Below are 57,671 nucleotides of genomic sequence, written 5' to 3'. Positions count from 1 at the left end.
AGCAGCCGAGCGATCTCTTCGCTCGGGGACTCTGCCGATGCCTCCGACTTCCGACGCGCCATGCAGGGGACCTTGCGCGAGTTAGCGAAGCATGACACGTCGCTCGTGCTTCTGCTCGACGAAATTGAGTACTTGACTCCGTCAGACCGGGTGGACATCAGCGAGGGCGAGATGACCTCGGTCTCCCAGTTCCTGGGGGCGCTCCGTAGCCTTGTCCAGGAGAACGACAACTTCACCTTCATGCTCTCGGGGCTCACCAGTGCGATCGTAGAGAATGGCCGTCTGTTTGGTCGACCCAACCCGCTCTTCTCGTGGGCGAAAACGCACTTTCTGGCCCCGTTCGATCGCGACGAGGCTGACGAACTCGCGACGTCGGTCGGCGCGCGGATGGGAATCCAGATTGAGGAGGGGGCACTTCAAGCCTTCTTCGAGGCGACGGGAGGACACGCATTCCTTTATCGCAGCCTCGCATCATCCGTCGTCCAGAAACTCCCGGTGGACGTCTTTCAGCGCCGTATATCGCGCACCGATGTCCTGCTCGATCTTGATGACTGGAAACGCACCGTCGCCGGCAACATCAACGAGATGGTCAGTCACGTTCGACGCTACTATCCGATCGAATCCATCATGCTTGACCTCCTAATGGAGTCGGCGGACGATTTCGGGGACGTCGCTAGAGACCAACCGCTGGAACTGCAGCATCTCCTCAGCCTCGGTCTGGTCGAAAAGTCCGGTGCGGAGTATCAGTCTGCCACAGTGCTTAGCCTTCTATGAGCGCAATCGACGACGCCATCAACCTCCGCACAGAGCTCATTGCCCGGAGCGTAAAGCGTCACCGGCTCGTGTTTGTGCAATTGGGGTGCATGTTCGACCCTCTGCGGGACGGCATCCTCGCATCGCTTGGTGTCCCTGAGGCGTCGATTTCCGATCGGTCCTCCTGGCTCGACTTAGTCGAGGCGTCCTCAGGCATCGTCGTCGTAGACCTCGAGGGTTGCGTCGACTCAGATCTGAACGTCCTCGGTGAGGTGAGGGAGACGGTGTTCTCTTTGCTCGACAGCGAGAAGAGCGTCTGTCTGATTTCCCGCGCCCCTCGTGCCTCATACCGATCGGTCCCAGGCAGCTCTGTTTTGGAAGACGCCGCGCTGGTAGATCTCCCGCTTCTCACCAAAGAGGAAGTTCCAGACGAAGAGGCTCGGAAGCTACCGGGGTGGCCCCTACCGTCGGTGACTTTCGGCAACGAACTGTCGGCCGAAAGCCTTCGGTCGGCTCTCGCCGAACTAGGTTCGGGTGTCCTCGCCGCGCTCGATCATGCGTTGTTCGACATCGATCCCAAGAGTCTCGATGGTCTGCAATTCCTCGGCTCACGGGAACTTGAAGCACTGCGCGGGGCGGGGCTTCTTTGGATGGACGAGTCCTCGACCCCAAGACTCACGCCGTCCGTCTCGTCCAAGCTTCTCAAGGAATCCCTCGCCGAACACATCAGCGCGACGGTGGTTCCCAGCGATCAACTCCCAGTTGTCTCGAACGGCCTGTGGCACATTGAGCGCGCCATTCGGTCAGCTGTCCGCACGGCGGCCATCGAGAAGTACGGAAGCGCATGGCGCTCGAGTGCCGTAGGCGGGTTGAAGAGTGAAATCCTTCGGCGCGCACAACTTGACGGAAGTGTGGCAGCGAAGTCGATAGGCGACATCCGGGATCCGCTTGAGTGGCTCATGCTGGGAGAGCTGATCGACATCGTGCGCAGCGAAAAGTTCAACCACCTCGGCGTGGAGCCTGCCGTCTGGCGCCGATTGCAGGAGCAACTGGTGCCAATTCGGAACCGCCTCGCACACGTCAGGATGTTGAAGTCGGACGATCACGAGGTCGTCCGGATGTGGCTAAGCGTGGTGCGAGACCGGTTCAAGGGCAGTTGATCGTCTCTCCGACATGAGCCGCGCTACGCGTGTCTCTACGGGTGATGGCGATTCGTGAACCGCCCTCGGGCCGAATGCGAGGGGCAACTGGCTCCTCGCGGCGGCCGCCCGGAAGAGGATCCGTCGTGGCCTGCGCGCACGTGCCCGATGCGGTTTCGTCGGCGAGAAAGGGCTCCGCAGGCCGGGGCGACCTCTACGATGTGGCGCTGCCTGCGGCCGAGATCCGACCGGGATGCGGATCGGTACGACGAGATCGGCAGCGTACATACCGCTTCTTGGGATATCCCGCGGAAGCTCGGTCACATACGATGTGCGCGTGGCAGCTCCGGCAGAACTAAGGCGGCGTTCCTTCAAGGAGGACATCCGCGCCCTCATGCTGGCGGGAACATTTCTCGCGGCCATGGTCTGGGCCGTTTCTTGGTTGCCGCTGAGTCCTTTGCTGATACTTGGGCAGCCGTTCGACACGGCACTTCAGAATCCGTGGCTATCGTTCGCGCGAGAGGTCGGCCCGGTAACCGCGTCTGCGGTTGATCCGCTCCTTCCCACTCTTGTGACCGTCCTCGTTGCGCTCTCGATTAGTGAGATATGGCGCGTCGCTCCGGAAGAATTGCTCAGACTGGGGAGCTTGCTCGCGCTCGTCGGAATCGCATGGGCGGCGCTAGCGCTCACCTCTCTCGTAACCGCTCCAGGCGAGGCCACGGGACAGGCCATTGCAGGCAGCATCCTCGCGCTTGTGTTCGCAATCACCGCTGGTTGGATGCGTCATGTGTCCCCCGTCGGCCTAAGAAGCCAACTGGAGGGACTGAGCAAGGCCGAGGCAACGCTCGCCAATCGTCGCGACCGGTATCGGGCCCTGTTCAATATGGAGAAGCTGGAAGTCGCAAACCCGCGTCGAGCCCGCCTGCTTTGGTTTGCTCCCGTGCTCGTGACGTTGTTCTCAACACTGCCAGCATCGCTCGCTGCGTCATCCCCGGAGTTCGTTGCCCTAATCGGATCTACGACGCTGGGCGTGTTCGCAATCGCTTTGTACGGATTGGGAACAGCCGTGAAAGACCCCGTGCGGGGGGATGACACGTCGGCAAGATTCGCTCGAACGAGCGCGGGCCTTGTGAGCGCGTTGTTGACAGTCACGACTGTGCTGTTGGCAATAGTCAACATGGCAGGGGTCGCCTGGTACTGGGCGATTCTGTCGGCCTCCGGCGCGTGGACCGTGGTCTCGTGGCGTTGGGCGATGTCGCCGTACGTCCGCACCTTTCTCATGGCGAATCGAACCGCAAACGCTGCACGACTCCGTCGCGTCATCGAGACTCGGGCAGAGGTGGAGGCGCAACTTGCGCGAGTCAACGGTGTTTCACCGGACCGCGGACGACTGACGCGAGCGCTGCGAGAATTCATCCGATAGCCCGGTGCTGCGAAGGGGCTGTCTCGTTACCGATACGTACGCCGACGGGTACCCGGGCTTGCAGACAGCCTGCCCGCCGGCTGATGCTTCGACCGGGAGCTCGCCGCATCATCCCAAGAGCCAGTTCAGCGTCCGTGACCGCTCCGGCGCCCGGTCGGGAATCGGTGTTGACACCCACCCAGGCGCGTCGCTCCGCATGCGGGCAGTCGACCTGCCAAAGTCGAACCAGCATCGACGGGTCGGCCGAGTAGCTTGAGGCTGCCGCACTTGTAGCAAACGTCTGGGGAACGCGATGAGACTTGGCCGATTCAAGGTCGTTTTCATGCTCGTGGTAACGGTTGTCTTGTTTGCATTCGGTTCGATACTCGTTGCTGGCCTCAGCCGAGAGCACGTCCCGCAACTCGACATCGGGTCATTGTCACTCGTTGTCTTGGCGTCAGGCGTGATCGCTTGCGCGGCGATTGAAAGCATCCGGCGCGTCTTCCCGGTAAGGGGAGCGTTCCAGCACGCTGCGGTGACTGCCTGGCTCGAACGACTGATGCGCGACGGCCGAGCACGCAAGACGGATGAGACGGGGAAGGCTGAAGCCAAACATTACTTGCCGAAACGGGCCACCGAGCAGCTGTATGAAGCTCTCGGTTTCATCGAACCGGCGGCTCCGGGGTGGCACCGGTGGCCATTTTTCGGGACGCTGGAACGCTGGAGTCGCGACTTCGAGCACCGGAGCGCGGTGAGCGAGTTGTTCGACGCCCCTATCGAGCAATTGACCGCCCAGTTGGCTCAGGCAGCTGAGCGCGCGTTGGCCAACGCGCAGTCGTTTCCCGATCTCGCCGCTGCACTTGTTGGGGACGCCGCGGACCAGCAGCGTCGCGGATCGACCGTAAGACGGGACACAGGAGTAGCGGTAGATATCGACCTCGTGCAGCAGCGTCTTGATTTGCTGCAGATCGTGACCGCTCGTCGCTGGCGCAAAGCCCTTACCGTGTCATCGCTACTGATTGCTGGCTTCGTGGGCTGGATCATCGCGGTGTTTGTGAGTCCGGGCGCGACGGTGCTCGTCGCGGGCATCGCTCTCGTTGGCGGCGGATTTGTTTCTTGGGTTGTTCGGGATCTGTCAGCCGGCATCGCGCGGTGGAGAGATCGCTGATGGCCCGAACTTCCACCCTGAGTCTTCGTGAACCAGGTGCACCGGGCGATGTCTCCTGGGAGCCGACGCGGCTACCGAGTCCTTCGCGACAGCGACGCGTCGTGCTCCTGGTGCACGGGTTCAATACCGGAGTCACCGACGCGAACGCTGCCTACGACGGATTCATCGCAAACGTTCGATCTATGGCCCGAGGCCGTCGGCTTCCAGCAGACCTTGGATTCGTTCGAGTCCATTGGCCTGGCGACCACCCGGGTCGGATGATCTCTAAGGCGACCTACAGCGTCAGAGTTCCCATTGCCACGATGACTGGCGACGCTCTCGCCGTCGTTGTCTCCCGTATGCAAGCCACAGAGGTGAGCGTCGTCGCGCATTCGCTTGGATCGCGGGTTGCCCTGCGGTTCCTTGCCGCGCGCCGCCTGCACGGGCGCGGGTCAAGTCGAAAGGTTGCCTTCGCGCTTCTGATGGCGGCTGCCGTCCCAGTCGACGCGTGCGAGGCCCCTGGCGAGTTCGGGGTGCGAAGGGCAACCGCTGAGCGAGAAGTCGCGCTCTACTCGTCGAGAGACCGGGTGCTGAAGCGGTTTTTCCCGGTCGGCGAATACTTGGTAGGCCATCGGGGGGCGAGAGCGGTCGGCCTCACAGGTGAACCAGCGAACAGGTGGGAAAGCGGCACTAGCCGGGACCTCGGTTTGGACCATGGGGACTATTGGGCATCGAGCGAATCCGCGGCTGCCCTCGTCGATCTGCTCAAGGTCGGAGAGACCCGTTCCTTGGCGCGTCGAATCCCACATCGCAGGGATGCCGCGGGCATCGGCCGTCAGCTGCCCTTTTCGGTCCTACCGAAGCGAAAGCCACCTCAGCGGCGAGCGTCCCTGGAATAGACCAGCCGCTCATCGCCGACAGACGACTGAGCAGCGAACGCGACGCGCGACGCGGATCGGTGATAGGGCAGCCGACCACGTCCTGAATCCAATGGACGGCTTCGCGGTGACTTTGCATACATCGTTGCCGAGCGCTCAACGCGGGAGCATCGCTAAAGAACACCCAAGAATTTGCTGCCGCAATGGCGGCGCCCCGGACGTGCGGTCCTCATAGGCCAGGATGGGAGAGTTCGCGGCGTCGATGCCGCGTGAGTTCGTTACTGCAGTAGGAGTACCCACCCGTGGTGAACCACGTCAACTTCATCTGGAACATCGCCGAGTCTCTGCGTGGCCCGTTCAAGCCCTCTGAGTACGGGTCGGTCGTTCTGCCGTTCACGGTGCTCCGACGCCTCGACGCCGTCCTCGCCGACACGAAGGCCGAGGTGCTGAAGGTCGCCCCGACCGTCGCGACGGCACCGGAGATGCTGCAGACGATCAAGCTGACCGAGGCGTCGGGTCACCAGTTCTACAACACGTCCCCGTTCGACTTCGCCAAGCTCGTCGCCGACCCGGCCGACCTCCGCGCGAACCTCTCCTCCTACTTGGCCGAGTTCTCCCCGAACGTGCGGGACATCTTTGAACGGTTCGAGTTCGACAAGACCCTGAACAAGCTGGCGGAGAAGAACAAGCTGTTCGCGGTGACGGAGAAGTTCGCGCAGGCGGACTTCCACCCCCGCGCGGTGAGCAACATCCAAATGGGGCTCGTGTTCGAGGAGCTGATCCGGTTCGCGAACGAGAAGTCGAACGAGACCGCCGGGGACCACTACACCCCGCGTGAGGTCATCAAGCTTATGGTCGAGCTGCTGTTCGCGCTCGACGACGACGCCCTGTCGAAGTCGGGCGTGGTGCGGTCCATCTACGACCCGACTGCCGGCACCGGCGGAATGCTCTCCGTCGCCGACGAGTACCTCCGCACCCTCAACCCGGGCATCCAACTCAGCTTGTATGGGCAGGATTACAACGACGCGTCATACGCGATCTGCAAGGCCGACATGGTCATCAAGGGTCAGGATGTCGACAACATCGCCCTCGGCGACACTCTCACCGAGGACCACTTCGACGACAAGAAGTTCGACTACGGCCTGTCCAACCCGCCCTTCGGGGTCGACTGGAAAGACCAGCGCACCTACGTCGACGACGAGCACAGCAAGCTCGGGTTCAACGGCCGGTTCGGCCCCGGCACCCCCTCCGTCAGCGACGGCGCGATGCTGTTCCTGTTGCACCTGGTGTCGAAGATGCGTAAGCCCGAAGACGGCGGCTCCCGCATGGCGATTGTCCTCAACGGGTCCCCGCTGTTCTCCGGCGGCGCCGGCGGCGGTGAGTCGAACATCCGCAAGTGGCTGCTCGACAACGACCTCGTCGAGGCGATCATCGGGCTGCCGAAGGACATGTTCTACAACACCGGCATCTCGACGTACATCTGGGTCCTCACCAACCGCAAAGATCAGAACCGCAAGGGCCGGGTGCAACTCATCGACGGTCGCGAGATGTTCACCAAGCTTCGCAAGGGCCTCGGCTCCAAGCGCAACGAACTCTCCCCGAAGAACATCGAGAGCATCGTCGGCATGTACGCCGGATTCGAGGACGGCGAGCACTCGAAGATCTTCCGCAACGAAGACTTCCTCTACCGAACCATCACCGTCGAACGCCCCCTCAAACTCAACTGGCACGCCACCCCCGAACGCATCGACACCGTCTTCGAAGCCAAAGCCATCCGGAAGCTGAACGAGACGGATGCCGCCTCCCTCCGCGCAACCCTCGACCGGCTCGGCACCGACACGGTGTGGAAGAACCGGTCCGAGTTCCAGAAGGTGCTGAAGGATGCCGCGAAAGCCGAAGGCCTCACCCTCCCCGCAGCGCTCCTGAAAACCGTGACGACCGAGCTCGGCGAGCAGGACGACACCGCCGACACCTGCACCGATGCCAAGGGCAACCCGGAGGCGGATGCGTCGCTCCGAGACACCGAGAACGTGCCCTGGGCCGAGGATGTCGACGCCTACGTCGCCCGCGAAGTCCTCCCGTACGCACGCGACGCGTGGGTCGACCACGCCAAGACCAAGGACGGCGCGGAGATCCCCTTCACCCGCCACTTCTACCAGTACGTCCCACCGCGCCCGCTCGAAGAGATCGACCGCGACCTCGATGCCGTCATGGACCAACTCCGCGCAATGCTCGTCGAGGTCGAGCGGTGACTCGTTTTGGAGCGCTCGTTGAGCGCGTGGATAAGAGAATCCCAGGATCGAGGCTTCCGCTCCTCTCCGTGTCGCAAACTCGCGGGGTGATCAGGCGAAGCGAATTGACCGACACGCCAGGCCGTGCTGAGTCGTTAGACAATTACAAGACTTGTCGAGCCGGCGACATCGTGTTCAACAAAATGAGCATCAGGGCCGGTGCGATGGGAGTGGCCCAGGAAGCTGGGCTTGTGACCTACCACTACGAGGTCATGCGCCCACGCACCGGAGTAGACCCGCGTTACGTGGTCTACCTCATGAAGTCAGAGCCGTTCGCGGCCGAGATGATCAAGCGGGAGCGGGGAATCGCGGCCGGAGATGACAGCGGTGCAGTCAGGACCACTGAAGTTCCGTTTCGAGTACTGCGAACAATCGATACCTACGTCCCGTCCGCCGGTGAGCAGCGGGCGATTGCGGACTATCTGGATCGGGAGACGGCGCAGATCGACGCGTTCATCTCGAAGAACGAGGAACTCATCGCCCTCCTCACCGAACGCCGCGCATCGTCGATCGTTGATCTAGTTGGCAACCACGAGACCATTCCCCTCAAGCGACTGGTTTCTCCAAAGCGACCGCTGACCTACGGGATCCTGCAATGTGGGGAACCGGTCGAGACCGGCATCCCCTACATCGGTCCCTCAGATCTACCTGGCGAGGGTGCCTCACCTGCGCTCGAGTCGCTTCGACGCACGACTCCCGAGATCGCCGCCGCATACGGACGATCCGTACTCGCGGGCGGAGATATCGTCGTTTCGATCGGACCCGCCTTTGGCCGAGTGGGTCTCCTGTCTGACGATCTATCCGGCGCGAACCTCACCCAAGACACAGTCCGCGTGGCGACGATGCCCGCAAAGATCAACGCACGGTACCTGGTCTGGGTCCTTAGCTCGCGAATCGCGGACGATTTCTGGGACTACGAGATCCTTGGCGCTACGTTTCGCAGGCTCAACCTGGGGACACTCGGGCAGACGCCTGTTCCGTACCCGTCCCTCGATGAACAGCAAAGGATCGCGGATGCAATCGCCGAGGCCGTTGCGAAGATCGACAAGGCCATCGATGTGGCGAACTGTACGGTCGAACTCGCTCGCGAGCGTCGTGCTGCGCTGATTTCGGCTGCGGTGACGGGGAAGATCGATGTGGGGGTGGCGGTGTGAGCGGTGTTGCTGGGGCGCATCTGGAGTCGGTGCTGGAGAACGAGATCGCCGAGCATCTCGCCGCCAACGGCTGGCTCTACTCGCCGACCGACCATGGGTACGACCGTGAGCTCGCCCTGTTCCCCGAGGACGTGCTCGGGTGGTTGGAGGATTCGCAGCCGACCGAGTTTGCAAAGGTGGTGCGGCCCGCCGACAGCGCTGCCCAGCGTGATGCGGCGGGTCGTAGCATCCTGATTCGTCTGGCGAAGTCGCTCGATCTTGATCCGTTGAAGAACGGTGGGACGATCCGGGTTCTGCATGAGGGTTTCTCGATGGTGCCGCTGCATGGGGGTGCGGTGAAGCTTCGGTTGGCGCAGTTCCGGCCGGCGACGACTCAGAACCCTGACACGCTTGAGGCGTACGGCAACATGCGGGTGCGCGTGATGCGGCAGGTGCATTACTCGGTGAAGCATCCGAACAAGGCGTTGGATCTGGTGCTGTTCGTTAACGGCATGCCGGTCGCGACGGTCGAGTTGAAGACGGATTTCACGCAGTCGATCGGGAATGCGGTGAACCAGTACCGGTTCGACCGGTCGCCGGCAGGTGAGCCGTTGTTCGGGTTCGCGAAGCGGTCGCTGGTGCATTTCGTGGTGTCGAACTCCGAGGTGCGGATGACGACGAAGCTCGCTGGCGCCGCGACACGATTCCTGCCATTCAACAAGGGCGCGGATGAGGGTGCCGGGAACCCGGTGAACCCGGACGGGTCGGCATCCGCGTACTTCTGGGAGGAGATCCTGCAGCGCGACACCTGGCTGCAGCTGCTGGGGTCGTTCGTGCACCTGCAGGTCGAGGTTGATGTCGACCCTGACACGGGTAAAAAGACGAAGTCCGAAAACGTGCTGTTCCCGCGGTACCACCAGTGGCGGGCTGTGACCCGGCTCGTGCAAGCGGCACGGGAGGAGGGACCGGGTAACCGGTACCTGGTGCAACATTCGGCGGGGTCGGGCAAGACGAACTCGATCTCGTGGCTCGCGCACCGCCTCTCCCAGCTTCACGATGACCAGAACCGGCGGGTGTTCGACACGGTCGTGGTGGTCACCGACCGGACAGTCCTGGACAAGCAGCTGCAGGACGCGATCGGCCAGTTCGAAAAGCAGGCCGGGGTGGTGCAGTCGATCACTAAGGATGCGGGCGAATCGAAGTCCAAGCAGCTCGCCGCCGCGCTGACCGGCGGCAAGAACATCGTGATCGTGACGATCCAGTCGTTCGAGGCGCTGATCACCGCGATCCAGACCCTGCCGGAGCTCCAGGGGCGCCGGTTCGCGGTGATCGCGGACGAGGCGCACTCGTCTCAGACCGGGTCCACTGCGGGGGCCCTGACGAAGGTGCTGTCCCCCGACGAGCAGGCCGCCGTCGCCGAGGGTGCCCCGATCGATTCGGAGGCATACCTGGAGTGGGCGATGGCGGTCACCGCATCCGCTCCCAACATTTCCTACTTCGCGTTCACCGCAACCCCGAAGGCGAAGACCCTCGAGCTGTTCGGGCGGGTGCCGGAGGGCGGCGCGGATGCGACGCCGGAGCCGTTCGATCTGTACTCGATGCAGCAGGCGATCGAGGAAGGCTTCATTCTCGACGTGCTGCAGAACTACACGCCGTACAAGGTGGCGTGGAAGCTGCAGCATCCCGATTCAGATTACGACGGCGCCGGTGAGGTCGACGAGTCGACCGCGGTGAAGGCGCTCGTGCAGTACGTCAGGTTGCATCCGACGAACATCAGCCAGAAGGCGAAGATCGTCGTCGACCACTTCCGCGCGTTCGTACAGCCGCTGCTGGACGGCAAGGCGAAGGCGATGGTCGTCACCGGGTCACGTGTCGAGGCGGTGCGGTGGAAGAAGTACCTCGACACCTATATCGCCGACGCGGGCGTGCAGGGTGTGCGGTCGCTGGTCGCGTTCTCGGGCGCGGTCGACGACCCGACCGACGTCGGGGAGGGGCTGACGGAACGGACTCAAAACCCGGGGGTGCAGTCGGATTTGGCGGAGGCGTTCAAGCCCGCCACATATAACGTGATGATCGTGGCGGAGAAGTTCCAGACCGGATTTGACCAGCCCCGCCTGGTCGCGATGTACGTCGACAAGAAGCTCGGCGGGGTCCAGGCGGTTCAGACGCTGTCTCGGTTGAACCGGACCCACCCCGGCAAGGACAAGACGTTCGTCCTCGACTTCGTCAATGAGCCGCAGGAGGTGCTCGACGCGTTCCTGCCGTACTACCGAAAGGCGACGCTGACCGCGGCGACCGACCCGAACCTGATCTACGACCTGGTTACCAAGCTCGACTCGGCTGGCATATACGAGATGTTCGAGGTCGAGCAGGCGTTCGATGCAGCCCTTGCAGGCGGAGTGAACGTGAATTCGAAGGTGTCGGCGGCGACCGCCCCAGCGGTGGATCGGTTCCAGAAGCGGTGGGTCGCAGCGGTGCTGGATGACGACAAGGGGGAGCAGGACGAGTTGCGGCTGTTCAAGGTCGATGTGGGGAACTTCGTGAAGTTCTACGACTTCATCTCCCAGGCCCGCAACCTCGAAGACACCGACCTGCCCCGCCGGCACTACTTCTTCCGCCGCGTTCTCCCGCAACTGTCGACTGCGACGATCCTTGAACCGGTCGACATCTCGGAGGTGACGCTAGTCGGGTACAAGATCAGTGCCGGCGAGGCGGTGAAGCTGAACCTTGAGCAGGGGCCTGGCCTGGATCCGATTACCGCCATCGGGTCGGGCGCAATTCACGAGAAGCACCGGTCCGCGCTCGAAGAGATCATCAACAAGCTCAACGAACGACTCGGCGACAAGTACGGCGTCGGCGTAATTGACCTCCAGATGAACCACATCGTCGGGAAGCTGGCCTTGGACGTCGAGCTCGCGAACCAGGCCGCTGTGAACAGCCCGCAGCAGTTCGCCGAGTCACCCGCGCTTCCGAAGGCCTTCACGAAAGCGCTCCTCGGGGTTCGGGACGAGACGCCCGCGTTCATTGACGACCTGTTCAACGACAGCGGGCTGTTCGCCGAGCTCGGGAAGGCACTGCCGGCGATGCTATACGACTACCTGAAGTCCAATTCGGTCGAAAGGACCGCGGGAGGGTGATTCGCCACGTGAATGTGTGGGGCGTGCATAACAACACATTGACCATCGAGCTTGTCGACGAGGGCTTCATCAGCCTTGGCTGGGATGACCTCCCTGATCTGACCCACATCGCGGCGGGGCGTGATGGGATCAAGGCTGCGCTCACTGCCATCGAACCGGATGCGAAGGTGCGATCAATTGCTGGCCAAGCCGGGGTACTCACTCGCTTTCGCGATGAGATGCGGATCGGCGATGTGGTCGTCGCACCATACAAGCCGGACTCAACGATCAACCTAGGAGTCATTGCCAGCGACTACTACTTCGAACCTTCGGCGTCAGCTCACCGTCACAGGCGACGCGTCGAGTGGAAGCGGGTCGGCCTCCCTCGAACGTTGTTCTCACAAGCAGCGCTGTATGAGATCGGCTCGGTCCTTGCCGTCTTCCGCGTGCGGCGGCACATCGACGAATTTCTCGCGGCACTCGAGAGCTCGGAAGAGTCCCTCGACGCTCTCGCCAAGACTATCGACCTGGTGGCCGACCAGACGGCGAGCGACGACGAGATCGACGAGCCTCGTGCGTCACGAATTGAACGACACACGCGTGACTTCGTCCTCGAAACACTTCACAAGCGACTGACACACCAGGACTTTGAGGAGTTCACGGCTGCGCTGCTTCGCGCCCTCGGCTATCAAGCTCGGGTCACTCAGTACTCTCAGGATGGCGGTGTCGACGTCATAGCGCACCGCGATCCACTTGGCGTGGAACCACCTCTCATCAAAGTCCAGTGCAAGCACCACACGGGCACTGTCGGCGCGCCGGACGTGCAACAACTGATCGGCACGCAAGGGCAGGGTGAGCTGCTGCTCTTCGTCACTCTTGGCGGGTACTCACGTGATGCGCTAGCGATCGAGCGCCAACGTCCCGGCCTCCGGCTGCTCTCTGGCGAAGATGTCGTCACGATGGTCCTGGAGAATTACACGGAGCTGCCCGAGTCGTGGCGGTCGGTTGTCCCGCTGACGCGAGTGCTCGTCGTAGCGGACATCGCGGAGGGATAGGAATGCGCTCCAGGATTGAGGAGCTCGCGATTCGCGCCGACGTGTTTCGTTGGCTCGACGAGCGCTTCAACCAGAACGGCGGTTACGAACTCTCTCGAGAACTACTCCAGTCGTACAGCTTTGACGGCGAGCCGATCAAGCTTCTGGACCCGGGTGGGAGAGGCATTCGGAATCCAGCCTCGTTCTCTTCCACACTGACGATCATGACCTCGGCCGGCAGGCGCAATCCTTACGCGGATAGCGAGAGCGTCGATGGATGGGTGACCTATCACTACCGGGTGGGGGAGGGCGGCGACAACACCAAGCTCGCGCGTGCTGTCGTCAATCGAGACCCGATCGTCTACTTCAGGGGAGTCCGCGCCGGATTCTACGTCCCGTTTTATCCCATCGTCATCGCCGACAACGACCCGGTTGAACGGGTCGTGCGATTTCCGCTGGAGCAAGGCCTCGCGTTTCTCGGGGATCCGCTGAAGTACACGGACGACCAGCGTCGCTATGCAGAGACAATCGTGCGAACGCGACTGCATCAGCCGATCTTCCGCGCGCAGGTGCTTCACGCGTATGCGGGCTCGTGTACGGTGTGCGACCTCAAGCACTCCGAGCTGCTCGACGCAGCCCACATCGCGCCCGATGCAGACGCCGCAGGTGTCGCGCACGTGAGCAACGGCATGGCCATGTGCAAGATCCATCACGCTGCCTACGATCGATCGCTCATGGGCATCACTCCCGACTACGAGGTCCGCATTGACCAACAGCTGCTCGATGAGGTCGACGGGCCGATGCTTCGCCACGGCCTCCAGGACATGCATGGGAGGCACATCAGGCTGCCATCGAGTCGAGCGGCGCGCCCCGACCGAGATCGACTCGCGTCGAGGTACGAGCTCTTCGCGCGTCGTTAGTCAAGCTGCTTAGGCCTGATGCAGTCCTCGGCTTACCCCGACAATCAGCCTCTTCAGCGGCGGGCGCGGCGCAGTGCTCGTCGTGGAACGGCTGCTAAGCGACGCGCGCCAGCGCGGAGTCTGCAAGGAGCGAGCGGCGAGAACGGAGGCGCGACCGAGCGCTACGCTCTCGGCGTCGGGGGGATGCGCTCCTCTACCCCAACGCCAGTTGACGACGTCTTCCGACATCTATCCACATCGGTCATCGCCGGCGTTGACGGCGTCCCACACTTGGCCGATACTGACCGTCGAGCCAGCGTGAGCGGAGGTCGAGATGGGCACCATCGCCCCGTACGAAACGGCGAAGGGCCGCCGCTACCGCGTGCGCTACCGCAAGCCGGATGGCACCGAAACGCAGAAGCGCGGCTTCACGACGATGCGCGAGGCGAAGCTCTACCTGTCCATGGTCACCGTGTCCAAGTCGAAGGGCGAGTACATCGATCCCGTGGCATCGCGGGTGCCGGTCCGGATGTTCGCCGACAGCTGGCTCCGGTCGAAGCAGCCGCCGATGTCGAAGCCTTCGTACTACATGACGCTCGAGCGGGCGTGGAAGAACCACGTCGCTCCAGTCTGGGCAGACAGGGAGATCTGGTCGATCCGGCGGTCTGAAGTTCAGGACTGGGTGTCAGAGCTCGCGACGCAGAAGTCGCGCACGGTCGTGCTTCGCGCGCTGGGAGTCCTCGCCGGCATCCTCGATGTCGCCATCGATGATCGTCGCCTTGCGAATAATCCGGCGCGACACATCCGCAATCTCCCGCGGAGCGGACCAGGCAAGCGCCGCGTCTATCTCTCGCACGACCAGGTGGCGACGCTGGCGGCATGCTCGGCGTATCCGACGATGGTCCTGACCTTGGCCTACACCGGCCTCCGCTGGGGTGAGGCGACGGGGCTGCGCGTGCGGAGTGTTAATCGACTGCGTCGACGCTTCGTGATCGAGGAGAACGCGGTCATGATCGCCTACGAGATCCACGTCGGCACGCCGAAGACGCACGAGAAGCGCTCGGTGCCCTACCCCGAGCGCCTCGCCCCGATGATCGAACAGGCCTGCGCCGGCAAGGGCCCGGAAGGACTGCTCTTCGGGGACGGCGTCAACCACATGCGCAACTCAGGCGCACAGGGATGGTTTGCGAACGCGGTCCGCCGCGCGCAGGCTGTGGACCCATCGATCCCGCGGCTGACGCCTCACGACCTCCGCCACACTGCCGCATCGCTCGCGATCAGCTCCGGCGCCAACGTGAAGGCCGTGCAGCGGATGCTGGGGCACGCGTCGGCGGCCATGACGCTTGACACCTACGCCGACCTCTTCGACGACGATCTGGATGCCGTCGCATCGCGCCTCAACGACGCAATGCCGCTCGTGGCGCTGCCCGCGGGTCCGCAGACCCGCTACGCCCGACCGCAGTAGCCGCAGAGCAGATTGCTCAGTTTTTCGACGAGGCTCGAGACGCCCGAAACGCTCGATTTCGTCGTTCCGCGACGTCCAACGGAGCGCGCTGAAGAGGCTTGTCGGCCTCGTCCGAGGGGTCTCGAGATTTTCAGAATGCGGCCAAAATGCGGCCAAAAACGCAATCCAAGCGGTCTGACCACAGAAGAAATACCCGGTCAGAGGCAAAAAGAGACTGTGCCCCTGGAGGGACTCGAACCCCCAACCGTTTCCTTAGGACGGAACTGCTCTTCCATTGAGCTACAGAGGCTGGCGGCATCAAGTCTATGCGGTCAACGCCCTCGGCTCCGTCGGGACTGTTGCCCGGGCCGGTCCGGCGCGGATGCCGTGACGGAGCCGCCGCCCAGTCGCCCGTCGAGCGGCGCGCGCAGGCCACGCCGCCGCAGTTCGCCGACCATCCATCCGCGCTGGTGCGCGATCATCCGTCGATGCAGCAGGACGCCGACAAGCAGCAGTGCCAGTGCGCCGAGGTACCACGCCCAATACCACCACTGCATGCCCGGCGTGAGCAGCAGCGAGACCGCGCCGATGATCAGAGTCAGCACGCCGGCGTAGTACGCGATGCGACTGGCGGTGCGCAGCGATGTTGCCGTCGGCGCGGCCTGCCGCAGCGCCCACACGGTGGCGTAGTCGTCGCGCAGTTCGGCCAGCAGGTCGCGCTGCGGCGACGGCGGCATGTCACCCAGCAGTGCGGTGAGGCGCTCCGCGCGCTTGAGGTCGTCGGCGCGTGCCGCGACCCGCGGCGCGAGGACGGCCGCCGTGGCGGTGACGAGAGCGACGACGATCGGCACGAAGGGCTCGGCGACCGTCGCGGTCGTGGCAGGCTCAGCGAGCAGCATCCCCTCACCTCCGCTCGACGACCGACGGCGCACCCCGCGCTCGCCGCCATCCTCCCGCGCGTGCCCGCGCGCCGGAAGACCCGCCGGACACGCGAAGGCCCCGGCATCCGCGAAGGATGCCGGGGCCCGAAGTCCGACGTCAGCCCTGGGTCGCCAGGGCGAAGCGCACGGCGCCCTCATCGCTCACCTCGGCGTCGAGCACGCGGTCGTCGAGGGCGACCGCCGCGGTCTCGTCGAGGAAGACGCGGGCGCCGTCGGTGACGACGATCGTGTCGTGCGGCTGAGGGTCGGGAGCGACGCTCAGTTCGAACCCGCCCGTACCTCCGGTGTCGCGGATCCTGACGCCTCCGTCTTCGGCCTGCGGCACGCGGGCCACGATCTCCTTGACGGCATCGGCGGCGGTCTGGGTGAGAGTAAGCATGCTCTTCCTTTCCGTTTGCGGTTCCGGACGGGCCACGATTCCGAGAACGGCCTGCGGATGCAACCTCAGCGCGCCGTTCACCGGGCATTCGGAGGGTTCTCCCATGTTGACCGGCGGCGGGATCGTGGCATCGCCGGCGGCCCACGCCGTCACGGACGCCGCCCGGTTCCCGGACCGCCGCCGGCGCCGCCCGACACGGCGACTCCCTCGGTGACCGTGGTCGCCGAGACACCGTTGACGGTGACGACGTAGGTGCCGCCGTCCGTGAGACCCGGACCGCTGTAGAAGACGGCGCCGAAGCTCTGATCGGCCTCGAACGAGGCGATCGCAGTGCCCGCGGCATCCGTCACCTCCACCGTGTCGCCGGCCGAGCCCGACACGGTCGCCGCGACCCACTGCTGTGCTCCAGTCGGCGTGACGAGCACAGAGCCCGCGACGAACAGTTCGCCGCCGTCCACCGCGACCGAGCCGTTCGCGTCGACCGCTCCCTGGCCGCCCGCCGAGCTCGGACCGCTGACGACGGTGGTGCCCCCGGTGATCGCGATCGAGCCGTTGGAGTCGAGGCCGTCGCCCGTCGCGGCGAGGCGCACGGTGCCGCCCGAGATCGTGAGCGTCTCACCGGTGTCCTGCTCGCCGCCGCCCATTCCGCCACCCTGCGCGGCGGTCGACGCCGTCGCCCCGGCCGCGTTGATGCCGTCGTCGCTCGAGGTGACGTCGACGGTGCCGCCGGAGATCGCGATGTCGGTCGCCTCCAGGCCCTCCACCGACTCGGCGACGGTGACCGCGCCGTCGCGGACCTCGAGTCGCTGCTCGGCGTGGATCCCGTCGTCGCCGGAGGTCACGGTCAGCGTGCCGCCGCCGATCCCGACCGACCCGTCGGAGTGGACGCCGTCATCCACCGCCTCGACCGACACGTCGCCGCCGTCGATCGCGACGACGGCGCCGGCCGACACGCCCTTGGGTGCGTCGTCCGATCCCGTGGCCGCCGTCCCGGCGGTCAGGGCGATCGTCCCGCCGGTGATGACGGCATCCGTGGCGGCGGCGATGGCGTCGTCGCCGCTCGTGGCGACCACGTCGCCCCCGGTGACGGCGACGAAGCCCTGCGTGGCGTCGTCCGTCTGGTCGCTCTTCAGGGCGTCGCCACCGGCCTCGAGCACGACGGTCCCGCCCTCGACGGTCAGCGAGTCCTTGCCGCGCAGCGCGTCGTCGACTGCCTCGACCGTGATCTCGCCCGAGAGCACGACGAGGTCGTCGGTGCTCGCGATGCCGTCGTTCCCGTTGCCCGATACGGTCAGTGAGCCCGCGCCCGAGACGGTCAGGTCGGCGTCGGCGTAGATCGCCGCGTTCGCCTCGGCGTCGTCGGCGTACGACGACGCGTCCGACACCGCGTTCTGGCTCCCGTCCGCCAGATGGAGGGCCACGTCGTCGGCGGTCGTCACGGTGATGGCAGGCGAATCGGATGCCGAGATCTCGGCGTCGTCGAGGATCAGCACGACCTGCGCGTCCTCCGGCGCCGCGACGACGACCTGCCCGTCGAGCGATCCGGAGAGCCGGAACACGCCGGTTCCTGTGATCGTGACGGTGGAGCCGTCGACGGTCACGGCGTCGGAGTCACTCGACGCCGAATCGCCGTCGAGCGCGATGTCGACGGCATCCGCGTCGCTCCACTCGTCGTCCCGGACGACCGTCATATCGGCGTTCGCGGCGAGCACCGCGGTGGCGCTGAGATCGGAGTCGACGACGGCCGTCGCCTCGGGCGTCGACGTGTCGTCAGTGCTCAGGCTGACGGCACCGGACGAAACAGCGGTCTGGGTGGCGCAGCCGGCGAGGGCCAGGCCGGCGAGGGTGAGAGGGGCGGCGGCCAGGATCAGGCGGCGACGGAGCATGATGTGTCCTCCTTGGGGACGGTCGGGTCGGGGATCGGGGTGACAGCGGAGGGGCGAGGGTGCGGAGCCGCTCGCCGGCCCGGAGCGAAGGGCCCGTGCAGGAGGCGGGCCCAGCGATTGCGAGGCAGCCCGGGGTGCAGGGCGGCGAGGCCGGTCGCGTACTTGCTGACGGTGGCGGGGCGATGACCGGCGCGCCACAGGGCTCGGTCGACGTCGGACGGGCGCGCTCCGGACTTCGTCTCGACGATCGCGGTCTCGGGGAGGGCGAAGCCGCCCGCGTCGGGCTCGATCCACTCCAGCGCGGTGTCGATCGTGGCGCGCCCCGCGCCGTCGGGGGCCAGCAGCGTCGCGCGGCGGTATCGCGTCACCAGGGTCACATCGAGTTCGTGTGCGCGCCCGGCCGCGAGACCGATGGCGTCGAAGGCATCCGCGACGTCGCCGCGCGCCTCGTCGGTGAGCCGGTCGCGTGTGCGGAGGTCGTACTCGTCACGGTGCTTGACCGTGGTGCCGCGGGCGCCGCGCGTCTTGATCTCGAGGTAGGCGGTGCCCGTGTCGAGGTACGTGCGGGTGCGGAGCTTGAAGCGGCGTCGCCGCGGCTGCGCGGCCATGCGGAAGCTCAGCAGGTCGGGAGTGTCGAAGTACACCGACTCATACGCGAAGTCGCGGGCGCCGTCGATCTCGAGCACCCGCGTGCTCGGGTCGAGGGCGGCGATCACCGCGGCGAGGTCTTCGCGGGGCACCACGTACTTGCGGTCGACTCGCGTGAGGAGGGATGCCTCCGCCACGAGCTCGTCGAGCCGCACCGGTGCGAAGCGGTCGAGGGCAGTCACCGCACCGCTCCTTCCCGCACCGGGGCGGCGTCTGCCGGCCGCGTGCTGAGGTCGTCGTGAGCGCCGGCGGCGGCTCGCGGCATCCGGAACCGCACGTCCACGAGCGTCGTGTCGTTGACAAGGTCGAGCTCCTGGACGGTGAGGGCTGTCACCGTCCCGCCGAGCCGCTCGCCGAGCTCCGCCCGCAGTTCGGCTTCGTCGCTCAGCGCCCGGTCGAGTCGCACCACCTGGTGCCGGCTGCGCGAGAGCAGCGCCGGGTGATCGGCGGCCCACAGGACGGCGAGGATCAGCACCACGAGCGCGGCGACCGGCCACGGGTCGCTCTGCGGGAGTCCGGTGACGAGCCCGATCGCGAGCGCCGCGAAGTAGTACGCCACCTCGCGCTGCGAGATCTCGGACGAGCGGAGCCGGATGATCGACAGCACGCCGAACAGGCCCAGTCCCAGTCCCAGCGCGACCTCGGCGGTCCCGAGCACCGCGGCCACCGCCATCACACCGACGTTGACGCCGAGGAAGGCGACGACGAGGTCGCGACGGCGGTGCCGGCGGTAGTAGAGCCCGAGGCTCAGCACGAGGGCGGCGGCGAGATCGATGCCGATCAGGATCAGCGCGCTGGTGGTCATGGGTTCCTCCCGATGGGGTGTTCGTTCGCCTCCATCCGAGTCGGCGCGACTATGCGGTTGCTATGCCCCGCGTCTGGCGAGGAGATGAGTTCGGCACGACCGCGAGGCCGACGCAGAGTCACGGCGCCCTCGCGCTCAGGAGCACCGCCGCGTGCCGGTGGAGCAAGATCGCCGGTTCTTGACACCGTGTCGGGCGCAATGAGGGGCGCATCCTCCCCGGCGTCTGCAAGGGTGGAGGCGTCGACGCGCGCACACCGAAGCGCTCGTCCGATCCGCGTCGCACCAGATCCAGAGGAACGCATGACCCGCATTGGCATCGTCGCCGAAGCGCCCGGCGAGAACCGGGTGGCCGCGACCCCGACCACCGTCCCGAAGCTCATCGGCCTCGGCTACGACGTCGTCGTCGAAGCCGGCGCCGGCGCCGCGTCGTCGTTTCCCGACGCCGCGTACGCCGAGGCCGGCGCGACGATCGTCGACGACCGCACCGCGTGGGCGTCGCCGATCGTGCTGAAGGTGGACGCGCCGACCCGCGCCGAGATCGGCCGGCTGGCCGACGGTGCGACGCTGGTCGCGATGCTCAGCCCGGGACTGCGCCCGGACCTCGTGGAGTCCCTCGCGACGCGGGGGATCACCGCGATCGCGCTCGATGCGGTGCCGCGCATCTCGCGGGCGCAGTCGATGGACGTGCTGAGCTCGATGGCGAACATCTCGGGATATCGCGCCGTGGTCGAGGCCGCCCACGAGTTCGGCCGCTTCTTCACCGGCCAGGTGACCGCGGCGGGCAAGGTGCCGCCGGCGAAGGTGCTCGTGGCGGGCGCCGGTGTCGCCGGCCTCGCGGCGATCGGCGCCGCGTCGAGCCTGGGCGCGATCGTGCGGGCGACCGACCCGCGGCCGGAGGTGGCCGACCAGGTCGCGTCGATCGGCGGGGAGTATCTCGCGGTCATCGTGCCCGACGAGGCCGCGCAGGCGTCGGCCGACGGCTACGCCAAGGCCACGAGCGAGGCCTACGACCGGCGGGCGGCGGAGATCTACTCCGAGCAGGCCGCCGATGTCGACATCATCATCACCACCGCCCTGATCCCGGGCAGGCCCGCGCCGCGCCTCATCACGGCCGCGGATGTCGCGACGATGAAGCCCGGGAGCGTCATCGTCGACATGGCGGCGGCCCAGGGCGGCAACGTGGAGGGCTCGGTGGCGGGGGAGCGGGTGGTGACCGAGAACGGCGTCGTGATCCTCGGCTACACCGACCTGCCGGGGCGCCTGCCCCAGCAGGCGTCGCAGCTGTTCGCCACCAACCTCGTCAATCTGGTCAAGCTCCTCACACCCGGCAAGGACGGCAGACTCGTCCTCGACTTCGACGACGTCGTGCAGCGCGGGGTCACCGTCGTGCGCGACGGCGTCGTGACGTGGCCGCCGCCTCCCGTCCAGGTCTCGGCCGCCCCGGCCGCCGCCAAGCCCGTCACCGCCGGGTCGGCGGTCGCGCCGAAGCCGCCGATGTCACGTGCCAGGCGCACGGGGCTGATCGTCGCGGGCATCGCCGCGCTGTTCGCGGTCTGCGCGTTCGCGCCACCGCCCCTGCCGCAGCACTTCCTCGTGCTCACGCTCGCGATCGTCGTCGGCTTCTACGTCATCGGTCACGTCGCCCACGCGCTGCACACGCCGCTCATGAGCGTCACCAACGCGATCTCGGGCATCATCGTCGTCGGGGCGATGGTGCAGATCACGCTGCCCGATCTCACCGTCCAGATCCTGGCGGCCGTCGCCGTGCTGCTGGCCAGCATCAACATCTTCGGCGGGTTCGCCGTGACGCGGCGCATGCTGGCGATGTTCCAGAAGGACCAGGCCCGATGATCGGCGTCGCGGGAGCGGTCGCCGGCGCCGCCTACATCGTCGCCGCCCTGCTGTTCATCCTGAGCCTCGCGGGTCTCAGCAAGCACGAGACGTCCCGCCGAGGCGTGACGTACGGCATCGTCGGCATGACCGTCGCCCTGGCCGCCACGGTGTGGGCGACCGCGGCCGGCGCGTGGGGCGACGCGTCGGCGACCACCGGGCTCGTGCTGCTCGTGGCCGCCGTGGCGGTCGGCGGCGCTATCGGGCTGTGGCGGGCGCGCCGGGTCGAGATGACCGGGATGCCGGAGCTCATCGCGCTGCTGCACTCCTTCGTCGGCCTCGCCGCCGTCCTGGTCGGGTGGAACGGCGCGCTGTACGACGCGGGCCTCGAGGGGGCGCTCGCCGACATCCATCACGCCGAGGTCTTCATCGGCGTCTTCATCGGCGGTGTGACCTTCACCGGATCCGTCGTCGCCTTCCTGAAGCTGTCGGCGCGCATCTCATCCAAGCCGTTGATGCTGCCGGGCAAGAACGTCCTCAATGTGGGGGCGCTGGTCCTCTTCCTCGCCCTGACCGTCTGGTACGTGATCACGCCGGAGCTGTGGCTCCTCGTGGCGGTCACCGCGCTCGCCCTCGCCCTCGGCTGGCACCTCGTGGCCTCGATCGGCGGCGGCGACATGCCCGTCGTCGTCTCGATGCTCAACAGCTACTCGGGGTGGGCGGCCGCCGCCGCCGGCTTCCTGCTGAACAACGACCTGCTCATCGTCACCGGCGCCCTCGTCGGCTCGTCCGGTGCCTACCTCAGCTACATCATGTGCAAGGCGATGAACCGCTCGTTCCTCTCGGTCATCGCCGGCGGCTTCGGCATCGAGGCGCCGCGCTCCGGCGAGCAGGACCACGGCGAGCACCGCGAGATCGACGCCGAGACGGCCGCCGACCTGCTCGCCGGGGCATCGTCGGTCGTCATCACGCCGGGCTACGGCATGGCCGTCGCACAGGCGCAGCACGGGGTCGCCGACCTGGTGCACCGGCTGCGCGAGCGCGGCGTGGACGTGCGGTTCGGCATCCACCCCGTCGCCGGGCGGCTTCCGGGGCACATGAACGTGCTCCTGGCCGAGGCGAAGGTGCCCTACGACATCGTGCTGGAGATGGACGAGATCAACGACGACCTCTCGCGGGTGGACGTCGTCCTCGTGATCGGCGCGAACGACACCGTCAATCCCGCCGCAGCCGAGGATCCCGGCAGCCCGATCGCCGGCATGCCGGTGCTGCGGGTATGGGAGGCCGCGAACGTGATCGTCTTCAAGCGCTCGATGGCGTCCGGATATGCGGGCGTGCAGAATCCGCTGTTCTATCGCGAGAACGCGCAGATGCTCTTCGGCGATGCCAAGGAGAAAGTCGACGAAATCCTCGTGCAGCTTTCGCGCACGTGAGAGAGGTGCGGATCAGGCGCTGAATTCCGTCGGCAGGCGTGCGTCAGTGCGCCGCTTCATAAGCCTCGAGAACGGATGCCGGAACCCGGCCCCGATCCGAGACCTGATAGCCGTTCTTCTTCGCCCATTCACGCACCTGGCTGTAATCCTGCTGCCCGGTGCGGCGACGCCTGCGCCCCCCGCTCGACGCCGCTCCGGACGCGGCGCGTGCGGAGGACACGGTCCTCGCAGCGTTGATATAGCGTTCGAGGGCGCCGCGCAGCGCGGCGGCATTCTCGTCGGTGAGGTCGATCTCGTAGGCGACACCGTCCAGCGAGAACAGAACGGTCTCGCCTTCGCCGACTTCGAGAAGTGATCCGTCGAGGTCGTCGACGAGCTGATGCACGATTCTGCGGGCCATGGAAGGCACGATACGCGCATTCGTGTTGCGCGACTATCTCGCCGGCCGTCGTCGGTGGACAACTGCGCGAGGAATTCTGCGGGCACGGCGAATTGCGCACCATTTTCCGCTCGAATTCATGGCGTCGATGGGATGCGAATTCAAAAGAGTCGGGATGAGGGAACGGCTCAGGGCAGGAGTCCGGCCCGGCGAGCCGTCACCACCGCCGCGTGCCGGGTCGAGGCATCCAGCTTCGCCATCGCCGACTGCAGGTACGACTTGACCGTGCCCTCCTTGAGCTCGAGGGTCGCTGCGATCTCGGCGTTGGTGGAGCCCAGCGCGGCGCACGCCAGCACGTCGACCTCGCGGGGCGAGAGTCGCACATCGAGGTCGATCGCAGGCTCCGACGCGTCGTGCGACAGAGCGGCGAGGCGCGTCTCGAGCCGGGCGAGGCGGACGCGCAGCTGCGGGTCGTCGACGATCGCCGCGATGCTGCGCAGCTCGGCGTACGTTTCGCGCAGCTCCTCACGGGTCGAGGCCGCCAGGGAGACGGGTTCGGTGCGCGCGGGGGAGAGGGCGAGTCGGCGCTGCACCTCTTCACGGATGCGCAGTTCACTCGAGAGCTCTTCGGCGACGGCGAAGGCGGGCCGCGCGACCACGTCGCCGACGGGCGACTCCGCCCGGGAACCGCAGTAGATCACGCCACGCGCACGGTCGCCCACCATGACGGGGACCGCGAAGAGCGTCGCGATGCCCTCGCCGAGAACGGCGCGGTCGTAGTCGTGGGTGATGCTCTTGGAAGAGCCGTAGTCCAGCGCGAGCCGCGGACGCTTCTCGACCAGCGCGCGACCGCCCAGCCCGCGCGTGGCCTGCACGACCAGTCCCTGCAGGCTCGGCGTGCGCGCGCCGTGGATGGCGGAGATGTGGACCGCATCGCCCACGGCGAAGCCGCCGAAGGCGACGGGGAAGCGGGTGCGGCGCACGAGCTCGGCGACGGCGTGGTCGAGCGCGCTCGCATCGCCGGCGTCAGCGCCGAGCGCCCCCGTGCGTGTGCGATCGGGGGTGGCTGCGCGGTGTGGAAGAGACGCGCCCACGACTACCTACTTCCGGGGGTGACGGCGTCCTCGCCGTTTTTCGTAGCGTCGACCCTACCACCGGGCGCACGGGCTCACGTGGGCCGGGTTCCCCCCGATCAGGCGCGATGCCGCGCACATTCATGAGGCAAGGAGGCCACATGTCCGAACCGACGACCGAAACCGCTCCGCCGGGCGACATCGACTACATCGCGGTGGAGGAGTCACCGCGATTCGTCGAGCTGAAGAGGCGTCAGCGCGGGTTCGTCTTCCCGCTCGCGATCGCGTTCCTCGTCTGGTACTTCGCGTACGTCCTGCTCTCGTCCTTCGCCCGCGACTTCATGTCGCAGCGCGTGTGGGGCGACATCACGGTCGGGCTGCTGTTCGGGCTCGGCCAGTTCGTGACGACGTTCGCCATCACCATGACGTACGTCTGGTACGCCAACCGCAAGCTCGACCCGATCGCCGAGGAGATCCGCGAGGACCTCGAGCTGCAGGAGCAGGAGGCCCGCGCATGAACGACGTCCTCGGTGCCGTCCACGCCGCCGTGCAGACGGTGGAGAACAACCCCATCCTCAACATCTCGATCTTCGGCGCGTTCGTCGCGGTGACCCTCTTCATCGTGATCCGCGCCAGCCGCAACAACAGCACCGCCGCGGACTACTACGCCGCCGGCCGCTCGTTCACCGGGCCGCAGAACGGCTTCGCGATCTCGGGGGACTACCTCTCGGCGGCGTCGTTCCTCGGCATCTGCGGCGCGATCGCGATCAACGGCTACGACGGGTTCCTCTACTCCATCGGCTTCCTCGTGGCCTGGCTCGTGGCATTGCTGCTCGTCGCCGAGCTCATGCGCAACACCGGCAAGTTCACGATGGCCGACGTGCTGTCGTTCCGCCTGAAGCAGGGCCCGGTCCGGATGGCGGCGGCCGTGACGACCCTGGCGGTGTGCTTCTTCTACCTGCTCGCCCAGATGGCGGGGGCGGGCGGGCTGGTCTCGCTGCTGCTGGGCATCACCGAGCAGCTCGGCCAGTCGATCGTCGTGGCGGTCGTCGGCGTCCTCATGATCGTCTACGTGCTCGTGGGCGGCATGAAGGGCACCACGTGGGTGCAGATCGTCAAGGCGTTCCTGCTCATCGGCGGCGCGCTCGTCATGACGATCTGGGTGCTCGCGATCAACGGCTTCAGCTTCAACGCCCTGCTCGAGAGCGCGGTCGCCGCGTCGCCCAAGGGCGAGGCCATCCTCGGACCGGGGCTGCAGTACGGCGCGAACCCGTGGGACTTCATCTCGCTCGCGATCGCGCTGGTGCTCGGCACCGCGGGCCTGCCGCACGTGCTCATGCGCTTCTACACGGTGCCCACCGCCAAGGAGGCGCGGCGCTCAGTGGTCTGGGCGATCTGGCTGATCGGCCTGTTCTACCTGCTGACGCTCGTGCTCGGCTACGGCGCCGGCGCGCTCGTCGGGCCGGAGCAGATCGCTGCGGCACCCGGCGGCGTGAACTCGGCGGCACCGCTGCTGGCACTGCAGCTGGGCGGCCCGATCCTGCTCGGCTTCATCTCGGCGGTCGCCTTCGCGACGATCCTCGCGGTGGTCGCGGGCCTCACCATCACCGCCGCGGCGTCGTTCGCGCACGACATCTACGCCAACGTGGTGAAGAAGGGCGACGTGCCCCCGGACGGCGAGGTCAAGGTCGCCCGTCGCACGGTGATCGTCATCGGCGTCCTGGCGATCCTCGGCGGCATCGGCGTGCAGGGGCAGAACGTCGCGTTCCTGGTGGCGCTCGCCTTCGCCGTCGCGGCATCGGCCAACCTCCCGACGATCCTCTACTCGCTGTTCTGGCGGGGGTTCACGACGCGCGGCGCGGTGTGGAGCATGTACGGCGGCCTCGCCGCCGCCGTGATCCTCATCTTCCTGTCGCCGGTGTTCTGGGGAGGCGAGACCAGCGTGTTCAAGACGGGCACGCCCATCTGGCCGCTGAACAACCCGGGCATCGTGTCGATCCCGCTCGGGTTCTTCCTCGGCTGGCTCGGCTCGGTCACCTCCCGCACGGCGGAGAGCCGCACCAAGGCGGCCGAGATGGAGGTGCGGTCGCTGACGGGCTTCGGCGCCGAGAAGGCCACGCACCACTGACGGGCGATCGCGGGGTCCGGGCGGAATCCGCCCGGGCCCCGCGGCGTGCGGGCGGCCTACACGCCCGCCGCCGGAGCGGGCGGGATCGCGAGGCCCTGCTCGAGCTCGACGAGGTACCGCTTCACCTCCGGGCGCCCGCCGTACTCCCCGAGGGACCCGTCGGCCCGCACGACTCGGTGCACGGGGACGACCACCGAGAACGGCGTGGTCGCGCACGCCGTTCCCACCGCCCTGGCCGCTCGGGGAACGCCCGCCGCGATGGCCACCTCGCCGTAGCTCGCCGTCTCGCCGTACGGGATGTCGCGCACCGCCTGGAGGGCCGCACGCGTGAAGCCGCGCACGAGCCGCCAGTCCAGCGGGATGTCGAACTCCCGTCGCCGTCCCTCGAAGTACTCGTCGAGCTGCAGCGCGACGTCGTCCAGCGCCGAGCCGTCGTCCGGGACGGGGTGCGTGCGCAGGCGCAGCCCGACCCGCTCCAGCTCGCCGCCCAGCGGGCCGTCGAACGGGTGCAGTGTCACGATGCCGTCGTCGGCGGCGACGATGAGGATGTCGCCCACGGGCGAGGGGTGTACGCGGTAGCGCGGCGGGTCCGAGGGGGTCATGTGATCATCCTGGTCCTCGCGACGGACGCGGCGGCGGGACGCCCGGCGGCATGTGAGGAATCGCCGCGAACGGGCGCGTGTGGAGGAGCGGTGCCCGCGTGGCCCGGTTCAATACCGCGAAACTCAGGTCCATTGCAAGAGCCGGGCGAGCCGCGCGCTTAGGGTGTCTCGTGTGTGGCGAGGAGAACGGAGCGCCGTGCTGGGCGCGGAGAACGCCGAGCGCGGGCACGACGTGACCCCCGGCGACCTCGGCCTCGCCGAGCCGGGCGTCACGGTCGCGCACGTCGCCGATCCCGAGCGCGACCGGCTGCGTCTTCAGGCCGCGACGCTGGGCGGCAGGTCGACGCTCCTGCATTTCACCGACGGCCACGACGCCGCCATCGAGATCACCAAGGCGCACCCGGGGAGCCTTCCGCAGTTCATCACGGGGCGCTCCACGCTGCTGTCGAACCTGTTCCGCGACGAGGTCGCTCTGCGCAACGCGCGGCTCGCGGCCGAGCGCATCACCGCGAAGGACCAGGAGCTGCGCACGACGCGCGGCTTGGACGCGGTGCGGCTGGCCGTCGGGCTCGCGAACTGGCGGATCGGCGGCATCTCCTGCAGCGCCCCGGTGCTGCTGCGGCCGCTCGCCATCCGGCGGCACCACGGCGACTTCGAGCTCAAGCTGCACGGATCGTTCTCGGTCAACCCCGAGCTGGTGCGCGCCATGCGCACGCATTTCGGCATCGCGATCGACGCGGGCGCGCTCGCCGCGCTCGCGCACGACGGCGGCGTCTTCAAGCCGCAGCCGGTGATCGACCACCTCCGGGCGCTGACCGCCTCGATCGACAGCTATGCGGTGAAGCCCCGGCTGCTCGTGTCGACCTTCGCCGACGTCGGCGGTGCGATGGCGTCCGACGCGGCCGACCTCGACCATCGGGTGCTCAACGCCCTGGCCGGGCACGTCGCCGACCGCGAGACCATCACCGCCCGCCGCGGCGGCCTCGAGCCGACCAACCCGGACGAGCGTCCGCCCGCCGCCGACACGCTGCTGCTGGACGCCGACTCCGAGCAGGAGCGGGTGCTCGCGCGCATCGCCGACGGCCAGTCGCTCGTCGTCCACACCCTTCCGGGCACGGGCGGCACGCAGACGGTCATCAACGCCGTCGGCGCCCTCGTCCGCGACGGCAAGCGCGTGCTCGTCGTGAGCGCCCGGCGGTCGACCCTCGACGGCGTGCGGCACCGCCTCGCAGGCATCGGGCTCTCCGGCCTCGCCGTGTCGCCCGACCGGCTCCAGCGCGACCTCATCCGCGCGATCGGCCGCAACGAGAAGGCGCAGCCGCCGAAGGTCGCCGACATCGACGACGCCCTCGTGCGGCTGCGGGGGGTGCTCCGCGACTACCGCGCGGCCGTGACGGCGCGGCATCCGTCGTTCGGCGTGTCGGTGCTGGAGATCCTGCGCGAGCTCGCCGCCCTCGCCGAGCGGGGCGTCGCGCCGGCCACCGAGGCCCGGTTCGACGCGGAGGCACTCGCGAACCTCGCCGACAAGCGCGCCGAGGCCGCCGCCAAGCTGGCCGCGGCGGCGCGACTCGGCGAGTTCCGCTTCGGCCCCGACGACTCGCCGTGGTACGGAGTGAGCTTCGACACCGTCGAGCAGGCCCGCGGGACGCACGCGCTCGCGGGGAAGCTCCACCGCAGTGACGTGCCGACGCTGCTCGAGCGCGGGTACGAGATGATCGGCCAGACGCGCATGCGCCCGTTCCACACGGTCGCCGAGCTCGGCGTCTACCTCCGGCTGCTCCGCGGCATCCGCGACTCGCTCGACAAGTTCAGCCTCACCGTGTTCGAGCGTCCGCTCGGCGAGCTCATCAGAGCTCACGCGCCCCGCCGCGACACGCCGGAGATGAGCGGCGCCAACCGCCGCCGCCTCCGCCGGCTGTCGCGGGAGTACCTGCGCCCGGGCGTGCACGTGCCCGACATGTACGAGGCGCTCGTGCGCATCCAGCAGCAGCGCACCGAATGGCAGCGCTACGTCGACCCGGGCGTCACCCCCGAGGTGCCGCTGGGGCTCGGCGACGTCCAGGTCGCCTGGCAGCGCGTCGACGCGGAGCTGGCCGAGCTCGACGCCGCGCTCGGCCGCGACGGCGCCGACCGGCTCGCGACCATCCCCGTCACGAACCTCGTGCGCACGCTCGCCGGCCTCGCCGCCGACTCCGACGTGTTCGACAACCTGAAGGAGCGGGCGACGCTGCGCACCGAGCTCGCCGCGCTCGGGCTCGAGCCCCTCCTGCTCGAGCTCTCGGTCCGCCATGTTCCCGAGGACCAGGTGGCCGCCGAGCTCGAGTACGCGTGGTGGCAGTCCGCGCTCGAGGTGCTGCTGCGCACCGATCGCGCGGTGCTCGGCGCCAACACGGCCGTCGTCGACCGGCTGGAGAGGGACTTCCGCCTCGTGGACGAGGCCCACGCCGCGGCATCCGGCCCGCTCCTGGCCGCCCACCTGGCCACGCAGTGGCGCATCGGCATCGTCGATCACGCTTCCGAGGCCGACGCGCTCAAGCGTGCGCTGAAGCGAGGCACGATCACGCCCGACGAGCTCGTCACCGTCGCGCCGGCGCTCTCGCGCACCCTCGCGCCGGTCTGGCTGGCCTCCCCGTACGAGGTCCCCCGGATCCCGGAGGCGGCAGGATTCGATGTGGTGGTGCTGGCGGATGCCGGAGCCCTCTGCCTGGCCGAGGCCGCTCCGGCCCTGCGCCGCGCGGGCCAGGTCGTGGCGTTCGGGGATCCCGTCACCCAGAAGCCGACGCCGTTCGGCGTCGCGTCGGTGTACGTGGGGCAGACGCCCGCGGCTGCGACCTCGACGAACGGAAACGGCACCGGCCCCGTGGCGGAGCCCGACGCGCCCGACGAGGTGCCGTTCGATGCGACGAGCGTTTTCGAGCGGCTCGCCGAGCTGTTCCCCGTCGAGACCCTCACCCGCAGCTACCGCGCCGGGGGAGAGGATCTCGCCGCGCTCGTGAACGAGGCGTTCTACGGCGGCGAGCTCGTGTCGCTGCCGTGGGCCGGCTCGTACCTCGGGCGGGGCAGCCTCGCCGTCGACTACGTCGAGGGCGGCAACGGCACGCCCGACCCGATCACCGGGGCCGTCGAGAGCCCCGACGCCGAGGTCGCGCGCGTGGTGACGCTCGTCGTCGAGCACGCCGTCAACCGCGGCAGCGAGTCGCTCATGGTGGTCACCGCCAGCGTCCGGCACGCCGAGCGCATCCGCGCGGCCGTCGAAGCCGCCTTCGCCGGCCGCTCCGACGTCGCCGACTTCGTCTCGCGCGACACGGCGGAGCCGTTCGCGGTGCTGACGCTCGAGGAGTCGGTGGCCGAGAGCCGCGACCGCGTGGTCTTCTCGCTGGGCTACGGCCTCACCAAGCACGGCCGTGTGCTGAGCGATTTCGGCGACCTGTCCAGGCCCGACGGCGAGCGGCTGCTCACCGTCGGAATGACCCGGGCTCGCCGCTCGATGGTGATCGTGTCGTCGATCCGCCCGTCGGCCTTCGATGACGGGCGCCTGGAGTACGGCGCGGCGACGCTGATGTCGATCCTCGGCGGCATCGCCGCCCGCTCGCGCGAGGCGCGCCTCGAGGACCTCGCCGACCCCCTCACACGCGGCCTGGCTCGCGAGCTGCGGCGCGCCGGACTCTCGGTCGACGTGCACTACCGCGGCCTGCTGCCGCTGGTCGCCCAGTACGACGGCAAGGCGGTCGTGGTCGAGAGCGACCCCGAGACGATCGGCGAGTCGCTGCGCGAGTCGCTGCGGCTGCGCCCGCAGATCCTGCGCCGCCTCGGCTGGCACTACGTCCGCGTGCACTCCTTCGACCTGTATCGGGACCCGGCCGACGTCGCCCAGCGCATCGCCGCGATGCTCGGTGTGCCGCCAGACGCGCCGCGGGTCGACAGCGAGACCCAGCCGCTCGATGTCCTCGAGTGACCGCCAGCGGATCGAGCGGGTCGCGGGCGCCCGCCGCGCGAAGCTGACGCCTGCGCCCGGGTCCACCGCGGAGCCCGTCCCCGCGGACGAGGAGGCGGATGCCGCGTCCCGGCCGGACGCGGCATCCGAGGGGTCCCCGGGACCGAACGACGAGCGCCTCCGTCGCGACGTGCCCCCGCACTATTGACTCGAGACGGGTCGATGCGAGGGACGAGCGTTGACGCGGCTCGGGTCACGATCGAGTAGCGAGGGACGAGCGTATCGAGATCTCGCGCGAGACGGCTCAGCGCGGCTGCGCCGGGCCCTGGCTCTGGAGGAGGTCGCGGATCTGGACCAGGAGCTCCTGCTCGGTGGGCAGCGGCTCAGCGTCGGGCTGGCCGGCGCCGGCCTTCGCGGCCTGCTTCTCCTTCCAGTGGTTCATCGGCATAACGAACACGAAGTAGACGATCACGGCGACAGCGAGGAAGTTGATGAGCGCGCCGATGATGGCACCGATGGCGAAGGTCGAGGTCCCGCCGGAGAGCGTCGGCACCTCCCACACCCAGGCGCTCAGGTCGCCCACCTGGAAGATGACGCCGATGAGCGGGTTGACGAAGCCTTCGACGAGCGCGTTGACGATCGCCGTGAACGCCGCGCCGATGACGACGGCGACGGCCAGGTCGATGACGTTGCCGCGGAGAATGAACTCCTTGAATCCCTTGATCACGATGAACCCCCGGGGTCGTGGATCCCGCGACGGGCTCCGGACGTTCAGGATCCGGACGACGCGGGCGAGGCCTTCGCCTCAGGCTTCGATGATGTCGTAGCGGGTGCCGCCCCGCCACCCGACGCGTCGGATCCACCGGACTTCGCGCCCGCGCGGGAATCGGTGCGGTAGAACCCCGAGCCGTTGAAGGTCACGCCGATCGAGCCGTACTCCTTGCGCAGCGGCCCGCCGCATTCCGGGCACTCCGTCAGGGTGGGGTCGGCGAAGGACTGCACGGCATCGAAGCGGTGACCGCACTGCTTGCAGGCGTAGGCGTAGGTGGGCATGTGTCTCTCGGTGGGTTCTGTCAGCGCCGGGTGGGCGCGAGGGTGATGGTGCGCGTGGGGGTCACCACGCCGGTGACCGGCTGGTCGTGGACGTCGCTGGGCAGCTCGTCGAGCACCTCCGAGTCGTAGACCACGGCGTAGACCGGCGGGCACCGCTCCATCGAGCCGAGCGTCTTGTCGAAGAAGCCGCGTCCCCAGCCGAGTCGCATGCCGGACTCGTCGACGGCCGCGGCCGGGATGACGAGCAGGTCGACGTCGTTGACGGCGATCGGCCCGAGCAGCTCGCCCACCGGCTCGGGCAGCCCGTACATGCCCTCGGCGATGTCGCCCTCGGGGGTGGCCACCGCCCAGTCCAGCAGGCCGTCGGCACGGGTCACCGGGAGGAGCACGCGGATGCCGCGGGCGACGGCATCCGTCACGAAGGACCTCGTCCCGGGCTCGGCCGTGGTGGACAGGAAGCAGGAGATCGACCGCGCGCCGTGCTCGGCGACGAGGGCGTCGAGCTGCGCGTGGATGCCGGCCTCGGCCGCTTCGCGGGCCTGGTCGGACAGCAGCTGCCGGCGCTCGCGCAGCTCGGCGCGCAGTGCGCGTTTCGCGTCGGCGATCGCGTCGGACATGACGTCGATTCTACGTGGCGCGAATCGTAACGGGTCCGCACGCCGGGCGGGGCCGTGTCGGACGCCCCTCTAGACTCAGGTCATGCCCCATACTCCGATCAAGGCCGTCATCCCGGCCGCCGGTCTCGGCACCCGCTTCCTCCCCGCAACCAAGGCGATGCCCAAGGAGATGCTCCCCGTCGTCGACAAGCCGGCGATCCAGTACGTCGTGGAAGAGGCCGCGCAGGCCGGGATCGACGACATCCTCGTGATCATCGGGCGCAACAAGAACGCCATCTCCAACCACTTCGACTCGGTGCCCGAGCTCGAGGAGAAGCTGAAGGACAAGGGCGACGTCGATCGCCTGCACCGTGTGCTGGAGTCGAGCGACCTCGCCGACATCCACTTCGTGCGGCAGGGCGAGCCGAAGGGGCTCGGGCACGCGGTGCTGCGTGCGAAGGCGCACGTCGGCGACGCGTCGTTCGCGGTCATGCTGGGCGACGACCTCATCGACGAGCGCGACGAGCTGCTGACCACGATGATCGCCGAGCACGAGCGCACCGGGGCGGCGATCATCGCCCTCATGGAGGTCGACCCGTCGCAGATCCACCTGTACGGCGTCGCCTCGGTCGAGTCGACCAACGGCGACGGCGTGGTCAAGGTCAACGGCCTGGTCGAGAAGCCCAAGGCCGAGGACGCCCCGTCGAACCTCGCGGTGATCGGCCGCTACGTGCTCTCGCCGAACGTGTTCGAGATCCTCGAGCGCACCGAGCCCGGCAAGGGCGGCGAGATCCAGCTGACCGACGCGCTGCAGGAGCTCGCGGCCGACCCCGACGGACCCGGTGTGTACGGCGTCGTCTTCCGTGGCCGCCGGTACGACACCGGCGATAGGGTGGACTACATCAAGGCCATCGTGCAGCTCGCGGCCGATCGTGACGATCTCGGCCCGGCGCTGCGTCCCTGGTTCAAGGAGTTCGCGGCGGGCCTCTGACGCCGCCCGTACGAGGGGGTCACGTGGATCTGACGGCTCCCCGCAGCCACGGATCGGTGGCGATCCGGCTGGTCCGCCAGCGCGACGCGCGCGTGCTGCAGAACGAGCTGCTGTCGAACCGCGGCTGGCTGCGCCCGTGGGAGGCGACGAGCCCCGACGGGCCGGTGTCGTTCGACATGCGGATGGGTGTGCGCCGGCTGCTGCAGCAGTATCGCGACGGCGCCGGGGTGCCGTTCGTGATGGAGTACGCGGGCGACATCGCCGGCCAGCTGAACGTGTGGGGCATCGCGCGCGGCTCGCTGGCCTCCGCCACGATCGGCTACTGGGTGAGCGAGCGCTTCGCCGGACGCGGGATCACCCCGACCGCCGTCGCGCTGGCCACCGACATCTGCTTCTCCGAGCTGCGGCTGCATCGCATGGAGATCTGCATCCGGCCCGAGAACCAGGCCAGCCTGCGGGTCGTCGAGAAGCTCGGCTTCCGCTACGAGGGGCTGCGACGGCGGTACATCCACATCGACGGCGACTGGCGGGACCACTACGCGTTCGCCCTCGTGCGCGAGGAGGTCCCCGAGGGCGTGCTGCAGCGGTGGGTGTCGGGCCACGCCCCGCAGGACGCCGCGACGATCCCGCCCGCCGACCGCCTGCACGCCTGAGCGCTCCCCGGCGCCCGCCGGGTGCGCGTCCCGGCGGATCCCGAGGCTGACCCGGCGAAAACCGGCTTGCGTGACACGCGACCGGATGCCGCGGTCATCGGCATCCAGTCCCTTAGCGTGGGGTCTATGGATGGGCAGGTGCTGGGCGGGGGCGTCATCGTCCTCGTCGCCGCCGCCCTCTGGCTGATCTACCTGCTGCCGACGTGGCACAGCCGTCGCCAGTACGACGCCGCCGAGCGCAACGCCGTGCGCCTGAGCCAGGCGCTGCGCGTGCTCGCCGAGACGAGTGAGACTCCGGAAGAGGTGCGGCTCGAGCTCAACGCGCGCACCGCCGCCGCGCAGCAGCGGCTGGCCAGGCGGGCGCTCGCAGAACGCGAGCAGGCCGCCCTCGAGGGCGCCCGTGTCGAGCTGGAGCGCGCCCGCGCCGAGCGCGAGGCCGCCGAGGTGGCCGCCCGGCTCGATCGGGAGCGCACCCGTGCCGAGCGGGTCGCCGCCGAAGCCGCCGCCCGCGTCAGCCTGGAACGCGCCCGCGCCGAGCGCGAGGCCGCCGAGGCGGCCGCCCGTGCCGAGATCGCCGCGGCGCGCGCGCTTCCCGACGCGCGTCGTGCCCGCGCACGGCGCCGCTTCCGGCTCGTCGCGACGCTCGCCGGCCTCGCCGGCATCGCGCTGGCGGGGTGGGGAGTGTTCGAGACCCTCACCGCGGGAGCGCAGGCGCTGCTGTGGACCGGGGTCGGCATGGCCGCGGCATCCGTCCTCACGCTTCAGCGTCTGGCACGTGTGGCCTCACGCGCCGTGTCGAGGTCGGCGGATGCCGCCCCCCGACGCGCCGCCGAACTCCAGGACGTCGAGCTGGAGCGCGCAGAGCGCGCCTGGGAGCCGCGCGACCTTCCCCGGCCCCTCACGGCGTCGGCGGGTTCGCGGGCGGCCGCCGTGCTGGACGCGGAGGCCGCGCGTGCGGCGCTGCGGCAGGCGGCGCTGGAGCAGGCGATGCTCGCGCGTTCCGAGGCGCCGCAGCCCGCGCCGATCGAGGCGGCCCGCACCGCGCGGAGCGCCTCGGAGGGCAGCGTGTACGGCCGGATGGGGTACGTCGACGACGCCGAGATCGAGGCCCACGTCCGGCAGCTGCTGACCCGCCGCGCAGCCGGCCAGTAGACCCCTCGGCGGCGCCCTCGGGATTCGGAGCGGGTGGGCAACCGTGATAGTGTTTCTGAGGTTCAAGGGCCTGTGGCGCAGTTGGTAGCGCGCTTCGTTCGCAATGAAGAGGTCAGGGGTTCGAATCCCCTCAGGTCCACCGAGAAAGACCCCCGCACAGCCGGGGGTCTTGTCGTTTCCGGTGCCCCTCGCGCGCGAGCGGTCAGTCCGGCGGCGCCGGATACCGCTCCCCGCTGCCCCAGCCGACCTCCCACCCGGTGCGGTCGTCGAAGTAGTCGGCGAACGACACGGGAAGCCGGTGCTCGGGCTCGACGCGGGCGAGGAGTCCTTCGAACCACTCGGCGTACCGAGGGGCGTCCGCGCCGGCCGAGAGACCGGGCAGGGCCCGCAGGATGAGGTCGGCGACATCGCCGGCATCCGTCGTGGCGTCGACCACCCCGTCCGCGAAGTCCGCTCCGGCCGCGGAGGTGTAGCGGACGGAGGACGCCGGGTCGGCGGCATCCGTCAGCACCACCCGCCAGTGCATGCCCGACGGTGCGACGCCCGGGTGCACCCGCAGGCTGTGGAAGCCCCGCCGGTGCAGCTCGCGGACGCCCTGGAGGATCCGCACCGAGCCGGCCATGGCGAGCGCCGATGCGATCTCCTGGTGCGTGCCCGCGTCGTGCGCGACGAGCGACACCCGCTCGACTCCGGACGACGACGCGGCGATGGTGTCGATCGCCGCCGTGATGGCCTCGCGCCGGGGCCAGGCGTACACGCCGGCGCTGATGAGCGGGAAGGCGACGTGGCGCGCGTCCAGCTCGTCGGCGATCTCGAGCGCCCTGCGATAGCAGGATTCCAGCAGCGCGCGGTCGCGCTGTCCGGCACCGTAGTTCGGCCCCACGGTGTGCACCACCCAGCGGGCGGGCAGCGCGCCGCCGCGGGTCCACCCCGCGTCGCCGGTGGCCAGGCCGTAGGGGAAACGCTCGATGCACTCCCGCAGGATCTCCGGTCCGCCGGCACGGTGGATCGCGCCGTCCACGCCGCCACCGCCGCGCATGGCGTTGTTCGCGGCGTTGACGATCGCGTCGGCGTCCTGGGTGGTGATGTCGCCGTGCACCGCGACGAGCTTCGTCATGCTCCCATCATGCGCGCCGCCGGGCTCGCGCGTCCCCGGATCAGGAGATCGGTCGGACGCGCACCCGTCAGGCGGGCGTCGCCTCGGCCGCAGCCCGGGCGGCCGCGGGGAGCGCCTCGACGATGCGCGACACGGCGGCGTCGTCGTGCGCGGCCGAGACGAACCACGCCTCGAACACCGATGGGGGCAGTGACACGCCCTGCTCCAGCATCGACCGGAAGAACGGCGGGTAGCGGAACGTCTCCTGCGCCTTGACGGTGTCGTAGTCCGTCGGCGGGGTCTCGGCGAACTGGATCGAGAAGAGGCTGCCCGCGCGCTGCACGACGTGCGTGACGCCCGCGTCCGAGAGTGCGGATGCCGCGGCCTCCGCGATCGTCGCCGCGGCGGCGTCGATCCGCGTATACGCGGCCGCGTCGAGGTGGTCCAGCGTCGTGCGTCCCGCCGCGACGGCGAGCGGATTGCCGCTCAGCGTGCCCGCCTGGTACACCGGCCCGAGCGGGGCGAGGAGCTCCATCAGCGCGGCCGGGCCGCCCAGCGCGGCGAGCGGGAGGCCGCCGCCGACCACCTTGCCGAACGTGATGAGGTCGGGGGAGAACGGCACCGGGTCGATGCCGTACCACCCGGCCGGGCCGACGCGGAAGCCGGTCAGCACCTCGTCGAGGATCAGCAGTGCTCCGTGCGCGTGCGCGATGTCGGCGAGGGCGGCGTTGAACCCGTGGGCCGGCGGCACGATGCCCATGTTGGCGGGCGCCGCCTCGACGATCACGGCGGCGATGTCGTCACCGCGGGCGTCGAACACCTCGCGCACGGCGTCGAGGTCGTTGTAGGGGATGACGAGCGTCTGCGCGGCGATGGCGGCGGGGACCCCCGCCGATCCGGGCAGCGCGAGCGTCGCGACACCCGATCCCGCGTCGGCCAGCAGGCCGTCGGAGTGCCCGTGGTAGTGGCCGGCGAACTTGACGACGAGGTCGCGGTCGGTGGCGCCGCGCGCGAGGCGGATCGCGGTCATCGTCGCCTCGGTGCCGGTCGACACCAGCCGCACCCGCTCGACGGGGGCGGCGGCACCGTCCCGGCGCACCCGCGCCGCGATGAGCTCGGCCAGCTCGGTCTCGCCCGGCGTCGACGCGCCGAAGCCGAGGCCTCGGGCCGCGGCATCCTGCACCGCCTTCACGACGGCGGGGTGGGCGTGCCCGAGGATCGCCGGCCCCCACGAGCCGACGAGGTCGACGTACTCGCGACCCTCGACGTCGGTGACGTAGGGGCCCGACGCCGACACGAAGAAGCGCGGTGTCTCATGCACCGAGCCGAACGCGCGCACGGGCGAGTTCACGCCGCCGGGCATCGCGCCGCGGGCGCGGGCGAACTCCTGCTGATTCGTCGTCATCGGATCCACTCCGCAAGCTCCAGGGCCCAGTAGGTCAGCACGGCGTCGGCGCCGGCGCGGCGGATGCCGATCACCGACTCCTCGATGGCGCGGCGGCGGTCGATCCAGCCGTGCGCGGCGGCCGCCTCGATCATGGCGTACTCGCCCGACACCTGGTACGCCCAGACCGGCACCGGGCTCGCGGCCGCGGCGTCGGCCAGCACGTCGAGGTAGCTCATCGCGGGCTTCACCATGACGATGTCGGCGCCCTCGGCGATGTCGAGATCGAGCTCGCGGGCACCCTCGCGGCGGTTGGCGGGGTCCTGCTGGTAGGTGCGCCGATCGCCCTCGAGCGAGGACTGCACGGCCTCGCGGAACGGGCCGTAGAACGCCGAGGCGTACTTCGCCGCGTACGCGAGGATCGGGGTGTTCCCGTAACCGGCGTCGTCGAGCGCGTCGCGCACCGCGGCGACCTGGCCGTCCATCATGCCCGACAGGCCCAGCAGCTGCGACCCGGCCTCGGCCTGGGCCACACCCATCTCGCGGTATCGCTCGAGGGTCGCGTCGTTGTCGACGTAGCCGTGGGCGTCGAGCACGCCGCAGTGGCCGTGGTCGGTGAACTCGTCGAGGCAGAGATCGGTCTGCACGACGAGCGCGTCGCCCGCCTCGGCGACCGCGATGCGCGTCGCGACGTTCAGGATGCCGTCGGGATCGGTCGCGCCGGAGCCCACCGCGTCCTTGTGCTCGGGCACGCCGAACAGCATGATGCCGCCGATGCCGGCGGCCGCGGCATCCGCCACCGCCTGCCTCAGGCTCTCGGTCGTATGCTGCACGACGCCGGGCATGGACGAGATGGGGACCGGTTCGCCGGCGCCCTCGCGCACGAACATCGGGAGGACCAGCTCGGCCGGGTGCAGCCGCGTCTCGGCGACGAGGCGACGCATCGCCGGGGTGGCGCGCAGGCGGCGGGGACGGTCGGCGGGTGCGTACGTCACGGGCGTTCTCCCGTCAGGCCGGCCGCGCCGGCATCGAGCAGCTCACGGGCGACGGATGCCGCGACCTCGCGCGGCGGATCGCCCTCGTCCTCGGGCCACGTGGTGGCGTGCGACGACGTGAGCCTCGTCGCACCGTCGAGGCTGTAGACGCTCGCCGACAGCAGCAGGAGTCCGGCGTCGACGACGGCGCGCGCTCCGACGGGCGCCGAGCAGCCGGCCTCGAGGAGGGCGAGCACCTCGCGCTCCGCCTCGACGGCGGCGCGGGTCTCGCGGTGGTCGAGGGCGTCGACGAGGTGCTCCTGGCCGCGGCGCACCTCGATCGCGAGGGCCCCCTGGCCGGGCGCGGTGGGCCACGCGTCGGCGTCGAGGTACTCGGTCACGACGTCGGTGCGGCCGACGCGACGGAGCCCGGCGGCGGCGAGGATGACGGCATCCAGCTCTCCGCCGCTCACCTTCCCGAGGCGCGTGTCGACGTTGCCGCGGATGTCGACGACCTCCACATCGGGGCGGCGCGCCCGCAGCTGCGCCATGCGGCGGGGCGAGCCCGTCCCGATGCGCGCGCCGGCGGGAAGCCGCTCGAGCGTGAGCCCGTCGCGGGCGCACAGCGCGTCCCGCGGGTCCTCGCGGACGGGGATCGCGGCGACGACGAGCTCGTCGTGCGGTGCGGTGGGGAGGTCCTTGAGCGAGTGAACGATGACGTCGCACTGGCCGGCGAGGAGCGCGTCACGGAGCGCGCCGGTGAACAGGCCCGTCCCGCCCGCGCGTGACAGCGGCTCGTTCGAGCGGTCGCCGTCGGTCGTGATCGTGACGAGCTCGGTCGTGACGCCGGTGGCGTCGGCAAGGTCGTCGGCGACCATGCCGGTCTGGGCGAGCGCCAGCGCACTGCCCCGCGTGCCGATGCGGAGCGTGGTCACGCCAGCACCTCGGCGATCTCGGCGAGGTCGATGCGGCGGCCGGTGTAGAACGGCACCTCTTCGCGCACGTGGCGTCGCGCCTCCGTCTGGCGGAGGTCCCGCATCAGGTCGACCAGCGCGACCAGCTCCGGCGCCTCGAGCGCGAGGATCCACTCGTAGTCGCCGAGTGCGAAGGAGGCGACGGTGTTGCTCAGCACGGAGCGGTGCGCGGCGCCCTTGCGGCCGTGGTCGGCGAGCATCTGCCGCCGCTCCTCGTCGGGCAGGATGTACCAGTCGTACGAGCGCACGAACGGGTAGACGGTCAGCCAGGCCTCCGGATCTTTGTCGCGCATGAAGGCGGGCAGGTGGCTGGCGGTGAACTCGGCGTCGCGGTGCACGCCCATGGCGTTCCAGACCGGCAGCAGCGACCCGAGCGGCTCGGCGCGGCGCAGTGTCCGCAGCGCGGACTGCAGCGCCTCGGGTGCGATCCCGATGCCGGTGAGCCAGATCATGATGTCGGCGTCGGCGCGCAGCCCCGAGACGTCGTAGAACCCGCGGACGACGACTCCGGATGCCTCGACCTCGGCCACCGCGGCCGTCAGATCGCCGGCCGGCGCGGGCCGGGAGGGGTCCCGGCGGAAGACCGCCCACAGGGTGTAGCCGAGGGTTTCAGAGGGGGTGGTCGCCGGGACATCGGTCATACCCTCTATCCTTCCACTCCTCGCGGGGAGCGTTTCCGGTGGCGCCGTCCGAGGCTCAGCGGGCGAGCAGCTCGGCGGCGGTGCGCTCGGCGTGGGCGATGAGGCCCGCCAGGCCCGACCCGGCGACCGTCTCGCCGACGACCGTGAGCCCGGCGGGCGGGGTCGCCGCCGCAGGCCGCACCCACGAGACGTGTGCGGTGCCGACGACGACCGGCAGCGGCACGCCGAGGAGCGTCTCGGCGTCGGCGCGCGCGGCGGCGACGGGATCGGCCGGGGTCGCGTCGTACGACAGGCGCAGCACGTGGCGGCCGGCGGCCGCCTCGCGCAGCCACTCCCATTTGGCCGTGGCGTGGGTCAGGGCGCGTGCGCCCACCGGTGCCCCCGCCGCGACGAGCAGTCCGGTGCCGCGGGGCGCGGCATCCAATCGGTCCTGCTCCACGACGAGCGTCACGAGATCGATGCGTCGACCGGGGGCGGCGGGCGCCGCGAGGCGGGGCGCGGCGACGACCACGGTGCCGCCCAGCGTCGCGAGATCGCCGACGGGCGTGGAGAGACGGATGTCGCCGCCGTGGCGGGCGACATCCTCGGCGAGGGCCGGCACGACGCGGTTGATGCCCCCGCGGATGCCCGCCACCGCCGCACCCGGCGCTGCGGTGGCGCGGAGCCGCGCGACGGCGCCCCCGAGCGATCCGGCGCTGGTGAGGGCCTCGGGCAGCCCGGGATGCGCGCGGGCGACGGGCAGCTCGTCGGGATGCTGCGAGTGGACGCCGTGCACGACGGGCGCCACGAGGAGATCGAGCACGTCGTCGCCGAACCGCTCGCGGACAAGGGCCCCGAGTGTCGACGGCACTGCTGCTCCCCACGGGCGGGCATCGAGCTCGACCGCGCGCTCTGCGGCGGGGCGGCCGACCACCCGCACCACGTCGTCGGCGAGCGGGTCGGACGGGATGCCGAGGAGCGCGGTCACCGGCAGCGGCACGGCTTCGCCGACCACGGGCTGCAGCCACGCCGGCCAGGGGGCGGGGGCGACGATGTCGTCGGCCAGGCCCAACTCCGCGAGCAGGGCCGCGACGACCCCGCCGCGGACGGCGAAGCTCTCGGCGCCGGCATCCAGCGCGATGCCGGCCACGTCGTGCCTCGCCACGGTTCCGCCGAGGCGATCGGATGCCTCGAACAGGGTCACCGCCGCGCCCGAGGCCGCGAGCCGGCGGGCGACGACCAGACCCGCGACGCCGCCTCCGACGACCGAGAAGTCAGTCATGCGCGTGGACGAACTCCACGATGCGTGTGAGCACCGCCGGGTCGGTGTCCGGGGGCACGCCGTGCCCCAGGTTCACCACGTGGGCCCGCGCCGCCCGCCCGCGCTCGAGCACGTCGACGATGTGCGCCTCGAGCACCGGCCAGGGCGCGCGCAGGAGAGCGGGGTCGATGTTGCCCTGCACCGAGACGCCGGTCCCGAGCCGGCGGACCGCCTCGTCCAGCGGCAGGCGCCAGTCCACGCCGACCGCATCGACGCCGACGTCGCGCATCGCGGCGAGGAGCTCGCCGGTGCCGACACCGAAGTGCACCAGGGGCACGCCCAGGTCGCGCGCGGCGTCCAGCGCGCGGACGGAGAACGGCGCGACGTGCTGCGTGTAGTCGGCGAGGCTCAGTGAGCCCGCCCACGAGTCGAACAGCTGCCCGGCCGAAGCGCCCGCCTCGATCTGGGCCGCGAGGAACGCGCCGGTGATCTCGGCGCACCAGCCGAGCAGCGCGGCCCAGGTCTCGGGATCCGAGTGCATGAGCGCGCGCGTCCTGAGCTGCTCCTTCGAGGGGCCGCCCTCGACGAGGTACGACGCCAGCGTGTAAGGGGCTCCGGCGAAGCCGATGAGCGGCGTCGTGCCGAGCTCGGCGACGGTGAGGGCCACGGCCTCACGGATCGGAGCGAGCGCTGCGGGGTCCAGCGGCGGGAGGTTCGCGACATCCGCAGCCGTCCGCACCGGGTTCTCCAGCACAGGACCGCGGCCAGCGACGATGCGCACGTCGACGCCCGACAGGCGCACGGGGATCACGATGTCGCTGAAGAAGATCCCGGCGTCGACACCGTGCCGCCGCACGGGCTGCAGCGTGATCTCGCTGGCGAGCTCCGGGTTCAGGCACGCGTCGAGCATGTCGGTGCCCACCCGCAGCTCGCGGTACTCGGGCAGTGATCGGCCCGCCTGCCGCATGAACCACACCGGGGTCGGGGTCGGCCGCTCGCCGCGATACGCGCGTATCAGCGGCGGGGGATCGTTTCTCTGAAGGACGGAAGGGTGAGAGTCATGCAACAGCACACGTTAAGATTAGGCTCGTGCTCCTCTGTCTGACCGCGAACCATCGGAACGCGAGCCTCGACGTCCTGGAGCGTCTGTCCGTGGGTGCGCCCACGGCGACCCGGGCGCTCGTGGAGGACGAGTTCTTCGTGTCGGGCGCCGTCGTGCTCGCGACGTGCAACCGGTTCGAGGCGTACCTCGACATCGACGAGCCCCTCACCGGCGGTGAGGCCGTCGCGGTCGAGTCCGTGGTCGAGGCCATGGCCGAGGCATCCGGCGTCTCCGCGGATCTGCTGCGCGCGTCGGTCGCCGTGCATTCCGGGGCGGATGCCGCCGCCCACCTCTTCGCCGTCACCAGCGGCCTCGAATCGGTCGTCGTCGGCGAGGACGAGATCTCCGGGCAGGTGCGCCGCGCCCTCGATGCCGCGCGGGCCGACGGACTCACCAGCGGTGAGCTCGAGCGTCTCTTCCAGAAGGCCACGCACACCAGCCGCGGCGTGCGCAACCGCACGCAGCTGCGCGGCGCGCACCGGTCCCTCGTGCGCCTGGCGCTCGAGCTCGCGTCGAGCCGCGTCGCCGACTGGGGCACCGCCCGCGTCGTGCTCGTCGGCACCGGCCGCTACGCCGCGCGCACCGTCGACGCGCTCCGCGCCCGCGGTGCCGGCGACATCCACGTCTTCTCGCCCTCGGGCCGCGCGGAGGCGTTCGCCGCGCAGCGCGGTCTCATCCCGGTGACGGACTTCGCCGCGGCGGCGGCGCAGGCCGACGTCGTCATCACCTGCACCGCCGACGCGGTCGTGCACGCCGACGCGTTCGTCCCAGGGCACCGGGTGCTCGTGATCGACCTGGGCCTGCCTCGCAACGTCGACCCGGCCGTCGGCGCCGTCCAGGCCGTCGAGCTGCTCGACCTCGAGACCATCCGCCTCCACGCTCCGCTGGAGCAGTTCAACGCGCACGCCGACGCCCGCGCCATCGTCGGCGACGCGGCGACGGAGTTCCACGCCGACCGCGAGGCCGGACCCGCGATCACCGCACTCCGCCGCGACGTGCTGAAGATCGTCGACGACGAGATCGCCCGCGCCCGCTCGCGCGGCGCCGGCGACGACGTCGAGGCGGCGCTGCGCCACCTCGCCGGCGTGCTGCTGCACCGTCCGTCGGTGCGCATCAAGGAGCTCGCCGTCGAAGGGCGCATCGACGACGCGCGCGCCGCGCTCGAGCTGCTGCACGGCCTCTCGGCCGACGCCCCGGCACCCGTCGCCGACGACGACGGCCTCTGGGCCACGGCCTGAGCCGACGCCCGGCAGAGGGTGCGGACTCAGGCTGCTCGCGAACCGGGCCCACCGGTGCTCGCGCGTGCGGGAGCACCGGTGGGGGCCGTGAGCCCGGTCGGGGGACCGGTCAGCGCCCGCAGGGCGTAGAGGATCGTCGCCAGGTCGACGACCTCCTGGATGAGCGCGCCCACGACGGCCGGGATCACACCCGTGGTCGCGACCAGCATCAGCCCGATGCTCAGTGCGATGCCGATCCAGATGGCGACGTAGGCGACGCGCAGGGTGTGCCGGCCGATCGATATCGCTTCGGCCACGCCCAGCAGCGAGTCCTTCAGCACGACAGCGTCGGCCGCCTCACCAGCGGCGGTGGCGCCCTTGGCTCCCATCGCGATGCCGATGTCGGAGGCGGCCAGGACCGGGGCGTCGTTCACCCCGTCGCCCACCATGAGCACCGGCCGCGGCCGCATCTCGGCGGCGAGGTGCACCTTCTCGCGGGGGAGGAGCTCGGCGTTGACGTCGGTGATGCCGACGGCGCGGGCGACGGCATCCGCTGTCGTCTTCGTGTCTCCCGTGAGCATGACGATGCGCTCCATGCCCTGCGCCCGCAGCCACGCCACGACGGCGGCCGATTCCGGGCGCGGGTCGTCGGCGAGCACCAGCGTCCCCGCGAACCGCCCGTCCACGGCCACGTACGCCGCGGCCTCACCGGTGTCGACGTCGCGGCGGACGGTGTCCGGCGCCAACGAGGCCACGTACGCGGGTTTTCCGACGACCACCGTGCGGCCGTCGATCACGGCCGTCACGCCGTTCGTGGCGACCTCCTGCGCGTCGGCGGCGGGGCGAAGCGCGATGCCGCGGTCCGCGGCCGCGCGCCGGATGCCGGCGGCCAGCACGTGACTGGAGTACTGCTCGGCGGAGGCGGCGAGCGCGAGGAGCTCGTCCTCGTCGAACCCGTCGGCGGCATCGACAGCGACGAGGTCCGGACGCCCTTCGGTGAGGGTGCCCGTCTTGTCGAACGCGGCGGACCGCGCCCGCGCCAGCTGCTCGATGACGCCGCCGCCCTTCACCACGACACCCGCCTTCGCCGCGCGCGAGAGACCGCCGAGGAACGCGACCGGCGCCGCGATGAGCAGCGGGCACGGCGTCGCCAGCACCAGCACCTCGGCGAACCGCGTGGGATCGCCCGAGACCGCCCATGCGGTGCCGGCGATCACCAGTGACACGGCGGTGAACGGGACGGCGAAGCGGTCGGCGAGCCGCACCGTCGGCGCGCGCTCGTCCTGCGCCTGCTTCACGAGCTCCACGATCTGCTGGTACTGGCTGTCGGCGCTGCGCCGCAGCGCGCGGACGTGCACGGCGTGCGAGCCGTTGACCGACCCCGACAGCACCTCGTCGCCGGCGGCACGGTGGACGGGCAGGCTCTCGCCGGTGAGCGACGACTCGTCGAACGAGGCCTCGCCGGAGAGCAGCGTGCCGTCGACCGGGACGATCTCGGAGGGGCGGATCAGGAGGATGTCGCCGATGCGCACGTCGTCGGCATCCGTGTCCTGCGCCTCGTCGCTGCCCGACCCCGGATGGACCAGCACGTGCGCGATCCGGGGGGAGCGGTCCAGGAGAGCGGTGAGCTCCCGCCTCGCGCGACGGCCGGCATAGTCCTCCAGCGCCTCGCCGCCCGAGAGCATCAGGACGATCACGAGCGAGGCGACGTACTCTCCGACGGCGAGCGTCGCGATCATCGCGACGACGGCGAGGATGTCGAGCCCGACGTGGCCGCGGAGCACGTCGCGGATCATGCCGAGGAGCGTCCAGGCGATGACGCCGCCCACGTACACGATCGCCAGCCACTTCGCCGCGTCGGTGCTGCCGGCCGCGCCGAGCGACAGCACGGCGATCAGCACCGCCAGCGTGAGCCACACCAGCGGGTAGCGCGCGAGCCGGCGCAGGAGTCTCATGGCACCCACTCTGGCATCGACGCGCGCCCCGCCGCCGCCCCGGCTTTCAGCCCGCCAGCTCGTGCAGCAGGAACGCGGCGAGGAAGCCGATCGTCGCCCACAGGCCGGTGAGCGCGTGCTGCTCGTCGAACGCCTCGGGAATCATGGTGTTGCACACCATCGCGAGCAGGCCTCCGGCGGCGATGGTGGTGATCAGTGCGATGAGGTTCGGTGTGGCGGATTGGAACGCGACGTAGCCGAGCACCGCCGCCACGACCGTGATGAGCGCGATGCCGCCCCACAGCAGGGCGACGAAGCGGCCGCTGCTGCCGCCTCGCTTGAGCGCTGCTGTGGAGCCCAGTCCCTCGGGGAAGTTGCTGATCGCGATCGCCGCGACGATCGGGATGCTGATTCCGCCCTGCAGCACCGACAGGCCCATGACGAGGGACTCGGGGATGCCGTCGATGAGGGCGCCGACCGCGATGACCAGCCCTGCACCGCCGGCGATGCGGGTCCCCGCACGTCGGGCGGCGATGTTCGCCGGGGTCCCGTCCCGCGTGGGCGTCGGGGCCTGCGCCGGTCTGCCCCGTCGCGACAGCAGCTGGTCGGCGACGATGTAGAGGACCGCGCCGCCCAGGAAGCCGACCGTCGTCGGGAGGAGGCCGCCGTCCTCGGCGGCCTCCTCGACGAGCTCGAAGGCGAGCGTCGAGATCAGCACGCCCGCGCCGACCGCCATGATGCCCGCGACGACCCGCTGCGGGATGTCGACGTACCAGGCGACCGTCGCACCGACCAGGAGCGTGCCGCCGCCGATCAGGCCGCTCAGCGCCGCGAGCCACAGCCCTTCCATGGCGCCAAACCTAGCCGTGGCGGCCGTCCGCGGCGGCGGGACGCGCGGACGGGTCGGCCCCCGGGATCAGTGCGCGAGCACGGGCTGGCGCCCGCCGGATGCCAGGCGCTCGGCGGCGAGCCCCTCCGCGGCCTCGAGTGGCGTCACCCCCCGTGCCTCGGCCTCGTCGAAGATGCGCCGCACCGTGTCGCCGATGCGGGCGACACGGTCCATGATCTCGGCGCGCGTGCCGAGCTTCTTCGCCTCGAGGTCGAGGTAGATGACGCCGCCGGCGTTGACGACGAAGTCGGGTGCGTACAGGATGCCGCGGGCGGCGAGCCGGTCGGCGCCGCTGTGGTCGGCGAGCGGGTTGTTCGCCGGCCCGCACACGGCCTTCGCATCGAGGGCGTCGATGACCTCGTCGGTGAGGAGGCCGCCGATCCCGGCCGGCACGAAGACGTCCGCGGGGATGAGGTGCTCCTCGCCGGGCAGCGCCCAGCGGGCGTCGATCTCGGCGGCGAGGTCGCGCTTGGCAGGGTTGACGTCCGTCACGGTGAGGTGCGCGCCCTCGGCGGACAGCCGCACGGCGAGGCGGCTGCCGACCTGACCGAGTCCGGAGATGGTGATGCGGCGCCCTGAGACGTCGGCCGAGCCGGCGATGCGCTCGAGTGTCGCGCGGATGGACTCGTACACGCCGAGGCTCGTGGGGCCGGCCGGCTCGCCTGAGCCGCCGACGGCGTCGGGGAGGCCGACGACGTGCTCGGTGCGCTCGCTCACGACCAGCATGTCGTCGGTCGTCGAGCCCACGTCCTCCGCCGTGCGGTACAGGCCGTGCAGCGACTCCACCGCGTCGCCGAGATCGAGGAACGCCGCGCGCCTGCGATCGGCGTCGAGCGTGAGGCCGGGGGGCAGCGCGATGACGGACTTGCCGCCGCCGGCGTCGAGGCCGGCCGCGGCGTTCTTGAGCGTCATGGCCGCCGACAGCCGCAGTGCGTCGCCGAGCGCGTCGCTCCAGTGCGGGTACGACCACAGCCGCGCGCCGCCCAGCGCGGAGCCGAGCACCGAGGAGTGCAGCGCCACGGCGATGAACAGGCCGCTTCGCCGGCCGGTGATCACCTCCACCCGTTCGTGCGTGAAGTCAGGCAGGGGCAGGGAGGGCAGAGAGTGCGTCATCGCGATACTTCCTTCGGCGGGCCTCGTGGGCAGTGCGCTGCGGATGCCGCGGCGTTGCGGCATCCGTTCTCATTGCACACCGATCCTGCGGATTGTTCAACCGTCTCGGCGGCGATTGCGCACAATGCCCGGTGCGCGCGGGGCTTTTCGCGCAGTGGGGCGCAGAGTGCGCGGCCGCGGTGCCCCTTGCGCGTGCGCGTTCGCCCTAGGCTGATGCGGTGACCATCCCCGACTCCCTTCCCGCCCGCAGTCGGCTCGTGCACGACGCGCTGCGCGCGGCCGGCATCGCCGGTGACATCGTGGTGCTTCCGGATGCCGCGTCCACCGCGGCCCTCGCCGCGGCGGCTCTCGGTGTCGAGGTCGGCGCGATCGCCAACAGCCTGGTCTTCTGGAGCGACGACGAGCCGCTCCTGGTCATGACGAGCGGTGCGCACCGTGTCGACACGACGCTGCTGGCCGAGCGCCTGGGTCGCGGGAGGATCCGGCGCGCCACCCCGGAGCAGGTGCGCGAGGCGACCGGTCAGGCGATCGGCGGCGTCGCACCGACAGGGCACCCGGCACCGCTCGCCACCGTCGTCGACGAGGACCTTGCGGGTTATCCCGAGATCTGGGCGGCGGGCGGCACGCCGCACACCGTGTTCCCCCTCACCTTCGACGAGCTCGTGCGCCTCACCGGCGGCACGGTCGCCAAGGTCGACTGAGCAGCCGAACGCCGGGCACCCGCGCGCCGTCCCCTTGACGCGTCATCGCGCGAGGGGTAGAAGTTGACCGTCCGCGTCGCGCCGAGCGCCGGGGGACACCCGCCGCGACCCGGTCACCGCACACGCGTGACAAGGGGAAGCTCATGATCCGCACGCTCGCCGCGGCCGCCGCCGCAGCCCTCGTCCTCACCGGTCTCACGGTGAGCCCCGCCTTCGCCGGTCCCGAGCCGCCGCCGACGGACGACGCCCTCGCCGTCTACACCGGCTCGGTGGATGCCGACGGCCTGGCGGCGATCGTCGGCCTCGGCGTGGATCGGCACGAGGTCGTGACCACCGCGGGCGACGCACCCGGCGAGATGGGGGTGCAGGTCATCCTCAGCCCCGACCAGGCAGCGGCGCTCGCGGAGGAAGGGACGGCTCTCGAGCCGAAGCGGCCGACCGCAGGCCTGCGCTCCCTGGCCGCGGGGGACGGCGTGTTCCGCATGTACGGCGGCCCGGGGGGCTTGCTCGAGGAGCTCCAGGACGTCGCGGCGCAGCATCCGAAGATCGCGGACTTCCGGGTCATCGGCCAGTCCACGCAGGGGCAGGACATCGGTGCCGTGCGGATCACCAAGGCTGCCGGCAGCCGGAACGACGGCGCACGGCCGACGACGATCTATGTCGGGGCGCAGCACGCCCGCGAGTGGATCACCCCCGAGATGGTGCGGCGGCTGCTCGACCACATCGTCACCTCGTACGGGGAGGACCCGCGGATCACCGACCTCGTGGACACCACGGAGCTCTGGTTCGTGCCCGTGGCGAACCCCGACGGCTACGACTTCACCTTCGAGCCCGGCCGGCGCCTGTGGCGGAAGAACCTGAAAGACAACAACGGCGACGGCGCCATCACGCCCGGCGACGGCGTCGATCTCAACCGCAACTTCCCGACGCGCTGGGGCTACGACAACGAGGGGTCCTCGCCGTCACCGGGCTCCGAGACCTACCGCGGCCCGTCGCCGGCCTCCGAGCCCGAGACGCAGGCGCTCGACGGGCTCTTCGCCGAGCTCACGCCGGAGTTCCTCGTCAACTACCACTCGGCGGCGGAGCTGCTGCTCCACGGCATCGGCTGGCAGGTGGCCACGCCCTCTCCCGACGACGTCGTCTACGAGGCGATGGTCGGAGACGACGCCGACCCGGCGGTGCCCGGCTACGACCCCGACCTCTCGGCGGAGCTCTACACCACCAACGGCGACACCGACTCGCACGCGCAGGAGGCGTACGGCGTGCTCGGCTTCACACCGGAGATGGCCACGTGCGAGTCGGCCTCGGACTCGGTTCCCGACGACGAATGGGAGGCGGAGGACTGCGCGAGCGGGTTCCACTTCCCCGACGACGAGGAGCTCATCCAGGCCGAGTTCGAGAAGAACATCCCGTTCGCGCTGGCGGTCGCCGAGTCGGCGAAGGACCCGGACGACCCCGTCTCGGTGGTCGGACGCGACGCCGAGGACTTCCGCGTCGACACGTTCTCGGTCTCGTACGGCGACCCGCAGACGGTCGCGGTGTGGGCCAAGCGCGACCTCCGCAAGATGGAGATGAACTACCGGATCGACGGCGGGCCGGCGGTCTCGGTCCCGGTCGAGGAGTGGCGCGGCGGCGAGCGCTACGGCGACGAGAACACCGACTACTACGCGGAGTACCGCGGCAGCGTCACCGGCGCCGGGCCGGGCGACAGCGTGGAGGTGTGGTTCTCTGCCAGACCCGCGGCGGGCGACACCAGGGGTCGGGGTGCGAACGAGCGCGTGGAGAGCACGCACTTCACGTACGACGTGGTGCAGGACAGTTCCAGCGCGGTGCTGGTCATCGCCAACGAGGACTACTCCGGCGCCCGCAACGCCGGCGAGCCGCGACAGGAGGACGGGCCGAAGTACGCCGACGCACACGTGGCCGCGCTCGAGGCCAACGGCGTCGCCGCCGACGTGTGGGACGTCGACGTCGACGGCGTGCCGCACGACCTCGGCGTGCTCAGCCACTACGACGCCGTGCTGTGGTACCTCGGCGACAACCGGCTGACGCAGGACGAGGAGGACCTCCTCACCGAGACCTACCTGTTCGGCGAGGTCACCGACCTCTCGGTCGCCGAGCGCCAGCAGTACCTGACGATCGCGGTGCGGGACTTCCTCAACGAGGGCGGGAAGCTCGCGCTCGCCGGCGAGACGGTCGGGTACTACGGCCAGCTCGGCGCCGCGCTGGGCGGCATCTACTACGGCCTGGACGGTGCGCCGGATGAGGACTGCGTCGTGACGTCGGACTTCTTCGCCGACTGCCTGCTTCTGGCCGACGACTTCACGCAGTACTGGCTCGGCGCCTACGACCGCACGCCGGTCGCCGCCGACGGGATCACCGGCATCGCCGAACCGCTGACAGACCTGGAAGCCCTGTTCGGCGGACCGGCCGTCGCGGACAACCCGATCGACGAGGCGGGCCTGCTCACGGCGACGAGCGACGTGCTCCCCGTCGAGCAGTTCCCGCAGTTCGAGAGCTGGGCGGCGGCCGAGTACGTGGCGCCCTCGGGCCCGTTCATCCCGGTCGGAGGCGAGTGGGCGATGTTCGCGTCGCACATCGACGACGGCTATCAGCGGCTGGGGCGCACCTACACGGTGCCGTCGCTCGGAGCGGGCGAGACGGCGACCTTCGACGCGAAGATGTCGTACTCCACGGAGCTCGGCTACGACCACGTCATCGTCGAGGCCCGTGTCGTCGGCGGCGACCATTGGACCACGCTCGCGGACGAGAACGGCGCCACCTCGACGGAGGTGCCCGCCGAGTGCGAGGCGGGCTTCTTCCTGGCCATCCACCCGCAGCTGGCGGAGTACATCACGCAGGGCGACCCCTGCCTGCCGACCACCGCCACGGGGGAGTGGAACTCGTTCACGGGCAACTCGGGCGGGTGGATCCCGGTGTCGTTCGACCTCTCGGCGTATGCCGGCCAAGAGGTCGAGATCGTCGTCAGCTATGTCACCGACCCGTTCACCGGCGAGACCGGGCTGATGCTCGACGACACGGCCCTCGTGGTCGGCGGCGTCGCGACCGAGGTCGAGGGCTTCGAGACCGGCACCGGCGCATGGCAGGTGCTCGGGGCGCCGGAGTCGAGCCCGGGCAACGCGGCGGAGTTCTTCCGGTACGACGCCGAGGGACCGTTCCACAGTGCGACGGCGACGCCCGACACGCTCCTGTTCGGCTTCGGCCTGGAGCAGCTGGAGTCCGACCAGGCGCGAGAGGAGGTGGTGGCGAGGATCCTGGCGCACTTCGCCGGGTAGCCGGGCCGTGGGGCTCAGCCGCGGAGGACCTCGCGGCACGTGACCGCCGCGGCGGCCGACCACGCCTGCGGGCGACAGGCGGCCGGGTACGGCGTGGGCCGTGACGTGTCGACGGAGGCGTCACCGGCGTGCAGCTCGGGCACGCGATAGCCGAACCCCTCGGCCGCGGCCAAGAGACCGTCGACCACCCGGCGGGCGGGCTCCCGGAGTCCTGCGCGGGCCATGCCGTGCGCGCAGATGGCGCTGTCGTGGGTCCAGACGCTGCCGCCGTGGTACGACAGCGGCCAATAGCCGGCCGCCCCGGTCGACATGGTGCGGATGCCGAAGCCGCTGGCCATCGAGGGCGACACGAGCAGCTCCGCGACGTGCTCCTCCTCCTGGGGGTCGAGCAGTCCCGTCCCGAGGAGGTGCCCGATGTTGCTCGTCAGCGTGTCGACGGGGCGCTTCTCGCGGTCCAGCGCGATCGCGGGATAGCGCCCCTCCGGCGTCTCCACCCAGAACGCGGCGGCGAACCGCTCGCGCAGCCGCGCCGCCCATGCGCGCAGCTCGTCCGGCGCCGGCACGTCGGGCGAGGCATCCCGCCCCTCATCGCCGAAGGCGTCGAGGAGATCGGCGCCCGACATCACCGCCTCGTACGCGTACGCCTGCACCTCGCAGAGCGCGATCGGGCCCTCCGCGAGGCGGCCGTCGCGCCACTGGATCGAGTCGCCGGAGTCCTTCCATCCCTGGTTGGCGAGCCCTCGGCCCGTGCGGTCGACGTAGTCGAGGAAGCCATCGCCGTCGCTGTCGCCGTGGTCGAGGATCCACCGGAGAGCCCGCACGAGCGCGGGGAGGAGGTCGCGGACCTCGGCGTCGGGCATCCCGGCGCGCCAGGCGTCGGCGAGCACGCACACCCACAGCGGCGTCGAGTCGACGCTCCCGTAGTACAGCGGCGGCAGCACGATGCCTTCGCCCGGCATCTCGAGCGTCGTCGCGCGAAGCTCGTGGAGGATCTTGCCCGGCTCCTGCGCCGTGTCGGGATCGTCCTTGCTCCCCTGCAGCCTCGCGAGGACGCGGAGAGTGGATGCCGCGATCCCCGCGTCGACGGGGAGCACGAGGCGGGCCGCCCACAGGGCGTCGCGTCCGAACAGCGTGAAGAACCAGGGGGCACCGGCGGCGAAGAAGTCGTCGTCGGGGTGCTCCGGGAGGCTCAGGCGCAGCGCGTCCAGGTCGCCGAGCGCCGTCTCGAGCCACCGTGCGAGCCGCGGCTCGCGGACGGCGACCTCGGCGGCGAGCTCGCCGGCGTCCCACGGTGCGGGCGAGGGCGCCTCGCGAACGACGAGCGCGTCGTCCTCCAGTTCGAGCGACCACGTCACCTCGGCACGACCGCCGGGCGGCACCTCCACCGGCCAGCTCGCGGCGACCTCACCGCCGTCGACGGCGACGGCTGCTCCCGGGGCGTGGACGGAGAGCCGCTGCCCGGCGGTCGAGGCCGCGGTGGCGGCATCAGTCGACGGGCTCCCGATGTCGGCGACGCGCGGGGCGGGGATGCCGGCCTTCACGTCGTGCAGCGGGGCGAAGTCCGGCGTGAGCCGGAGCGTGAGGGTCGTCCTCAGGGGCGTCGGGAGCCGGGACGCGACGGTGATCGTCTCGGTGACGCGACCGGATGAGACCCGGCGATCGCGGGCGATCCGCACCTTCGGATCCGGGGTGGGATCGTCCAGGCCTCGGAGGAGCCCTCCGAACACGAGCCGGTCGGGCCCGTCCGGCGCGGCGGAGATCCACTCCACGGGCGAGTCCTCGCACGACAGGGAGAGCGCCCGCACGTGGCGCACGTCGCCGTGGTAGAGCCCGTGGATCGGCGCGACGCCCAGATCGCCGTGAGGACCCGACCACGTCTGCGTCGGGGCGCGGAATACGATCGTCGCGTCGTCGAGCAACGGCTGCAGGGGAGTAGGGGGCGTGGTGCCCGGGACGGGACTCATTCCTTGACGGCTCCTTGGCTGGCGTTCATGATCCTCCGCTGGAAGATGAAGAAGAGCACCGCGACCGGGATCGTCATGATCAGTGCGGCCGCCAGTTTGAGCGGATACTGCGTGCCCTGGCTCAGCTGGCCCGACGCGAGCCCGGCGACGCCCTTGGTGAGGGTCGTCAATTCGGGCGACTGCGTCGAGACGATGAAGTGCGACAGCTCGTTCCACGAGCCCTGGAACGACAGGATGACGATCGTGATCAGCGCGGGCCGGGCCATCGGGAGGACGACGGACCAGAAGATGCGGAAGGTGCCCGCCCCGTCGATACGCGCCTGCTCCTCGACCGACACCGGGATCGACTCGAAGAAGTTCTTCATGATGAACACGCCCGCGGCGTCGACGAGCAGCGGCAGGATCATGCCCGCGTACGAGTCGTAGATACCCAGCTGGTTGATGACGAGGAACCGGGGGATCAGCAGCACGACGCTCGGAACGGCCATGACGGCGATGACGGCCGCGAACACGATCCCCCGACCGCGGAAGTCGAGTCGGGCCAGGGCGTAGCCCGCGAGCGAGACGAAGAACACCCGCAGGATCGTGACGGTGATGGTCACGATCGCCGAATTGCCGAACCACACCGGGAAGTCGCTGCGCAGGAAGAGACGCTCGTACGCCGCGGTCGACCAGACCTGGGGGATGAGCGACACGGGGTTGGCGGCCGCCTCGGCGTCCGTCTTGAACGACGTCGACAGCTGCACCAGGAACGGATAGATGTAGACGAGCGCGATGGCGATGAGCACGGCGTACAGCAGGATCTGCCAACCCACGCCGGAGGTGCGACGTCGCTGCGGGGTTCGTGGTCGGGGCATTGCGGGCGCCGCGGTCTGCGGGCGGCCGACGGTCGTCTCGGTCATCGCTCGGCTCCGTTCGTGCGGTCGGGGTCGCCGGCGTCGGACGCGCGGGCCCGGTCGGGCGGACTGGGGACCTGGTTGGCAGCGACTGTGGCGGGAGTCGCCGTCGACGGACGCGTGGGCAGCTCGTACTGGCGGGCGCGCCGGCGTGAGACCGGACGCTCGCGCAGCACCCAGCGCTGCAGCATCGTGAACACCACGATGATCGCGAAGAGGATGAACGCGATCGCCGCGCCCTGACCCCAGTTCTGGTCGAGAAAGCTCGCGTCGTACGACAGATAGGCCGGGGTCAGCGTGGTCTTCGCCGGTGCACCGCGGGTGCCCGTGTAGATCTGGTCGAAGACCTGCCAGCAGCCGATGAGCCCGAGGGTCAGTACGGTGAACAGCGCGGGACGCAGCTGCGGGAGCGTGACCTGCCAGAAGCGCTGCCAGGCGTTCGCCCCGTCCACCATCGCCGCTTCCTGGATCTCCGGGCCGATGTTCTGCAGTGCGGCGAGGAACAGCAGCATGAACGTGCCGCTCGTGGTGAAGATCGCCATGAGGATGAAGGCCGACATCGCCACCGACGGCCCGGCCATCCAATTCCACCAGGAGACGGCGATGAACCCGTTCTCGGTCAGCACCGTCGGACCCTCCCGGACGCCGAGGCCGGACAGCAGCACGTGGAAGATGCCTCGTGGATCGGCGAACCAGTTGGGTCCGTCGATGCCCACGACGGCGAGCACGGCGTTGACCACGCCGCGCGGGTTGAACAGGAACAGCCACAGCACCGTGATCGCCACACTCGCGGTCACCGACGGGAAGTAGAAAGCCGTGCGGAAGAACCCGCGACCGCGGAGCACCGCCCCGTTCACGAGCAGGGCGAGGAACAGCGACAGGGCCGTCTGCAGCGGCACGACGAGGAGCACATACCACGCGTTGTTGCGCATGGCGGTGCCGAAGTCGCGCGCGGTCAGGCCCTCGCCGGTCGCGACGCTGGCGTAGTTCTGAAGGCCGACGAAGCTCACGTTGCCCGAGAACGGGCTTCCGCGCCCGCTCCAGTCGGAGACGCTGACCCACAGCGCCATGAGCACCGGGACGAGCAGGAAGACGCCGAGGATGACGATGACGGGCAGGGTGAAGACCCAGCCCGCCAGCGTCTCGCCGCGACGGATCCCCGATCGGGAGCCCCGTGCACGGCGAGACGCTGAAGCGGTGGCGGTCATCGCAGTCGCCCTCAGCCGACGATCGCCTCGAAGTTCGACTGGACCGTGTCGAGGATCTCCTGCGGATCGCCGTCCTTCAGTCCCTGGAGCGCGGAGTTGAAGTCGGTGATGACGTCGGCGGACCCGTCGTACGTCGGGAAGCCCTGCGCGTAGTCGGCGCCCGCGAGGAAGGCCGCGAGCTCCGGGTTGTCGCTGGTCCATTGGTCCGCAGCGGACTCCGCCGAAGGCATCGGCCCGAACGCCTCCGAGAACGCGAGCTGCTGCTCCGCGCTCGTCATGAACTCCACGAGGTCGAGCGCCGCCTCCTGGTTCGGGCTGTCGGCCGCCATGCCCCAGCAGTTCGTGAACTGCAGGGTGCCCTTTCCGGCGGGTCCCTCCGGCAGCTCCGCGACGATGTACTCCACGTCGGGGAAGTCGTTCGTCATGGCACCGGTGATCCAGTTGCCCTCGATCGTCATCGCGCTCAGCTGCTTTCCGAATGCCTCACCGCCCCAGCCGGCGCCGAGATCCTGCGCGTACGCGAACGAGCCCGCCGCCATCTGCTCCTGCACGTAGGTGAGGGCGTCGACGTTCTCCTGGCTGTTGGCGATGACTTCGCCGTCCTCGATGAGGCCGCCGCCGGCCTGCGCCATGAACGTCCCGATGCGCTGCCACTCCCAGCCGAATCCGAGCCCCACGACGCCGTCCTTCGTGAGCGTCTGGGCGACCGTCGCCAGCTCGTCCCATGTCGTCGGGATGTCGTCCTCGGTCAGGCCCGCCGCATCCCACAGTCCTTTGTTGATGATGAGGGCGAGCGTCGAGAAGTCCTTCGGAGCGCAGTAGAACTGGTCGTCGTACGTGAAGTTCTCGATGAGCGACGGGTAGAAGTCGTCCTTGTTCTCCAGCAGATCGCCGTACGCGACGAGCGAGCCGTTGTCGGCGTAGCCCGCGAGGAACTCAGGGGCCAGGTAGAACAGGTCCGGCGGGTCTCCCGCCGCGAAGCCCTGCGAGAGCTCCTGCGCCTGATCGGTGGCGACCTTCACCTCGACGTCGATGCCCGACTCCTCCGACCAGGCCGCGGCCGCCTCCGTCACCGCGTCGGTCTCGGCGTCACCGCTCGATCCGAACAGGATGGTGAGGCTTTCGTCGGAACTGGTGAGCTCGCCGTCGGCGGCACCGCCGCCGGTGTCGCCGGAGTCGTCGAATCCGGAACCGCAGCCCGCAAGGGCCAGTGCCCCGGTGACGAGGAGCGCCCCGGCCCCGAGGGCGGCGCGCGCGATGTGCCGTGTCATGTCTCTCTCCTTTGATGAGTCAGGCGCGACGGCCGGCGAGGAGTCGACTCCG

At 69.7% G+C, this 57,671-nt stretch carries 48 protein-coding genes and 2 tRNA genes (1 of these 50 cut by a window edge); 24 read left to right on the top strand and 26 right to left on the bottom strand.

Going from position 1 to position 57,671, the window contains the following annotated elements:
* The 11 genes from ACWGUG_RS14020 to ACWGUG_RS13970 form a co-directional block, all read left to right on the top strand.
* Window positions 1-774, top strand: the 3' end of a protein-coding gene (locus ACWGUG_RS14020; protein WP_452325040.1) for an ATP-binding protein. It extends 789 nt beyond the left edge of the window; 774 of the gene's 1,563 nt are visible here — the last part of the coding sequence; its start codon lies beyond the left edge, outside the window; it ends in the stop codon at window positions 772-774.
* A complete protein-coding gene (locus ACWGUG_RS14015) occupies window positions 771-1,913 on the top strand; it encodes a hypothetical protein (protein ID WP_452325039.1) in 1,143 nt (380 codons plus the stop codon). The genes ACWGUG_RS14020 and ACWGUG_RS14015 overlap by 4 nt, the downstream gene beginning before the upstream one ends.
* 316 nt (window positions 1,914-2,229) lie before the next feature.
* Entirely contained in the window at window positions 2,230-3,315 is a 1,086-nt protein-coding gene (locus ACWGUG_RS14010; RefSeq protein ID WP_452325038.1) for a hypothetical protein, read from the top strand.
* A 322-nt stretch (window positions 3,316-3,637) separates the two neighbouring features.
* Complete coding sequence (locus ACWGUG_RS14005) at window positions 3,638-4,462, top strand: hypothetical protein (RefSeq protein ID WP_452325037.1); 825 nt, start codon at window positions 3,638-3,640, stop codon at window positions 4,460-4,462.
* Window positions 4,462-5,340: an alpha/beta hydrolase gene (locus ACWGUG_RS14000; protein ID WP_452325036.1), complete on the top strand. Its 879-nt coding sequence runs from the start codon at window positions 4,462-4,464 to the stop codon at window positions 5,338-5,340. The genes ACWGUG_RS14005 and ACWGUG_RS14000 overlap by 1 nt, the downstream gene beginning before the upstream one ends.
* A 281-nt stretch (window positions 5,341-5,621) precedes the next feature.
* A complete protein-coding gene (locus ACWGUG_RS13995) occupies window positions 5,622-7,571 on the top strand; it encodes a type I restriction-modification system subunit M (protein WP_452325035.1) in 1,950 nt (649 codons plus the stop codon).
* 86 nt (window positions 7,572-7,657) lie between these two features.
* Window positions 7,658-8,764: a restriction endonuclease subunit S gene (locus ACWGUG_RS13990; RefSeq protein ID WP_452325034.1), complete on the top strand. Its 1,107-nt coding sequence runs from the start codon at window positions 7,658-7,660 to the stop codon at window positions 8,762-8,764.
* On the top strand, window positions 8,761-11,880 hold the full coding sequence (locus ACWGUG_RS13985; RefSeq protein WP_452325033.1) for a type I restriction endonuclease subunit R: 3,120 nt from the start codon (window positions 8,761-8,763) through the stop codon (window positions 11,878-11,880). The genes ACWGUG_RS13990 and ACWGUG_RS13985 overlap by 4 nt, the downstream gene beginning before the upstream one ends.
* Window positions 11,877-12,914 (top strand): restriction endonuclease, encoded by a 1,038-nt coding sequence (locus ACWGUG_RS13980; RefSeq protein WP_452325032.1) that lies wholly within the window; start codon window positions 11,877-11,879, stop codon window positions 12,912-12,914. Before ACWGUG_RS13985 ends, ACWGUG_RS13980 begins: the two co-directional genes overlap by 4 nt.
* A gap of 2 nt (window positions 12,915-12,916) precedes the next feature.
* On the top strand, window positions 12,917-13,813 hold the full coding sequence (locus ACWGUG_RS13975; RefSeq protein WP_452325031.1) for an HNH endonuclease: 897 nt from the start codon (window positions 12,917-12,919) through the stop codon (window positions 13,811-13,813).
* 313 nt (window positions 13,814-14,126) lie between these two features.
* Complete coding sequence (locus ACWGUG_RS13970) at window positions 14,127-15,257, top strand: tyrosine-type recombinase/integrase (protein ID WP_452325030.1); 1,131 nt, start codon at window positions 14,127-14,129, stop codon at window positions 15,255-15,257.
* Between the two features lie 217 nt (window positions 15,258-15,474).
* Here ACWGUG_RS13970 and ACWGUG_RS13965 read toward each other — a convergent pair.
* From ACWGUG_RS13965 to ACWGUG_RS13940, 6 genes are all read right to left on the bottom strand, one after another.
* A tRNA-Arg gene (locus tag ACWGUG_RS13965) sits at window positions 15,475-15,546 on the bottom strand.
* A gap of 22 nt (window positions 15,547-15,568) precedes the next feature.
* Entirely contained in the window at window positions 15,569-16,135 is a 567-nt protein-coding gene (locus tag ACWGUG_RS13960) for a hypothetical protein (RefSeq protein WP_452325029.1), read from the bottom strand.
* Window positions 16,136-16,274: 139 nt separating this feature from the next.
* On the bottom strand, window positions 16,275-16,556 hold the full coding sequence (locus ACWGUG_RS13955) for a Fe-S cluster assembly protein HesB (RefSeq protein ID WP_452325028.1): 282 nt from the start codon (window positions 16,554-16,556) through the stop codon (window positions 16,275-16,277).
* Between the two features lie 149 nt (window positions 16,557-16,705).
* The gene (locus tag ACWGUG_RS13950) at window positions 16,706-18,442 is read right to left on the bottom strand and encodes a carbohydrate-binding domain-containing protein (RefSeq protein WP_452325027.1); all 1,737 of its coding nucleotides are present in this window, start codon (window positions 18,440-18,442) and stop codon (window positions 16,706-16,708) included.
* Window positions 18,424-19,272, bottom strand: a complete 849-nt coding sequence (locus ACWGUG_RS13945) for a polyphosphate polymerase domain-containing protein (RefSeq protein ID WP_452325026.1) — start codon at window positions 19,270-19,272, stop codon at window positions 18,424-18,426. Before ACWGUG_RS13945 ends, ACWGUG_RS13950 begins: the two co-directional genes overlap by 19 nt.
* Window positions 19,269-19,895 (bottom strand): DUF4956 domain-containing protein, encoded by a 627-nt coding sequence (locus ACWGUG_RS13940; protein WP_452325025.1) that lies wholly within the window; start codon window positions 19,893-19,895, stop codon window positions 19,269-19,271. Before ACWGUG_RS13940 ends, ACWGUG_RS13945 begins: the two co-directional genes overlap by 4 nt.
* A 300-nt stretch (window positions 19,896-20,195) precedes the next feature.
* On the opposite strand from ACWGUG_RS13940, the gene ACWGUG_RS13935 reads away from it, so the two are divergent.
* Together ACWGUG_RS13935 and pntB are read left to right on the top strand one after the other, a co-directional pair.
* A complete protein-coding gene (locus ACWGUG_RS13935; protein WP_452325024.1) occupies window positions 20,196-21,746 on the top strand; it encodes a Re/Si-specific NAD(P)(+) transhydrogenase subunit alpha in 1,551 nt (516 codons plus the stop codon).
* Window positions 21,743-23,158 (top strand): Re/Si-specific NAD(P)(+) transhydrogenase subunit beta, encoded by a 1,416-nt coding sequence (gene pntB, locus ACWGUG_RS13930; RefSeq protein WP_336396583.1) that lies wholly within the window; start codon window positions 21,743-21,745, stop codon window positions 23,156-23,158. The genes ACWGUG_RS13935 and pntB overlap by 4 nt, the downstream gene beginning before the upstream one ends.
* A 43-nt stretch (window positions 23,159-23,201) precedes the next feature.
* Here pntB and ACWGUG_RS13925 read toward each other — a convergent pair whose 3' ends face one another.
* On the bottom strand, window positions 23,202-23,558 hold the full coding sequence (locus tag ACWGUG_RS13925; protein WP_336396582.1) for a histone-like nucleoid-structuring protein Lsr2: 357 nt from the start codon (window positions 23,556-23,558) through the stop codon (window positions 23,202-23,204).
* A 167-nt stretch (window positions 23,559-23,725) separates the two neighbouring features.
* Entirely contained in the window at window positions 23,726-24,631 is a 906-nt protein-coding gene (locus tag ACWGUG_RS13920) for a response regulator transcription factor (protein WP_452325023.1), read from the bottom strand.
* Window positions 24,632-24,771: 140 nt separating this feature from the next.
* On the opposite strand from ACWGUG_RS13920, the gene ACWGUG_RS13915 reads away from it, so the two are divergent.
* Together ACWGUG_RS13915 and ACWGUG_RS13910 are read left to right on the top strand one after the other, a co-directional pair.
* Window positions 24,772-25,128, top strand: a complete 357-nt coding sequence (locus ACWGUG_RS13915) for a DUF485 domain-containing protein (protein WP_336396581.1) — start codon at window positions 24,772-24,774, stop codon at window positions 25,126-25,128.
* The gene (locus ACWGUG_RS13910; RefSeq protein WP_336396580.1) at window positions 25,125-26,738 is read left to right on the top strand and encodes a solute symporter family protein; all 1,614 of its coding nucleotides are present in this window, start codon (window positions 25,125-25,127) and stop codon (window positions 26,736-26,738) included. The genes ACWGUG_RS13915 and ACWGUG_RS13910 overlap by 4 nt, the downstream gene beginning before the upstream one ends.
* 56 nt (window positions 26,739-26,794) lie before the next feature.
* Here the strand turns inward: ACWGUG_RS13910 and ACWGUG_RS13905 are convergent, their stop codons facing one another.
* Window positions 26,795-27,340 carry a methylated-DNA--[protein]-cysteine S-methyltransferase gene (locus tag ACWGUG_RS13905; protein ID WP_452325022.1) on the bottom strand — a complete coding sequence of 182 codons (546 nt, stop codon included), beginning with the start codon at window positions 27,338-27,340 and terminating at the stop codon, window positions 26,795-26,797.
* Window positions 27,341-27,503: 163 nt separating this feature from the next.
* Between ACWGUG_RS13905 and ACWGUG_RS13900 the strand changes: the two genes are divergently transcribed.
* Both ACWGUG_RS13900 and ACWGUG_RS13895 read left to right on the top strand, forming a co-directional pair.
* Window positions 27,504-31,295, top strand: coding sequence for an AAA family ATPase (locus tag ACWGUG_RS13900; RefSeq protein ID WP_452325021.1), 3,792 nt, complete (start codon window positions 27,504-27,506; stop codon window positions 31,293-31,295).
* Window positions 31,282-31,482 carry a hypothetical protein gene (locus tag ACWGUG_RS13895; RefSeq protein WP_336396577.1) on the top strand — a complete coding sequence of 67 codons (201 nt, stop codon included), beginning with the start codon at window positions 31,282-31,284 and terminating at the stop codon, window positions 31,480-31,482. The genes ACWGUG_RS13900 and ACWGUG_RS13895 overlap by 14 nt, the downstream gene beginning before the upstream one ends.
* Before the next feature lie 96 nt (window positions 31,483-31,578).
* Here ACWGUG_RS13895 and mscL read toward each other — a convergent pair whose 3' ends face one another.
* From mscL to ACWGUG_RS13880, 3 genes are read right to left on the bottom strand one after another with little or no spacing between them, the layout of a single operon-like run.
* Window positions 31,579-32,001 (bottom strand): large conductance mechanosensitive channel protein MscL, encoded by a 423-nt coding sequence (gene mscL / locus ACWGUG_RS13890; protein ID WP_336396576.1) that lies wholly within the window; start codon window positions 31,999-32,001, stop codon window positions 31,579-31,581.
* A 44-nt stretch (window positions 32,002-32,045) separates the two neighbouring features.
* Window positions 32,046-32,327, bottom strand: a complete 282-nt coding sequence (locus tag ACWGUG_RS13885; RefSeq protein WP_336396575.1) for an FmdB family zinc ribbon protein — start codon at window positions 32,325-32,327, stop codon at window positions 32,046-32,048.
* 20 nt (window positions 32,328-32,347) lie between these two features.
* Window positions 32,348-32,944, bottom strand: a complete 597-nt coding sequence (locus tag ACWGUG_RS13880) for a 5-formyltetrahydrofolate cyclo-ligase (RefSeq protein WP_378881709.1) — start codon at window positions 32,942-32,944, stop codon at window positions 32,348-32,350.
* An 82-nt stretch (window positions 32,945-33,026) separates the two neighbouring features.
* Between ACWGUG_RS13880 and galU the strand changes: the two genes are divergently transcribed.
* From galU to ACWGUG_RS13860, 4 genes are all read left to right on the top strand, one after another.
* Window positions 33,027-33,914, top strand: coding sequence for a UTP--glucose-1-phosphate uridylyltransferase GalU (gene galU, locus ACWGUG_RS13875; protein ID WP_336396573.1), 888 nt, complete (start codon window positions 33,027-33,029; stop codon window positions 33,912-33,914).
* Between the two features lie 23 nt (window positions 33,915-33,937).
* Complete coding sequence (locus ACWGUG_RS13870) at window positions 33,938-34,567, top strand: GNAT family N-acetyltransferase (RefSeq protein ID WP_336396572.1); 630 nt, start codon at window positions 33,938-33,940, stop codon at window positions 34,565-34,567.
* A 126-nt stretch (window positions 34,568-34,693) separates the two neighbouring features.
* A complete protein-coding gene (locus ACWGUG_RS13865; RefSeq protein WP_336396571.1) occupies window positions 34,694-35,719 on the top strand; it encodes a coiled-coil domain-containing protein in 1,026 nt (341 codons plus the stop codon).
* Between the two features lie 66 nt (window positions 35,720-35,785).
* Window positions 35,786-35,858, top strand: a tRNA-Ala gene (locus ACWGUG_RS13860).
* A gap of 63 nt (window positions 35,859-35,921) precedes the next feature.
* On the opposite strand, the gene ACWGUG_RS13855 is transcribed toward ACWGUG_RS13860, so the two are convergent.
* From ACWGUG_RS13855 to hemE, 7 genes are all read right to left on the bottom strand, one after another.
* Entirely contained in the window at window positions 35,922-36,836 is a 915-nt protein-coding gene (locus ACWGUG_RS13855) for a macro domain-containing protein (RefSeq protein ID WP_452325020.1), read from the bottom strand.
* Window positions 36,837-36,903: 67 nt separating this feature from the next.
* Window positions 36,904-38,220: a glutamate-1-semialdehyde 2,1-aminomutase gene (hemL, locus tag ACWGUG_RS13850; RefSeq protein WP_452325019.1), complete on the bottom strand. Its 1,317-nt coding sequence runs from the start codon at window positions 38,218-38,220 to the stop codon at window positions 36,904-36,906.
* A complete protein-coding gene (gene hemB / locus ACWGUG_RS13845; RefSeq protein ID WP_452325018.1) occupies window positions 38,217-39,194 on the bottom strand; it encodes a porphobilinogen synthase in 978 nt (325 codons plus the stop codon). The genes hemL and hemB overlap by 4 nt, the downstream gene beginning before the upstream one ends.
* Window positions 39,191-40,108 (bottom strand): hydroxymethylbilane synthase, encoded by a 918-nt coding sequence (gene hemC, locus ACWGUG_RS13840; protein WP_452325017.1) that lies wholly within the window; start codon window positions 40,106-40,108, stop codon window positions 39,191-39,193. Before hemC ends, hemB begins: the two co-directional genes overlap by 4 nt.
* Window positions 40,105-40,788, bottom strand: a complete 684-nt coding sequence (gene hemQ, locus ACWGUG_RS13835) for a hydrogen peroxide-dependent heme synthase (protein WP_378881694.1) — start codon at window positions 40,786-40,788, stop codon at window positions 40,105-40,107. The genes hemC and hemQ overlap by 4 nt, the downstream gene beginning before the upstream one ends.
* A gap of 55 nt (window positions 40,789-40,843) precedes the next feature.
* Window positions 40,844-42,049 (bottom strand): protoporphyrinogen/coproporphyrinogen oxidase, encoded by a 1,206-nt coding sequence (locus tag ACWGUG_RS13830; RefSeq protein WP_452325016.1) that lies wholly within the window; start codon window positions 42,047-42,049, stop codon window positions 40,844-40,846.
* Window positions 42,042-43,100, bottom strand: a complete 1,059-nt coding sequence (gene hemE / locus ACWGUG_RS13825; RefSeq protein WP_452325015.1) for a uroporphyrinogen decarboxylase — start codon at window positions 43,098-43,100, stop codon at window positions 42,042-42,044. The genes ACWGUG_RS13830 and hemE overlap by 8 nt, the downstream gene beginning before the upstream one ends.
* 17 nt (window positions 43,101-43,117) lie before the next feature.
* Here hemE and ACWGUG_RS13820 point away from each other — a divergent pair, with 17 nt between their 5' ends.
* Window positions 43,118-44,368 (top strand): glutamyl-tRNA reductase, encoded by a 1,251-nt coding sequence (locus ACWGUG_RS13820; RefSeq protein ID WP_452325014.1) that lies wholly within the window; start codon window positions 43,118-43,120, stop codon window positions 44,366-44,368.
* Between the two features lie 26 nt (window positions 44,369-44,394).
* Here ACWGUG_RS13820 and ACWGUG_RS13815 read toward each other — a convergent pair whose 3' ends face one another.
* From ACWGUG_RS13815 to ACWGUG_RS13805, 3 genes are all read right to left on the bottom strand, one after another.
* The gene (locus tag ACWGUG_RS13815) at window positions 44,395-46,302 is read right to left on the bottom strand and encodes a heavy metal translocating P-type ATPase (protein WP_452325013.1); all 1,908 of its coding nucleotides are present in this window, start codon (window positions 46,300-46,302) and stop codon (window positions 44,395-44,397) included.
* A 46-nt stretch (window positions 46,303-46,348) separates the two neighbouring features.
* A complete protein-coding gene (locus ACWGUG_RS13810) occupies window positions 46,349-47,131 on the bottom strand; it encodes a ZIP family metal transporter (protein ID WP_452325012.1) in 783 nt (260 codons plus the stop codon).
* Between the two features lie 66 nt (window positions 47,132-47,197).
* The gene (locus tag ACWGUG_RS13805) at window positions 47,198-48,283 is read right to left on the bottom strand and encodes a Glu/Leu/Phe/Val dehydrogenase dimerization domain-containing protein (RefSeq protein WP_452325011.1); all 1,086 of its coding nucleotides are present in this window, start codon (window positions 48,281-48,283) and stop codon (window positions 47,198-47,200) included.
* A 224-nt stretch (window positions 48,284-48,507) separates the two neighbouring features.
* Between ACWGUG_RS13805 and ACWGUG_RS13800 the strand changes: the two genes are divergently transcribed.
* A complete protein-coding gene (locus ACWGUG_RS13800) occupies window positions 48,508-48,984 on the top strand; it encodes a YbaK/EbsC family protein (RefSeq protein ID WP_336396769.1) in 477 nt (158 codons plus the stop codon).
* Window positions 48,985-49,127: 143 nt separating this feature from the next.
* Entirely contained in the window at window positions 49,128-52,280 is a 3,153-nt protein-coding gene (locus ACWGUG_RS13795) for a M14 family zinc carboxypeptidase (RefSeq protein ID WP_452325010.1), read from the top strand.
* Between the two features lie 14 nt (window positions 52,281-52,294).
* On the opposite strand, the gene ACWGUG_RS13790 is transcribed toward ACWGUG_RS13795, so the two are convergent.
* The 4 genes from ACWGUG_RS13790 to ACWGUG_RS13775 are packed head-to-tail and all read right to left on the bottom strand — an operon-like array spanning window position 52,295 to window position 57,619.
* Window positions 52,295-54,244 carry a glycogen debranching N-terminal domain-containing protein gene (locus ACWGUG_RS13790; protein WP_452325009.1) on the bottom strand — a complete coding sequence of 650 codons (1,950 nt, stop codon included), beginning with the start codon at window positions 54,242-54,244 and terminating at the stop codon, window positions 52,295-52,297.
* Window positions 54,241-55,101, bottom strand: coding sequence for a carbohydrate ABC transporter permease (locus ACWGUG_RS13785; RefSeq protein ID WP_452325139.1), 861 nt, complete (start codon window positions 55,099-55,101; stop codon window positions 54,241-54,243). The genes ACWGUG_RS13790 and ACWGUG_RS13785 overlap by 4 nt, the downstream gene beginning before the upstream one ends.
* A gap of 41 nt (window positions 55,102-55,142) precedes the next feature.
* The gene (locus tag ACWGUG_RS13780) at window positions 55,143-56,348 is read right to left on the bottom strand and encodes a carbohydrate ABC transporter permease (protein WP_378881667.1); all 1,206 of its coding nucleotides are present in this window, start codon (window positions 56,346-56,348) and stop codon (window positions 55,143-55,145) included.
* Window positions 56,349-56,359: 11 nt separating this feature from the next.
* Window positions 56,360-57,619 (bottom strand): sugar ABC transporter substrate-binding protein, encoded by a 1,260-nt coding sequence (locus ACWGUG_RS13775; protein ID WP_336396557.1) that lies wholly within the window; start codon window positions 57,617-57,619, stop codon window positions 56,360-56,362.
* Window positions 57,620-57,671 lie beyond the last annotated feature (52 nt).

This window comes from Microbacterium sp. NPDC055455 (genome assembly GCF_053619935.1).
Note: the sequence above shows the minus strand (reverse complement) of the source record. Positions and strands in the feature narration are given on the sequence as shown.

Excerpts from the sequence above, each read along its gene's own strand:
- ACWGUG_RS14015 (WP_452325039.1), top strand. The coding sequence starts at position 771 with ATGAGCGCAATCGACGACGCCATCAACCTCCGCACAGAGCTCATTGCC.
- ACWGUG_RS14005 (WP_452325037.1), top strand. The coding sequence starts at position 3,638 with ATGCTCGTGGTAACGGTTGTCTTGTTTGCATTCGGTTCGATACTCGTT.
- ACWGUG_RS14000 (WP_452325036.1), top strand. The coding sequence starts at position 4,462 with ATGGCCCGAACTTCCACCCTGAGTCTTCGTGAACCAGGTGCACCGGGC.
- ACWGUG_RS13975 (WP_452325031.1), top strand. The coding sequence starts at position 12,917 with ATGCGCTCCAGGATTGAGGAGCTCGCGATTCGCGCCGACGTGTTTCGT.
- ACWGUG_RS13970 (WP_452325030.1), top strand. The coding sequence starts at position 14,127 with ATGGGCACCATCGCCCCGTACGAAACGGCGAAGGGCCGCCGCTACCGC.
- ACWGUG_RS13960 (WP_452325029.1), bottom strand. The coding sequence starts at position 16,135 with ATGCTGCTCGCTGAGCCTGCCACGACCGCGACGGTCGCCGAGCCCTTC.
- ACWGUG_RS13955 (WP_452325028.1), bottom strand. The coding sequence starts at position 16,556 with ATGCTTACTCTCACCCAGACCGCCGCCGATGCCGTCAAGGAGATCGTG.
- ACWGUG_RS13950 (WP_452325027.1), bottom strand. The coding sequence starts at position 18,442 with ATGCTCCGTCGCCGCCTGATCCTGGCCGCCGCCCCTCTCACCCTCGCC.
- ACWGUG_RS13940 (WP_452325025.1), bottom strand. The coding sequence starts at position 19,895 with ATGACCACCAGCGCGCTGATCCTGATCGGCATCGATCTCGCCGCCGCC.
- ACWGUG_RS13935 (WP_452325024.1), top strand. The coding sequence starts at position 20,196 with ATGACCCGCATTGGCATCGTCGCCGAAGCGCCCGGCGAGAACCGGGTG.
- pntB (WP_336396583.1), top strand. The coding sequence starts at position 21,743 with ATGATCGGCGTCGCGGGAGCGGTCGCCGGCGCCGCCTACATCGTCGCC.
- ACWGUG_RS13925 (WP_336396582.1), bottom strand. The coding sequence starts at position 23,558 with ATGGCCCGCAGAATCGTGCATCAGCTCGTCGACGACCTCGACGGATCA.
- ACWGUG_RS13915 (WP_336396581.1), top strand. The coding sequence starts at position 24,772 with ATGTCCGAACCGACGACCGAAACCGCTCCGCCGGGCGACATCGACTAC.
- ACWGUG_RS13910 (WP_336396580.1), top strand. The coding sequence starts at position 25,125 with ATGAACGACGTCCTCGGTGCCGTCCACGCCGCCGTGCAGACGGTGGAG.
- ACWGUG_RS13905 (WP_452325022.1), bottom strand. The coding sequence starts at position 27,340 with ATGACCCCCTCGGACCCGCCGCGCTACCGCGTACACCCCTCGCCCGTG.
- ACWGUG_RS13895 (WP_336396577.1), top strand. The coding sequence starts at position 31,282 with ATGTCCTCGAGTGACCGCCAGCGGATCGAGCGGGTCGCGGGCGCCCGC.
- ACWGUG_RS13885 (WP_336396575.1), bottom strand. The coding sequence starts at position 32,327 with ATGCCCACCTACGCCTACGCCTGCAAGCAGTGCGGTCACCGCTTCGAT.
- ACWGUG_RS13880 (WP_378881709.1), bottom strand. The coding sequence starts at position 32,944 with ATGTCCGACGCGATCGCCGACGCGAAACGCGCACTGCGCGCCGAGCTG.
- galU (WP_336396573.1), top strand. The coding sequence starts at position 33,027 with ATGCCCCATACTCCGATCAAGGCCGTCATCCCGGCCGCCGGTCTCGGC.
- ACWGUG_RS13865 (WP_336396571.1), top strand. The coding sequence starts at position 34,694 with ATGGATGGGCAGGTGCTGGGCGGGGGCGTCATCGTCCTCGTCGCCGCC.
- ACWGUG_RS13855 (WP_452325020.1), bottom strand. The coding sequence starts at position 36,836 with ATGACGAAGCTCGTCGCGGTGCACGGCGACATCACCACCCAGGACGCC.
- hemL (WP_452325019.1), bottom strand. The coding sequence starts at position 38,220 with ATGACGACGAATCAGCAGGAGTTCGCCCGCGCCCGCGGCGCGATGCCC.
- hemQ (WP_378881694.1), bottom strand. The coding sequence starts at position 40,788 with ATGACCGATGTCCCGGCGACCACCCCCTCTGAAACCCTCGGCTACACC.
- ACWGUG_RS13830 (WP_452325016.1), bottom strand. The coding sequence starts at position 42,049 with ATGACTGACTTCTCGGTCGTCGGAGGCGGCGTCGCGGGTCTGGTCGTC.
- ACWGUG_RS13815 (WP_452325013.1), bottom strand. The coding sequence starts at position 46,302 with ATGAGACTCCTGCGCCGGCTCGCGCGCTACCCGCTGGTGTGGCTCACG.
- ACWGUG_RS13810 (WP_452325012.1), bottom strand. The coding sequence starts at position 47,131 with ATGGAAGGGCTGTGGCTCGCGGCGCTGAGCGGCCTGATCGGCGGCGGC.
- ACWGUG_RS13805 (WP_452325011.1), bottom strand. The coding sequence starts at position 48,283 with ATGACGCACTCTCTGCCCTCCCTGCCCCTGCCTGACTTCACGCACGAA.
- ACWGUG_RS13795 (WP_452325010.1), top strand. The coding sequence starts at position 49,128 with ATGATCCGCACGCTCGCCGCGGCCGCCGCCGCAGCCCTCGTCCTCACC.
- ACWGUG_RS13790 (WP_452325009.1), bottom strand. The coding sequence starts at position 54,244 with ATGAGTCCCGTCCCGGGCACCACGCCCCCTACTCCCCTGCAGCCGTTG.
- ACWGUG_RS13785 (WP_452325139.1), bottom strand. The coding sequence starts at position 55,101 with ATGCCCCGACCACGAACCCCGCAGCGACGTCGCACCTCCGGCGTGGGT.
- ACWGUG_RS13780 (WP_378881667.1), bottom strand. The coding sequence starts at position 56,348 with ATGACCGCCACCGCTTCAGCGTCTCGCCGTGCACGGGGCTCCCGATCG.
- ACWGUG_RS13775 (WP_336396557.1), bottom strand. The coding sequence starts at position 57,619 with ATGACACGGCACATCGCGCGCGCCGCCCTCGGGGCCGGGGCGCTCCTC.